Below are 57,671 nucleotides of genomic sequence, written 5' to 3' on the forward strand. Positions count from 1 at the left end.
CCCCGGCCGCCGACGGGTCGGTCGCGCCGAACCACGCGACGTCCTCCGCCCGCGGGAACACGCCGGGCGTGGTCAGCGCGACCACTTCACGACCCGCACGGTGGTGCCCACTCCCGGACTGCTGTCGATCGCGAACTCGTCGACGAGGCGTCGGCTGCCCGTCAGCCCGAGTCCGAGACCGGAGCCGCTGGTCCACCCCTCGGTCAGGGCCAGGTCGAGATCGGGGATGCCCGGCCCCGTGTCGATGAACACCGCGCGCACCCCGCGGCGCCGGCCGCTGTCGACAAGGTCGATCATCATCTCACCGCCGCCGCCGTAGACCAGCGTGTTGCGCGCCAGCTCGCTCGCCGCCGTCACCATCTTCGTCTGGTCCACCAGGGACAGCTTGGCAGCGACGGCGAGCGTCCGCACCACCTGGCGGACGCGCACGACGTCGGACTCGGAGACGATCGGATGGCGCTGCGAGTCCGTGCCCGTCAGCTCGCGACCGGGCAGGCTCCCACCGGGGTTACCGGTCACCCGTCCGGCCCCCGTCGCCGCTGCGCGCGGCGCCGGTCGCGGCCGGCTCCCCCCCGCCGAGCCCGGCCCGCGCCGCGGCCTGGCCGGCGAGCGCGCCGGGCTCACCCTCTCCGTCTGCGTCGTCGACCTCGTCCTCGTCGGAGCGGCTCACCCGAACCTCGGCGCCGAGCAGGGCAAGCCCGTGCTCCAGGGTCAACGCGGTGCGCACCCCGGGCATGTACAACCCGAGCTCGACGAGGGTGATCGCGACGGCGGGACNCATGCCGACCACGACGGTCTCGGCGTCGAGCAGCCGCGACAGCGACGCGATCGTCGACAGCATGCGGCCGATGAAGCTGTCGACGATCTCCAGAGCGGAGATGTCGATCAGCACGCCGCGGGCGCCGGTCGCCACGATCCGCTCGGACAGGTCGTCCTGCAGGTCGAGGGCGAGCTGATCGTGCAGATCGACCTGAATCGACACGAGCAGCAGGTTTCCCATCTTCAGGATGGGGATGNGGTCCATCAGCGGATCTCGGCCCCGGCCGCCCGGCGGACGAACCGGAAACCGTCCCGGCGCAGCGCGAGCGCGAGCGCCTCGGCCAGCGTGGCCTTGGTGACGATCTCCCCGAACTCGATGCCGAGGCTCACGACCGTCTGGGCGATCTGCGGACGGATGCCGGAGATGATGCAGTCCGCCCCCATGAGCTGGGCGGCCATCACCGTCTTCAACAGGTGCTGGGCGACCTGGGTGTCGACCGCGCCGACCCCGGTGATGTCGATGATGGCGTGCCGGGAGCCGGTGCTGACGAGCGCCTCCAGNAGGCTCTCCATCACGAGCTGGGTGCGGGCGGAGTCCAGGGTGCCCACCAGCGGCACGGCCAGCACCCCCTCCCACAGCTTGATCACCGGGGTGGACAGCTCCAGCAGCTGGTTGGACTGCTCGACGATGACCTGGTCCCGGGTCCGGACATAGGTCTCGAAGGTGAACAGCCCGAGCTCGTCGACGAACTCGGAAAACCGCACGTAGTCGCGGTAGCCGACGCTGCGCTTCTCCAGGACGGCGGCCGCCGCCTCCTTGAGCGCGAACACGGTGCCGGCCGTCTCCCGCGGGGTGAACCCCTGCCGGGCCCGGCCGCCGGACAGGTCCGCGAGCAGTGCGCGCAGCTCGCCGAACTGCTCGGCGCGCAGGTCGGTGCCGCCGGAGGCCAGGGCGGTGGTCAGCGCGGTGTAGATCTCGCCCAGCTCACGCTGCAGCTCCGGCAACGACAACCGCCCCCGCAGGTCGCCGGCGACCCGCTCCACCCAGCGAGCCAGCACCTCGTCCCGTTCGCGGCTCAGCGACTCGATCCAGCCGTCCCCGACCCCGACCTCCACGTACACATCCTCTCGGCCCGTCAGCCATGCCGGCCAGGCACGACCATACAGAGTCCCCCGACCGACCCGCTCCGCCCGATTCTGACCTCCGCGCCCGCGTCCGCAACCGCCGTTGCGGGCATCTCGAGGGGCGTGNCGGTCACCGATCCGAGCGTCGGGCCCGTGACATTGTGCCGGACTTCGGTCTGCGCAGGACGGACCAATGGGTACGAAACGGTCATTCTCCGCCGAGCGGGCGGGACTACCGCCCCAGATCGCGAACGGTGGGTACCTGGGTCGGGTCGATCCCGAGCGCCAGCGCCGCGTACACGGCGGTGAAGTCGAACAGGCCGATCAGGGAGGCGAGCCGCTCCAGGGGGCCGGCTCCCTCGGCCCGCAGCTCGGTGACGCCGACCCCGCGCTCGGCGGCGACGGCGACGGCGGACTCCGCCTGGCGGCCGACCTCGGGCCGTTCCACGTCGGGATCACGCAGCAGGATCAGTCGCAGCCGGATCGACTCCTCCTCGTCGGAGATCCGATCACGGAAGAAGTCCTCCAGGTCGTCGCGCGCACCTGTTCCACCCGCGGTCGAACCGGCGGTCAGGCCTGCGCCGAACGGGCCGTCGAACAGAGCCACCTGATGATGGCCTGGATGCGGCAGCGCCCCGACGATGGCCGGGTACTTCGCGATCGCCGCCAGCTGGGCCGCGACATGCTCGGCCGCGACCGAGGTCACCGCCGAGGTGCCCCAGACGAGCGGCAGGGAGCCGGCCAGCTCCAGAGCCAGGGTCTTCGCCGGGTTGACGAAGGACTCGCTCGACGACCGGCAGCGGGTCGCCACCTCCTCCAGCCGGGCGGCGGCCGCCTCGACGGCGTCGGCACCGAGCCGGATGACGCCCAGCTCCCGAACGGCGACGAGCAGCGGCACCGCCAGCNACCAGAGCATGGCCCGGCCCGGCCGCTGCCCGACGAGCGGAACGAACGGCGCTCCGGCGCGGGCGGCGAGGTGAGCCAGCGGGGTGTCCGGCGGCGCGACGACGCCGATGCGCGCGCCGCGCCGGTCGGCCTCCTCCACCACGGAACAGGTCTCCGCCGAGGTGCCGGAGGCGGACACGGCGAGGACGACGTCGGACACGCCGACCCACCCCGGCAGGCCGTGGGCGTGATGGCCGATGATCGGGACGGGACTCGCCGGCCCGGCGACGGCGGCCAGGACGCCGGCGGCCAGCGACGAGCCGCCGACCCCGGCGACGAGGACCGCACGCGGCCGCCCGTCGGCGCCGAGGCGCGCCACCCCCGCCTCCTCGGCGAGGACGACGCTCTGGCGCACCTGCAGAGCCGCCGAGGCGACGTGCGGCAGGAGGGCCGCGGCGCTGCCGGAGTCGATCCTGGCCGTGTCGTCGAGGATTGCCTCGTCGAGGTACACGCCGACGCCGCGGGGGTCAGCTCGATGCCGACGCGGCCTGGCCGGAGAACGGCACGGCCTCGTCGAGCAGCATCACGGGAATGTCGTCACGGACCGGGAAGGCCAGGTCGCAGGCGAGGCAGACCAGCACGGGCGCGCCGTCCAGCTCGTCCTGGCGCAGCTCACCGTGCTTGCTGCACGGGCAGGCAAGGATCTCCAGCAGCAGCGGGTCGAGACTCATCAGGATTCCCTTCCGCCCCGGACGCGCGCGAGGACCTCGTCGCGCAGCCGGCGCATCGCGGCCTCGTCGGGGCCCTCGACGTTGAGCCGCAGCAGCGGCTCGGTGTTGGACGGGCGCAGGTTGAACCAGGACCCGTCCGCGAACGAGATGGTCAGGCCGTCGAGATGGTCGACATCGGCAGCGTGCGGGGCGTAGGCCTTCTCCACCGCCTGCATCGCGGCGACGACATCCGCCACCTCGGAGTTGATCTCACCGGAGGCGCTGTAGCGGCCGTAGCCGGCGAGCAGGTCGGACAGCGGCCGCGGCTGGCCGCCGAGCGCGGCGAGCACGTGCAGCGCGGCGAGCATGCCGGAGTCCGCCCGCCAGAAGTCCCGGAAGTAGAAGTGGCCGGAGTGCTCGCCGCCGAAGATCGCGCCCGTCCGGGCCATCTCGGCCTTGATGAACGAGTGGCNGACGCGGGTGCGGACCGGGATGCCGCCACGCTCGGTGACGAGCTCCGGCACCCCCTTGCTGACGATGACGTTGTGGATGATCGTCCCGCCCGGCTCGCGGGCGAGCTCACGGTCCGCCACCAGCGCCGTGATGACGGACGGAGAGACGATCTCCCCGCGCTCGTCGACGACGAAGCAGCGGTCGGCGTCGCCGTCGAAGGCGAGCCCGATGTCGGCCCCGGCGGCGCGGACCGCGGCCTGCAGGTCGCGCAGGTTCGCCGGCTCGATCGGGTTGGCCTCGTGGTTCGGGAAGGAGCCGTCCAGCTCGAAGTAGAGCGGGACCACCGTCAGCGGCAGGCCGGCGAGGGTCGCCGGGACGGTCAGCCCGCCCATGCCGTTGCCGGCGTCGACCGCGACGGTGAGCGGCCGGATGCCGGACAGGTCGACCAGCGTGTGCAGGTGGCGCACGTAGTCCGCGAGGAGATCACTCGAGGTGACCGTGCCGACGCGACCGGGGCCGGCGGGCACGCCCTGCTCGACCATCGCCCGGATCTCCGCGAGCCCGGTCTCCTGGCCGATCGGCGCCGCGCCCGCCCGGCACAGCTTGATGCCGTTGTACTTCGCCGGGTTGTGCGAGGCGGTGAACATCGCGCCGGGGATGTCAAGCGAGCCGGCGGCGAAGTAGAGCAGGTCCGTCGAGCCGAGGCCGGCGAGGACCACATCGGCGCCCTGACTCGCCGCACCCTCGGCGAAGGCCGCGGCGAGCGGGATGGACGACTCGCGCATGTCGTGCGCGGTGACAATCCGCTCCGCGTCGAGCAGCCGGACGAACGCGGCGCCGGTCAGCCGGGCAATCTCGGCGTCGAACTCTGCCGGCACGACGCCCCGGACGTCGTACGCCTTGAAGATCCGCGACAGGTCGCGCATCCGGTCCCCACCCTTCTCCCTGGTGTCCCCCGCACCGGGTGAACGGTCCCCCGGGCCTGCACGGCGCCAGTGCGACCGTGCATGGTCGACCCTATCCGCAGGGTCCGACAGACCCGGGACCGCGTCCGGGGAAGCCCACGCGGGACACACCGCGCCGGCCTCGCACCTGCGGGACCGGCTCCCGCGGCCGCGCGGCCCCGGTGGACCGTGGGAGCGGCGGGCGGCCAGACCCGCCACCGGCCCCGAGTCTCGGGTCGTGCGGAGGCTACCGGCGCCGGTCGCCTCAGGACGGGCTGGGTACCGCCCGCAGGTGACCGCGCCGACCGCCCGGAGGCGCCTGCGGCCCACCCTGGGGACCCTGGGGGCCCTGGGGCGGCTCCGGACCACGCCGGGGGGCCTCGGGACCACGCCGGGAGGCCTCGCGCACGGCGTCAGCCAGCGCCTCCAGGTCATCCCCGGCCACCTCACGGCCACCCTCACGCGACGCTTCGGCCTCGAGCCGGACGACCGCCCAGCCGAGCGGCACGGTGAGCCGGTCGGCGTGCGGGCCGCACAGGTCGTACGAGTGCGGCTCGACGTACGGGGACAGCGGGCCCAGTACGGCTGTCGACTCGGCGTAGGCATACGTGAGCGTGGCGACCGCGGCTGCGGAACAGGCCGAGCGGGAGCAGCGCCGAGGCTTCACGTTCCGGACGGTAGCCCCCGGAACGGGCGACGGCCACCACCTATCGTCGTGTCGCGTGGCGCGAGGCTGAATCGTCACGCGTTGTCGACCATATCGTTGCGCCGCGCGTTCAAACTGGTGCGCGGCAACGGCATCCGGCACGGCATCGAGATCATCAAGATCGTGGAACCTCCTCGGGCTGGGAGGGGGATTCGGGGTCAGTCGCCGGATGGCGGGGTTGGTTGGCGCGGCGNCCGGATCGCGACGGCCGCCGGGACCGACACCCGGCAACGNCGGGCACGCCGCACCCCGGATGGTGCCGGAGTGGACACGCGCCCGTCGATCGCCGGCCGAGGCCCCTGCCACGAACGCTACGCTCACGGGGTGACCGAGCTCGAGCGGTTCCCGGCGGCGGCCCGGCCGATTCCCCCCCGTCGGCGCCGCGATCGGCGGGGCCGGGGCATCCGCGGGGCGCTGCTGCCACCCGACGTCCCGGCCTACGCCACCCGCGGGGATCGCTTCGACGACTTCGTGCTGGATGCCGTCGAGCATCTCGACCACCGGTGGTCGGCGGAGCTGTCCGACGTCGAGTTCGCCGTCGAGGACGTGCCGCCGGTGGCGGTGACCGACGAGGAGATCCCGCTCGCCCGATTCCAGCCGGCTACCGGAAAGGGCCGCTCGAGCACCCCCCGCCGCATCGTGGTATATCGCCGGCCCATAGAGGCCAGAGCGGTGGACAGCGAGGACCTGGCCGAACTCGTGCTGGACGCGATCATCCACGAGGTGGCCGAGATGATGGGCGTCGATCCGGCCGTGATCGACCCGGAAGGTCACGGCTGGGGCGAGGAGGAGTAGCCCGGCCGCCCACCGCCCACACCGTGGCGGCGGCCACCGCCCGCCCCCGGAGAGCACGCCCGTCCGAGGAGACCGTGACCAGCAATCCCGCACCCACGCCACCCGCCGGCACGCCGTCCCCGCCCGCCGGCGAACTGCCCGTCGCGGGCCCACAGGTGCCGGCGGGGTCCCCCCGTCTGCTCGCGCTGCACGGGGCCGAGCAGCCCTACGCGTGGGGCTCGGCGACCGCCATCCCCGAGCTGCTCGGCACCCCCGCCGCCGGCGGCCCGGTCGCGGAGCTGTGGCTCGGGACCCATCCCGTGGCGCCGGCGCTCGCCGAGACGGACGGCGCCCGCCGCCCGGCCGCCGACCTCGTCGGCCCGCTGCCGTTCCTGCTCAAGGTGCTGGCGGCGGACAAGGCCCTGTCTCTGCAGGTGCATCCAGACCTGGCGCAGGCCGCCGCCGGCTTCGACGTGGACGACGCCGCCGGCCTCGCCGTCGACGACTCCCGCCGGCGCTACCGCGACCGCAACCACAAGCCCGAGCTCATCGTCGCCCTCTCGCCGTTCCGGGCGCTCGCGGGCGTCCGGGACCCGGCGCGCACCCTGGCGGTCGCGCGGGCCCTGGAGGTGNCGGCCCTCCTGGGCGCCTTCCGCCCCCTGGTCGACGATCCCGCCGCCGGGGCGGCCACAGTGCTGCGGACTCTGCTGACCATGCCCCCCGGCCCCGCCGGGGAGCTGGTGGGCGCTCTCGTCGCGGCGGCGGACCAGCTGCGCCGCGCGCGCGGCCGGGGACCGACCGGCGCCGAGGCTGCCGACGCCGATGCGGGCGGGGGCGGCGGCGACAGCGGCGGTGGATCGACTCGCCAGGACCCGGTGGACGGCGGCGGTAGCGACGTCGCGCGGGCGGTGGACCTGATCGGGCGGCTCGCGGCGGCGCATCCGGGTGACGTGGGCATCGCGGCGGCGCTGCTGCTCAACGACGTGACGCTGCGGCCCGGAGAGGGCCTGTTCCAGCCAGCGCGGATGCTGCACGCCTACGTCGCCGGGCTCGGCATCGAAATCATGGCCACCTCGGACAACGTGCTGCGCGGCGGCCTGACGCCCAAGCACATCGACGTGGACGAGCTACTGCGGATCTTCGATCCCACGCCGAGCGACGCACCGGTCCGCAGCCNCCGCACCGTCACGGACTCCCCCGGCGGCCTGCTGCGCGNCTGGGACGTCCCCGTCGCCGACTTCGCCCTCACCGAGGCCGTCTGCACCGGTGGCAGCGTGCCGGTGGGACGCCCGACCGTGCTGCTCGCGGTCGAGGGACGGGTCGAGGTCACCGCTTTGGCCGACGACGGGACCGCCGTCGCCCCGCTGCAGCTGCGCCGCGGCGGATCGGCGCTGGTGGCGGGCCGGGCAGCAGTCACCCTGACGGGAACCGGCCGGGTCTTCCTCGCCGCACCGGGCGCCAGCCCCGCCTGACCGCCTGACCCGCCTGACCCGTATCCGGGGGATCGGGGCTGGTCGGCGGCTTACGCTCGCCCGGGGTCGGCGGCCCACCGGTTGGCGAATCCCGTTCAGCGGTACGGCACCGCGGGATCCGGCAGCACCGGCGGGGCATCGAGCCGGCGCGGCACTCCCCCCAGCGGGACGACCGCGGACAGGATCTTCGGCAGCACCAACGGGGACGCCGCCGGACCCCCGGCGGGACCCGTGGGGGTGGCACCGGCGGGCGGCGGGTTCCACGGCGGCGCGGCGGGCGGGACCGACGGCTGCTCGGCGTCGAACCCGGACGGGACCGGTGCCTGCGCGGCGCCCACGATCGCCGTCGCGACCAGCGGCCCGCCGATCGCGACGAGGCGCCCCCCGGCCCGGCCCGACGGTCCGCGGACCATCGCCACCGTGCCGGCCCGCAGCCGCACGGGATCACCGTCGAGCCAGACCGTCACGGGTCCCGCCGGCGCGGCGAGCACGACGGCCCCGGCGGCGCCCGCCGGTGGTGCCGGCACGCCGACCGCCGCGTCGGGCGCGGTGCCGGCCCCGGCGGTGGGGCCGACCGGGTCGGACAGCCCGATGCCCTGACCGAACGCGTCCAGGCCGCGGCGCCCCGACCTGACGTCGAGCCGGACGGCGCCTGCCCAGGTCGACACTCCCGGCCAGCCCGAGGCCACTCCCAGTTCGGCGACCACCGCGGCGGCGCCGGCGGTCGACTCGACGAGGACCGCCGACGCCCCACCCGGCGGCAGCGCCACCGGCAGGCTGATCGCGCCGGTGGCCGGCACGCGCACCGCCTCCAGACCGACCGGGATGTGCTGACCGGACCCGGTCAACACGGTGACGCGCACGGTGGCCGCCCGTCCCGGCGCGGCGAGCACCAGGCGCGCCGCCGGGCCTGGCGGTCCCGGCGGGACGAAAACCCCACCGAGCAGCAGCCGGCGGGCCGGCGGGGCGGTCACCGGCACCAGCCGGGGCGCGGTGAAGGGGCCGCCGAGGCTCGACCGGTCCACCATCCAGGCGAGCACCCGGCCGGCCCGCACCTCGACGTCGAGCGCCGTCACGGCGGCCTCCGGGGCAAGCGCGGCGAGCCGGCGGGTCACCACCCCCCCGGGCGGCACGGAGATGTCCTGCGGTGGTCCGGTCGTGCCATCGGTGAACACCCTGACGCCGACCTGGGCAGGTTGGTCGGCCAGATTCGACAGGATCACGATCGGGTCCCGGCCGGCGGTGGTCGACGGCCCGGCGAACCAGCTACGGGCCCGCGGCGGGAGGCAGCGCGCCCGCGCCGGGCCCGCGCCGTCGCCGGCTACCGTCACGATCGCGGACAACCCGGCCGCCGAGGCACCCTGCGCGGACACGAGCACCGAGCCGCGGTCGCCCCTCGCCGTGGGGGGCGGCAGGGTCAGCGCCGCGTCACCGAGGCGGGTGCGCAGCTCGGCGACCCGACTGGCGACCCGTACCCGGCCGTCGGCCGTCCCCGCGGTGCGCACGGCGAGGTCGAGGGGGCCGGCCAGCACGGGATCACGGGCGCCCGGCGGGGTCGTCGTCAGCTCCGGGCAGGCCAGCAGCGCCGCCGACACGGGCCAGCTCTTGGCCGGCGCGGGACTGGCGCCGTCGTCGGCGAGGAAGGCTCCGCCGATGCCGACGACGGCGACCGACGCGAGCACCCGCGCGGCGGCCCGGCGCCGCAGCGGCGAGCTGGTCAGCCCGGACCGTCTGGCTGCGGTCGTCACGGCACCTCCCCCACCGATCCCGATCCACCCGCTGGGCCGCCCGCCGACCCGGCCGCGGGCCGTCGCTGGGGGCCGATCTCACGCCCGGAGGGGCCATCGGCGGGTGGAGCCTGGGTGTCGAGCGGGGGGCGGCGTGGCCGGCGTGCGGCCGGCACGCCCAGCAGGGCCGGGATGCCCAGCAGCAGCAGTGCGCCCAGCGCCACCGCCTGCCCGAGCGCCAGCTCGGGTCCGGGGCCGTCGTCACGGTGAAGACGAATCGTGCCGCCCTCGGCCGGCAGCCGGAAGCCGGTCGCCCAGCCCCAGGCGGCGAACGGCCGCAGCGGCCGGCCGTTCAGCCACGCGCGCCACCCGGTCCCGGCCGGTACCGCGAGGACCAGGTCCCGTCGCGGGGCCCGGGTGGCGCCGGGCAGGGCCGCGACGTGCCCGTCGGGCGGCAGCCGGCGAGCGCTGGTCGGTGCTGCGGGCAGGGGTTCGATCGCCAGCGGTGTGAGCGCCAGCGGTATCGCCGTCCCCGGCGGCGTGAGGCCTCGGGCGGAGCCGGGACGGCGGGCAACCGCCGCGTCGGCAGGCGCGTCGGCAGACACGGAGTCGGGCGAGGCGTCATTGCGCCGAGAGGGACCCGAGGGACCGGGATCGCGAGGTGCCGTCCCCGCTTGCAGGTCCGAGTCCATGACGTAGGCCGGCGGGCCGGTGGCGGCGGCCGGACGGGACGGCGGTGCCGGCCCTGCCTGGTTGGGGACCACGGGGCGCCAGAGCAGCACACCCGGTCGGGCTCGGTCCCGCATCAGCGACGGGGTCGCGTCGAGGCGGGTGACGAGATCCGCCGGCGCGTCCGCGGCGGGGACGGCGACCGCGGTGACGCCGAGCAACGGCAACCACCCGGCCGCCTGGTCGCCGCCGACCGCGAGATCGGTGACGACGTCACCGAGGAAGGTGGCGGCCCGCCGGGCCGGGCGGGCCTGGCCGGCCGGGAAACGGGGCCCGCCGGCAGCGGCGAGGGTGTACCGGATCAGGCCGGACCGGTCGGACCGGTACAGCACGAGGAGGCGGGAACCGGCGGGCGCTGTGCGGGTCTCGGCCTTGACCGCCCGCGCCACCGCCGACGCGCCGGTGCCCGACCAGGGGGCTGCGGTGCCGCTGACACCCGCGATCGCTCCCCCGGCATCACCGGGGTCCCCGACCTGGTCCAGGGAGTCGGCCCGGCCCNCAGGGACGCCCCCGTCGGCGTGAATGGCCCCGTTCGCCGAGGTGGCCCGGTCCGCGGAGGTGGCCGGGTCCGCGGAGGTGGCGGAGTCCCGGTTCCATGNGGTCGGGTTGGCGTGCCATCCCTGGCCGGCAAGGAGATGACCGGCGGTGAGCGCGGCGGCACCGGCGAGGACCAGCGCCGTCGCCGGAAGTGCGACGATCCGGGCCAGCCGGCCAGGGCGAGGTGCCGCCGCGGATCCGGTGGCCCCCGGGTCGCTGCGCGTGCCGCGGACCGGGCGGCACGCGCCCGCCGCCGCGATCAGTGCCCCGGCGAGGACGAGGCCGTACTGCGGGCCGACCCACCAGCCCTCGCCGCCGGCGACGCGCTGGTCGGCATCGCCGGCCAGACGCGGAGTGAGCAGCACGGCGAGCAGGCCCAGCGCTGCCAGCGACCAGCCGACCCGGCCGACACGCCCCGTCCTGGCCCCGCCGGACCATCGGCCCAGCAGCCAGCAGGCCAGGCAACCGGCCAGGCATCCCACGACGGCGGCCTTCGGGCGCTCCCCCGCGCCCGCCACCAGCGCCACGGCGGCCTGCGGGAACCGGGCGAGCGACACCGCCGGCTCGGCCCGGATCCCCGCGCCCCCCGCGTGCAGCGCCGGGATCAACGCAATGATCGTCGCCGGGAGGGCGGCGGCGACGTCGAGCAGCCGCCGTCGGGCGGTGAGCAGCGCCGCGGTCGGCAGGGCGATCCACACCAGCGGCGCCATCGACGGCGCGCAGGCGACGAATCCGACCAGGCAGACGGCCAGTATCCAGATCGCCCGCGGGCGCCCGCCCGCCGGCCGCGCATGGCCACGCAGTGCCGAGTCGGTGGCGGCGAGCACGGCCGGAAGCAGGATCAGAGCGGCGACGGTGTCGCCGCGGCCGGCGGCGACCGCGCCGGTCATCGCCGGGCTCACTCCGTAGGCGGCGGCGAGTCCGAAGCGGGCGGCCGGGCGAGGACCGAGCCGGGCAAGCGCCCGGTGGGCCGTCAGGCCGGCAAGCGCCGGCCCGGCGGCGAGCAGGAGCCAGCCCGCCGCCCCCGGCCGGCCGCCGAGCAGGCTCGCGACGGCCGCGAGCAGCGCGGTCCAGGGCGGGGGCGGCCCCGCGGGGTCGAGTGGGGCGCCGGCGGTGGCGACCCGGCCGGACCAGACCGCCGTCCACAGGTCGTGGGCCCCGGCGGGCAGCGGCAGGCCCGCGCCGAGCACGTCGGCCGGCATCCCGCGCAGCGCGACCAGGCCGACGACGCCGAGCACGACCGCGAGCAGGACCGCCGCCCGGGTCGATCGCCGGCCGGACGGGGCAGCCGCCGAAACGTCGTCCACGGCGCAGCCGCGGCGGTGCGCCCCGACTCTGCCGGCCCCGCTGCCCGCAACCACCCGCGCCTCGGCCCGGCGGCGCAGCCGGGCGGGGAACAGGGAGCGGATGGCGTGGTGCGACACGGCGCGGGTACGCGCGGCGCGCCGACGCATCCGCGCCAGCAGGCGCGGCTGGCCCAGCACGGCGAGGGGCAGCGCGAGCTCGGTGGCCGCCGCCCGCAGGTGCCCGCGCGCAAGCAGGCCCAGCATCCGCGGGAGCGCCCCGACCAGGATGGCTGCGGCGGACCCCGGCAGCAGCGGCCGCGCCGTGTTCGCCAGGCGGACCCGAAGCGCGCCGGCGCGGTCCGCCGGCACCCAGCCCCTCCTGTCCCGCGGGCCCCGCGCCGAACGACTCCCCGGCCCGGCCGCCTCCGCCGCCGCCTCCGCCTGCGCAGGGACGGTGACCTCGGGGGGGAAGGGGGCACCGGCGGGGACGGGAGCGTCGGCGGGGACGGTCATCGTCGCCGTGGGCACGACGACGACCCGCAACCCGGCCCGGGCGGCCCGCCAGCCGAGGTCGATGTCGTGGGCGCCGTCGAGCTCGGGGTCGAAGCCGTCGAGCAGCCGCCAGGCGCCCGCCCGGACGAGCATGCCGGAGCAGGCCACGGTGAGCACGTCGCGCACCCCGTCGCGCTGGCCCCGGTCGATCTCACCCGGCCGCACACCGGTGTACCGGCGGCCCGCGCGGTCGACGCTCACCCCCGCCTCGAGCAGGAGCGGCGGCGACGGCGCGCCGGACGCCGGCGGCGACCCGGACGCCGGCGGCCTCGGGAGGACGGCACGGAGTTTGGGACCGAACACGGCGGCGCCGGGATCGAGCCGCGCGCAGGCCAGCAGGGTGCGCAGGGCGTCGGGGGCGGGCAGGGCGCCGTCGTCGAGCAGCCAGACGTAGCCGTCCCGCGGCGGCCCGCCGAGGTGTGCCAGGCCCGCGGCCACCGCCACGCCGAAGCGGGTGCCGGCGGCCAGGTGGACTACCGAGGACCCCCCTGGGCCGGGTTCCGCCGATCCGTCGACCACCCCGGCCGTCGACGGCGTGCCGGTCCCGTCACCCGAGAGGCGTGCGGGAACCGCAACCGTCTCGGCCGGGGGTGCGTCGCGCGGCCGGGGGAGGTGGACGGCGGGCCTCGGGGAGGCGTCGGCCGGACGGGCGGCGTCGACCGAAGGCGCAGTCGTGAGCGGGGGGATGGCCGGGGCCGAGGGGGCCGAGGGGGCCGAGGCGGCAGTGGCGGCCGATGGGGCAACCGCGGCACCGCCGCCGATGCGGACCTCGACGACCTGCAGGTCGAGGACCTGATCGGGCGGCGGCGCCTGCGCCGACACCGCCGCCCGCAGGGCCTGCACGGCACCCGGCCGCCGGCCCTGCACGCAGACCACCACGACCCGCGACGTCACCGCCGACGGGCGTGGCCCGGGCAGAACCGCGAGGGCGCGCGGCGCGGCCGGGCCGCCCGCACCCCGCCGGACGCCACCCACCGCCCGGGTTCAGACCGCTCGGCGCCGTTGTTTGCGTCGTTCCCGTTCGGACATGCCGNCCCAGATCCCGAACCGCTCGTCGTTCTCCAGGGCGTACTCGAGGCACTCGGCCCGGACCTCGCAGCCCGAACAGATGCGCTTGGCCTCCCGGGTCGAACCACCCTTCTCGGGGAAGAACGCCTCGGGATCGGTCTGCGCGCACAGGGCGCGCTCCTGCCACTCCATCGCCTCGCCGAGCAGGTCACCCAGCCCCAGATCGATCACTGGGGCGAGGGTGTCCGGCAGGTCGACGGCGGGGTCGTCGGCGGCCTCGAGGGCCGGGCCGTCGACGTCGAGATCGTCGACGGCCGGATCGTCGTCGACGTCGGTCTCGCCGCTCGCGCGCACGAGGACGTCGACGTCCGCCCCGGCCCGCGGGCCGGGGGCGAACGGGGTGGCACCGGTACCCAGATCGGGCGAGCCCGACCTGGCCGGTGGGACGCCGGCCGCGGCCAGCGCCGGCCGCGGGCGCGGCTCAGGTGTGGCCTGGGTGGGCCGTTCGGCAAGCACCCGCTCGGAGTGGTCACCGAACGGGTCATGCTCAGCGGGACGCTCGACGTCCGCGAGGACGGTGTGGACGCCCGCGTCGGTGTGCTCCATGGGGACTCCTCCAGACCCGTCGCGGTGCGGTCGGCCACCCCCTGGGCGCCGGCGCGCAGGTGACTGGTTCCACACCGGTCAGGCGACGCACTACCGCACGAACCCCGCCAGCGAGGGGAATGACACGCCGGTAATTACACGCTCCCGAGTCGGTCGCGTCAACCCCACCGGCGCAACATCTTCTACAACCAGCGATGAGACCATAGCTCACAGTCACTGCACACCATCGCCGAGGGTCCAGGCGGCCTTCCGATCAGTAACTGTGTGCAATCGGTCCGACGGCGATGACCGCATTATGCCGCCCGAAGCTAACGGACATAAAGGGCCTAAACGGGCAGTGACGCAATCAGACAAGCGTCTTAAACCTATACCGGCCCGGCATCGCCATCGGCCAAGCCGGCCCTCGCGACTACTTAGAGTAGTTTCTGATGGCGCCGACTTGGCGGGTGTCAGGACACCACCGGCAGCATGGTCCGGACGGGGCCGCCTCGGGCAGCGTGAAAGCGCTCGTCCGGCACCCGCCCATACGTCGTCGTCCGTTGCCGAGCGGGACGACCCGCCCCGGCGGCCACCTCCTCCAACTCGGCCACGGATCGCCGCGAACCGTGCTGGGAGCCGGCCATCCGGCTGATCGTCTCCTCCATCAACGTCCCGCCGATGTCGTTCACCCCGCCGGCGAGCACCGAGCGGCAGCCGTCGACGCCGAGCTTCACCCAGGAGCACTGGATGTTGTCGATCGCGCCGTGCAGCAGGATCCGCGCCATCGCGTGCACCGCCCGGTTCTCCTGCACCGTGGGGCCCGGCCGGGCCACGCCGGCCAGGTAGATCGGCGAGCTGTGGTGGACGAACGGCAGCGCGACGAACTCGGTGAAGCCGCCCGTGGAGTCCTGGATGCGGCGCAGCAGCCGCAGGTGCGCGACCCAGTGCGCCGGGGTGTCCACGTGGCCGTACATCATCGTGGCCGTCGAGCGCAGGCCCACCCGGTGCGCGGTGCTGACCACCTCGACCCAGCTCGCCGTGGGCAGCTTGCCCTTGGTCAGCACCCAGCGGACCTCGTCGTCGAGGATCTCCGCCNCCGTGCCCGGGATCGAGTCGACGCCGGCCTCTCGCGCCGCCACCAGCCAGTCCTCGACGGACATCCCCGTCCGGGTGACCCCGTTGAGCACCTCCATCGGGGAGTACGCGTGCAGGTGCAGCCCCGGGGCCGCCCGCTTGATCTCGCGGGCGAGCTCGAAGTAGGCGGTGNCGGGCAGGTCCGGGTGGATGCCGCCCTGCACGCAGACCTCGGTGGCGCCGACCGACCACGCCTCGGCGGCCCGGCTGCCCACCTCCGACAGCGACAGCGTGTACGCGTCCGCGTCCCCGCGGCGCTGCGCGAACGCGCAGAACCGGCAGCCGGTGTAGCAGACGTTCGTGAAGTTGATGTTGCGATTGACGATGTAGGTGACGTCGTCGCCCACCACGTCGCGGCGCAGCCCGTCCGCGAGCGAGCAGAGCTCCTCCAGCGCCACCCCCTCGGCCCCGAACAGGGTCAGGGCCTCGGCGTCGGTGATCCCGGCCGGATCGGTGCCGGCGCGGCGCAACGCGGCCCGCACGTCGGAGTCGATCCGCTCCGGCGCGCCGGCCTGGCCGCCGCCGGCGCCGGCGGCGGCCAGGCCGGCGGCCCGGGCCGCGACGGCGCGGCTGCCGGTGCCCACGACGCCGTCGACTCCCGTGCCGGCCGCGCTGACCTCCGCCCGCAGCGACTCCCAGTCGCCGTAGACGGTGTCGAAGTCGGCCCGGGTGGCGCTGTGGCGTCCGACGGTGTCGACCGCGGTGTGCAGGTCGACGCGGCCGGTGTCACCGAGACCGCCGTCGGGCTCCTGCCAGGGCCGTCCGACGGGCCGGGCGCCCTCGGCNAGCAGCCCGTCCGGGCCGGCCAGCGCGCGCACATGGCCGGCGAGGCGCGGATCGATCCACGGCTCGTCCAGGTGCGACGGGTACACCGTGAGCCGGGGGCNCAGCGCGAAGCCGGCCCGGGCCGTCGCCTCGCGCAGCACGTCCAGATCCGGCCAGGGACGCTCGGGGTTGACATGGTCCGGGGTGACGGGCGAGACGCCGCCCCAGTCGTCGATGCCGGCGGCCAGCAGCAGGGCGCACTCGGCCGGGTCGACGAGGTTCGGCGGGGCCTGCACCCGCATCGTCGGGCCGAGCACGAGCCGGGTCACGGCGACGGCCGCGGCCAGCTCCTCGGCGCCGACGTCGGGCGCGGAACGCATCGCGGTGTCGTCCTTGGCCCGGAAGTTCTGAACGATCACTTCCTGGATGGAGCCGTACCGGCGGGCCAGCCCCCGCAGCTCGAAGATCGTCTCGGCGCGCTCGGCCCGGGTCTCGCCGATGCCGAGCAGCAGGCCGGTGGTGAAGGGGATCGACAGCCGGCCGGCGTCGGTGAGCACCCGCAGCCGGACCGCCGGCTCCTTGTCGGGCGAGCCGAAGTGCGCGCCGCCCGGCTGCGACCACAGCCGGGTCGCCGTCGTCTCCAGCATCATCCCCATCGACGGGGCGACGGGCTTGAGACGGGCCAGCTCAGCCCAGCTCAGCACGCCCGGGTTCAGGTGCGGCAGCAGCCCGGTCTCCTCCAGCACGGCGATCGCGACGGCGCGCAGGTAGCCCAGCGTCGAGTCGTAGCCGTGGGCGTCGAGCCACTCCCGGGCCGCGGGCCAGCGGTCCTCGGGCCGATCGCCCAGGGTGAACAGCGCCTCGGCGCAGCCGGCCGCCGCGCCCGCCCGGGCGATGTCGAGCACCTCGTCGACGGTGAGGTACGGCGCAGGCAGCCGGTGGGGCACGGTGGCGAACGTGCAGTAATGGCAGCGGTCCCGGCACAGCCGGGTCAGCGGGATGAACACCTTCGGCGAATACGTGACGACACCCGGACGGCCGAGGGAGGCCAGGCCCGCGTCGCGCACCCGGCCCGCCGACGCGCTCAGATCGGCGAGATCCTCGCCGCGGGCGGCCAACAGGACCGCCGCCTCCACGGCATCGAGGGTGGCGCCGTCGCGGGCCCGCCGCAGCGCCCGGCGCATCGCCGACGCGGACGGCACGGCGTCGGCGCCCGGCGACGGCTGGGGCACGTCGGCGCCCGGCGACGGCTGGGGCAGGCCCGGGTCGTGGCCGGGCTCGGCCGCCTGGCCGCCCACGCCGTCGGGAGTCGCCGCCGTACTGGTCATTGCTTCCTCTGGCTCTCCGGTGGCGCCGGGTCGGCCGACGCCCGGTGGGTCGACGGGCCCGGCCCGTCACCACCGGTGTCGAAGGGACACGGGGTTGCGGACAATCAGCAGAAGCGACGACACCACAGCGGAGCCGGAACCTGGGGCACCTCGGGGATGGAGTCGCGGGGGGCGGGGGCGGATCCGGGGGCGGACCCCCGGTCGCCGGCAGCGGGGGGATGTCGGCGGCTCGGGGAGCCCGCGCGGATCATGGGTTCGTACGGATCACGGAGTTGCGCGGATCAGGGCTTGAGGATCAGGGCTTGAGGATCAGGGCGTGGCGCGGCCGGCGGCCCGCCAGCCGGTGCCCGGCCGGCGCAGCCGGTCGAGCGTGCCGATCAGCATGTTGGTCCGGCTGCGGGCGGCGAGGACGTCGGTCTCGGCCTGGGCTCGGCGGTGCGGTTGGTCGGCCCGACCGGCGGCGGGGGGCTCGGCGGCCATCGCCGCGGATCGCCGCATCTGCGCCCGGCGGGCGGCGACGACCTGGGGGGCACGCGCCCCCGCAAGCGCACGGTTGAGGGAGGCGGACAGGGCTTCGAGGCTCTTGGTGGTCCTGACGTCGGACATAACGGTCCTTCCAGCGACGTGGAGAGCTCACGTTCACTCTCACAGCTCTCTCTAACCGGAATCAAGAGAAACCGGGTGAGGGACGACACATCCCGGGTGGCGCCCTGGCGCGGCGGCGGGATGACGATCCGGTCATCCCCGGACGACCGCCCGGTTATCCGCGAAGCGCCCCCACGGCAGGACCCCTGACCTGCCCGGACACCCTCCGACTGAACGAGGGCGGACCGCCGGCGCACCCAAAATGTGAGGTACACCACTCGCCGTGTGCCGACGTTTACACCGGGAGCCGGCTGGGTATCGCACGCGGGCGACGTGTGCTTCCATACGAATCACTCCTCCCCCGGAGCCGAAGTCGTTACGCTGATCAGGTGCCCCGAAACCGCCAGGAGGTTCCCCGCGAGGAACGGATCGACGCGCTGCTCGCCGTCGCCGAGGAACAGTTCCTGGCCCGCGGTTTCGCCGGGACGTCCATCGCGGAGATCGCCCGGTCCGCCGGGATCGAGCCCGGGTCCGTCTACTGGTACTTCCGGTCGAAGGACCACGCGTTCGCGGCCGTGCTCAACCGCCTGCTCGACGTCGAGGTGGAACGGATCGCGGGCCTGCCCGGAAACCCGGCGGACAAGCTCTTCCTCGCCCTCGACTCGGTGGAACGCCGGCGCACGCTGCATCCGTGCGTCGCCGAGCGCGCTCCGCACGCCGAGCCGGTGATGGAGTACCACGAGCGGCTGCACGCCTGGCTGCACGGCCTCTCCCTGGCCGCGGTGCACGACTACGTCCCCGAGGCCGACCGGGCGTTGGCCGCGGACGCGGTCGTCGCCACGATCGAGGGCGGCCTGGCCAACCCCGCGCCCAGCCGGCCGACCAGCCATCTCGTGCACTTCCTGCTGGCCTCGTTCTGCCGGGACACCTCGCTGCCCGCCCGGCCGGAGTTCAACGGCTGGGTCGCGCCGCTGTTCNCCCGCCCCCGGCTCGGCTGACCCGTCCCGACCGGCCGGTGACCCACCCGGCGGGCGTCGGTGCCAGGATCGCTTGATGTGAGAGTGACAGCCCTGGCCGGCGGGATCGGCGGCGCCCGTTTCCTGCGTGGCGTGCTTGCGGCGCTGCCCGACGCCGAGGTGACGGTGATCGGCAACACCGGCGACGACATCACCCTGCACGGCCTGCGCATCTGCCCCGACCTCGACACGGTGATGTACACCCTCGGCGGCGGGATCTCCGCCGAACGGGGGTGGGGTCGGGAGGGCGAGTCGTTCNTCGTGGCCGAGGANCTCGCCGCCTACGGGGTCGGACCGGCCTGGTTCGGGCTCGGTGACCGCGACCTTGCCACCCACCTGGTGCGCACCGAGATGCTCGACGCCGGCTACCCCCTGTCGGACGTGGTGCGGGCGCTGTGNGAGCNCTGGAAGCCCGGGGTGCGGTTGCTGCCGATGACGGACGACCGCGTGGAGACCCACGTGGTCATCGCCGACGAGGACGGCCAGCGGGCCGTGCACTTCCAGGAATGGTGGCTGCGGCTGCGCGCCGCCGTGCCGGCCCAGGCGATCGTGCCGCTGCGGGCCGAGACGGCGAAGCCGGCGCCGGGGGTGCTCGACGCCATCGGCGAGGCCGACGTCGTGCTGCTCCCACCCTCGAACCCGGTCGTCTCGATCGGCACGATCCTCGCCGTGCCGGGCATCCGGGACGCCGTGCGGGAGACCGCGGCGCCGGTGGTCGGGGTCTCGCCGATCATCGGCGGGGCGGCGGTGCGCGGGATGGCCGACGCCTGCCTGACCGCCATCGGCGTGGAGACGTCCGCGCAGGCCGTGGGGGTGCACTACGGGGGCCGCGGGCGCGCGGCGGCGACACCCGCGCAGGCCGGCGCCGGGTCGGTGGAGGGCCCGGCCGGGACGGCGGAAGGACTCGCCGGGACGGCGGAAGGACTCGCCGGGACGGCGGAGGGACTCGCCGCAGCGGCGGCGGGGCTGCTCGACGGCTGGCTGGTCAACACGGTCGACGCCGGTGCGGTCGTGCCCGGGGCGACCGTGCTCGCGCGGCCCCTGCTGATGACCGACCTGGCAGCGACGGTGGCGATCGTCCGCTCGGCGCTGGAGGTTGCCGGTGTCTGAGCCGTCGCCGGTGTCTGAGCCGTCGCCGGTGTCTGAGCCGTCGCAGGTGTCTGAGCGGCGGCCGCCCAGCGGGACGCTGACGGTGTTCGGGCTGACCGGAATCGGGGAGATCCGGCCGGGGGACGATCTCGCCGCCGCCGTGGCCGCGGCGGCGGCCGCAACCGGGCGGCCGCTCGCCGACGGCGACGTCCTCGTCGTCACCTCGAAGATCGTGTCCAAGGCCGAGGGACGGCTGATCGCCGCGGCCGGCGATCGGGAGGCCGCCCGGCAGGCCGCGATCGACGCCGAATCGGTCCGCGAGGTGGCCCGCCGCGGACCGACCCGGATCGTCGAGACGCATCACGGCTTCGTCCTGGCGAGTGCCGGGGTCGACGCGTCGAACATCGCCAAGGACTCCCTCGCCCTGCTCCCGGTGGATCCGGACGCCAGCGCCGCCCGGCTGCGGGCCGGCGTCGCCGCGCTGCTCGGCGTGGACGTGGCGGTCGTCGTCACCGACACCGCGGGACGGCCGTGGCGGCGCGGCCTGACCGACATGGCCATCGGCGTCGCCGGCATGGCCGCGCTGCGCAGCCACATCGGCGACGTCGACGGGTACGGCAACGAGCTGGGCATGACCGAGGTCGCCGAGGCCGACGAGCTGGCGGCCGCGGCCGACCTGGTCAAGGGCAAGCTCGGCGCCACCCCGGTGGCGGTCGTGCGCGGCTACGGCCGGCTGCCCGACGACGGGACGGGGGCGCGCTCGCTGCTGCGGCCCAGCGGCGAGGACATGTTCCGCCTCGGTTCGCTGGAGGCACGGCGGGCGGCGCTGAGCGAGCGGCGCACGGTGCGCGAGTTCAGCGCCGCCCCGGTCGACCCGGCCGCGGTCGAGCGGGCCGTCGCAGCAGCCCTGACCGCCCCGGCCCCGCACCACACCACCCCGTGGCGCTTCGTACTCGTCACCGAGCGCCGGGCCGAGCTGCTCGCCGCGATGGCCGCCGCCTGGGCCGAGGACCTGCGCCGCGACGGGTTCGACGAGGCCGCGGTGGACCGGCGGCTGCGGCGCGGGGACGTGCTGCGCCGGGCCCCCCTGCTCGTCGTTCCGGTCATGGTCCTCGACGGGGCGCATCCCTACCCCGACGCCCGCCGGGCCGCCGCCGAGGAGCGGATGTTCACCGTCGCCGTCGGCGCCGGGGTGCAGAACCTGCTGGTGGCGCTCGCCACCGAGGGGCTCGGCTCCTGCTGGGTCTCCTCGACGCTGTTCTGCGCCGAGGTGGTCGGGGCGGTGCTCGACCTGCCGGCCGGCTGGGTGCCGATGGGCGCGGTGGGCGTCGGGCACGCCGCCGCGCCGCCCACCCCGCGCGCCCCCCGCGACCCGGAGCCGTTCCTCCTGCGCCGGTGATCTCCCCGCACCGCGAGCATCCGCTACGCCCGGTTACCGGGCTGAACGTGGGGGTATGGAGGTGACGCAGCGCGCCGTAACCGGGCGGTCCGGGTGTCCGTCGGCGGGTCGAACGCATCCTGCCCGTCAGTTCTGACCTGACACTTCGTAGGATCAGATTTCGTGGGGAAGAAGAGCGCCGAGCGCAACGTCCGGCTCGAACAGTTGCGCCGCGAGCAGAAGCGCGCCGAACGTCGTCGCGCGCTGCTCATCTATGGCACGTCCGGGTTCGTCGTGGTGCTGCTCCTGGTCGGGATCATCATCTACAGCGTCGCCGACACCCACTCGAAGAACAAGACGCGTGAGGTCGGCTACGTGGCGGCGGCCTCCACGGCCGCGGCGGCGGCCGGCTGCACCGGCACCGTCAACGACGCCTCCCAGGGCTCGACGCACATCAGCACGGCGGTGAGCTACAAGGCGTCGCCGCCGTCCTCGGGCAGCCACAACCCGGACCCGCTGCCCGACGGCATCGCGTTCTACAACCCGGCGTCGGGCATCCCGGTCGAGCGCGCCGTGCACAATCTCGAACACGGCTTCATCGTCGGGTGGTACGACAAGAGCCTGCCGNCCGCTCAGGTCGAGAAGCTGCGGTCGCTGGNCGCCAACGCCGGCCCGCGGTTCATCGGCGTCCCCTGGACCCGGTCCACGTTCCCGGACGGCAAGCACTTCGTCCTGACCGCCTGGGACCGCACCCAGCGCTGCACCACCGTCTCCGAGGCCGTCATCAAGGACTTCGTCGCCAAGCACGCCAACCCGGATCCGGCCGGGGCCACCTGGGACTCGCCGACCGCCCCCGAGTCGGGCGCGCAGGGCGGCACCCTCGACGTGTCGGCCGACGGCCCGCTGACCGCCCCGGCCGGCGCGAGCGCCGCCACGCCCACCCCGGGCGGGGGCACCATGTCGCTGTCCCCCACCAGCCCGACGCCCGCCCCCTGACCGACGCCCGCCCCCTGACCGAGGCCCGCGCCCCGGGCCCGGCTCAGGCGGCGGAGCCGGTGCGGATCGGCATCAGCAGGTAGCGGAATGCTCCCTCGTCCACGGGCCCGCCGCCGGGACCGCGGACCCCGCCGCTGTCCTTGCCGGTGAGCACGGCCGGCCGGGCGGTGGCCTCGGCCGGGTCGGCAGCCACGAACCCGATGGTCGCCTCGTCGTCCTCCACCGCCCCGAGCCCGTCCAGCAGGTACGACGGGTTGAACAGCACGGACAGCTCGGGCCCGGAGTACTCGACGGGGATCGTCTCGCTGGCCTGGGCACCGCTGCCGTCGCCGGCCTCCGCGACGACCTGGTCCCGGGTGAAGGTGAAACGCAGCGGCGCGGTCCGGGTCGCGACCACGGCTACCCGGCGGACCGCGGCGGCGAGCGCGGCGGTCTGCGCGGTGACCGTGTACGCGGCCGTCTCGGGCAGGAGCTTGCGGTAGTTGGGGAACGTGCCGTCGATGAGCCGGACGATGGTCTGCCGCCCGGCCGCGGCCAGGCCCAGCCGGGCACCCGCCGGGTCGGCGAGGTCGAGCCCGATCACGATCCGGGAGGCCGAGGTCGGCGTGCGGGCCACCTCGGCGAGCACTTTCGCCGGCACGTGGGCCAGGGCCCAGGGATCATCGACGGTCGGCTGCCAGGGGATGGCGCGCACCGCCAGCCGGTAGCGGTCGGTGGCCGCGAGGATCAGGCCGTGCCCGGAGATCTCCAGCCGGACCGCGGTCAGCACCGGCACCGTCTCGTCCCGACCGGCCGCCGGGGCGACCTGGCCGACCGCCGCGGCGAACCCGAGGGTGTTCACCTCGCCGATGGGGGCGGGAAAACGCGGCAGCTCGGGATAGTCGGCGAGATCCATCAGCGGGACGGTGAAGCGCACGCTGCCGCAGCGCAGCACCAGCCGGTCGCCGTCGACGGCGACCTCGACCGTCGTCGCGGGCAGGCTGTGCACGATGTCCGCCAGCAGCCGCCCGGGCACCAGAACCCGGCCCGGCTCCTCGACCGCCGCCGCCACCGGCGCCCGCACGGCCACCTCGGAGTCGAAGGCGCAGACGAGCAGGCCGGCGCCCGGCTGCGGGCCAGCCGCCGGCGCCGCCGCCTCGAGCAGCAGGCCCGTCAGCGCGCTCGGGGTCAGCCCCGGCCGGCTCGGGAGATGCCGGGCGGCCCAGCCGGTCGCGTCGGCGAACACGTCGCGTTCCACGCTGAACCTCATGGGGCCGATTGTCCCCGCCAACGGCCGAAAATCGCCGCATTCACCGATCGGTGTTCGCCTTCGCCCGACTGGCGGCGCGCGGCACGCCCGCCGCCGGGTCGGTGTCGCCGCCGGCGGTCACCACCCAGCTCATCTGTAGGCACAGCCGGCCGTCGTCGCCGTCGGCGCTGACCGCCACGGCCACCGTCCCGCCCGGCCGGGGCGCGGCGGCGGGGGCTGGCGGGCCGGTGATCGCGCGTGCCCAGTCCGGCGGGATCGCCGTGCCCGCCGCGGTGAGCGTCAGGCTGCCTCCGGTGGCGTCGCAGATCAGGGTGAGCAGCGCCCGAGGGCCCGGGATCGCCTGGAGCACCCGCGGAAGCAGCGCCTCGATCCCGGCGCGCACGGACGCCGGGGCCACCCGCAGATCCCCGGCGACCTGGGCGTCGATGCGGACGCCCCGGGACTCCGCATCGAACAGCGCCGCCGCCAGGTCACCGAGGGCAGCGGCATGGCTGGCGACGAGGGTACGGCGGATCATGGCGGCGAACCGCCGGCACCGCTCGCGCACCGCCGGGTCACGCGGGTCGAGCAGGCCGTCGCGTACCGCCGCGAGCAGCGGCAGGACCTCACCTTCGATCATGGCGAGCGCCCGCGCCCGGTCCGTCCGGATCCGGACCTCGGCCTCCCGGCCGGCCGCGAGGCGGGCCTCCCGCCCGAGCGCCCGGGCCGCCGCGTCCGCCGAACGGCGCAGCACCGGACCGCCCATCGCCGCCATGATCTGCAACGCCGCCAGCGCGTTGAGCGCCGAGAGAAGCTGGGCGAACGGCAACGGCCCCGGCACGCCACCGAACACGGCGACGCCGGTGAGCGTGGCGGCCGCACACCCCAGGGCGGCGATCCACTCGACCGCCGGCCGGGACACCGTGACCTGCATGAGCAGCAGCGGCAACACCAGCACCGGCCAGGCCGCGACCCGACTCGCCCCCGGATCGGCGGTGCCGACCAGCGCGGCGGTGGCGACCGTCACCGCGAGCCCGCACGCCACCAGGCCGAGGGACTCGAGCCGGGTGGCCGCCCGGCGGCGCATCCGCCGCGTCACCACGACGACCGCGGCACCGAGTAGCAACCACAGCCCGATCGCGGCCGGCGACGTGCGCAGCCCGCCAGGCAGCACGAGCAGCACCGGCCCGGTGAACGGGTACCAGATCACGGCCGCGACGGCCACGGCGCGGCGCAGGCTGGCGGTGTAGACGCCGCGCAGCTCCTCGGCGGACGCCAGGCCCGGCCCCGCCTCGCCGGCATCCGTGAACGCCCGAGCCGGCACCTCCCCGGCCGCCCGAGCCGGCACCTCGTTGGACGACCGGGCGGAGCGGCCATCGGGCGACCGGGCTGCGAGTTCATCGGGCGGACGGGCGGACCGGGCCCCGGGCAGCCGGGCGGACGGGGCCCGGGGCAGCCAGGCGAGCGGGGCCCGGCGGACAGAGGCCGACCGGGGGCGTCCCGGTGGCCCTCCCGCGGCGCGCGGCTCGGCGGCTGACGCGGTCCGCGCCCAGGTCAGCAGGACCCGGGTGCCGCGGCCGGGGGCGGCGGACAGCCGGACGTGGCCGCCGACCTCGACGAGCCGGGCCTGCACCGAGCGGCTCAGCCCGAGCCGGTCCACGGGCACGGCGGCCGGGTCGAAACCCCGCCCCTCGTCGCGCACCATCACCCCGACCGCTGTCGGGGTGCGGTGCACCGTGACCCAGGCCTGGCCGGTGCCGGCGTGCCGGCGGACGTTGGACAGCAGCTCGGCGGTCGCGGCGGCCAGCGCGGCCGCCACCTCGGCCGGCAGGTCCGGCCCACTGGCGGTGCCCGGAAGCGGCGAGCCGGGCATGCCGACGGTGCCGGTCCGGCCGAGCCGCACCCGCAGCCCGCGCAGCCGGGCGGCGTCGGCGACGGCGTCGAGCCGCGCGTCGAGGCTGCGGGTGGCCGCGCCGGCCGGGCCGTCGAGCAGCCCCTGCACGGCGGCGATGGCGTCCTCGGCCTGGGTCCGAGCGAGCCGCGCGTCGTCGCCACCGCCCCAGGCGATGCCGGCAAGGGTGTTGAGCACGGTGTCGTGCAGGACGCGTTCCCGCTCCCGCTCCGCCCGGGCACGGGCCACGGCGACCGTCTCGGCCCGCTCATGGTCCGCCGCCGCGCGCAGCCGGCCGTCGGCTCTTCCCGCGGTCGCCCGCAGCCGCCCCACCCCGAACCGGACGAGCAGGGACAGGAAGGTGACGAGCAGGACGGAGACGGCGACCCGGCGGTAGGCGCCGCCGGGATCCGAGGCCGCGCCCGCCGCCGTGGACGCCGCCCAGCCCGCGCCGGTGGGCATGGCCGCGGCGAGCCGATCGGCCACGCCCACCCCGCCGACCAGGGCGGCGCACAGCACGATCAGGACGACGGCGAACCTCCGCCGGCCGGTCATCGCGCCCGCGACCAGGGCGGCGTGGGCGCAGCCGAGGTAGACCCAGGTTCCCGCGCCGCCGACGGACACCGCCGGAACGGCGGCGCCGGCGGCGAGCGCCCCGGCCGCACCCGCGCCGACGTTGCCGAGGACGAGCCCGGGGCCGAGCCCGCGGCGAAGGCTCAGCGCCACGTAGCCGAGCCCCCAGGCGAGCTCCAGCACCGCGGCGGCGAGCCCCAGCGGGTGCCCGCCGTACCAGGACCACCAGACCGCCAGGTACAGCGCCGTGGTGAGCAGGCTCAGCACCCGCAGCACGGCGAAGGTGCGCACGACGACGGCGGTGAGCGCGTCCGATGCGCTGAGTGAGGCGCCGAGTGAGGCGCTGACCGGCACGGACATCAGTCTGGCCCGTCGAGTCAGGACCCATCCGACGATCGGCCGCAATAATCGGCCGGGATCGCCCGGATCAGGTGCGGTCGGAGCTGAACCGGACCGCGCCGGCGGTGAGGACCGCGCCCGGGAACACCCGCGCCCCGGCCCGCAGCTCGTTGCCCCGCTCGATGACGGCGCCGTCGCCGACGACCACGCCGTCGAGCACGACGCCGGGGCCGATGACGGCTTCGCGGCCGATCACGCTGTCCCGCACGGTGGCTCCCGACTCGACGACCGCACCGTCGAAGAGCACGGCGCCGTCGACCGCGGCGCCCGCGCCCACCCGGGCGCGCGCCCCCACGGTGGCGCCGCCGCCGATCTTGGCGTCGGCGGCCACGACGGCTCCGGCCAGGACCAGGCAGTCCCCGACCGGTCCGGGCAGCGCCGAGGAGGCCATGCGGCCGGTCACCAGGTCGCGGCTGCCCTGGACGAACGCCGCCGGCGTGCCGAGGTCGAGCCAGTAGGTGCTGTCCGGGTAGCCCATGACCGGCGTGCCGGCGGCCAGCAGGGCGGGGAAGGTCTCCCGCTNGACCGACACCGGCCGGCCCACGGCGATGCTGTCGATCACCGAGCGACGGAACACGTAGCAGCCGGCGTTGATCAGGTTGGTGGGCGGGTCGGGCGTCTTCTCCAGGAACTCGGTGACGCGACCGTCGGCGTCCACCGGCACCACGCCGAAGGCCCGCGGATCGGACACCTCGGTCAGGTGCAGGGTGACCGCCGCGTCCGCCGCGGCGTGCCGGCGGATCAGGGCCTGGATGTCCAGGCCGGACAGGATGTCACCGTTGAAGATCACGACCGGGTCGTCCGGGCCGCCGCGCAGCCTCCCCGCGACGTTGCGGNTGGCGCCACCCGTGCCCAGCGGCTCCGTCTCGGTCACGTACTCCAGCTCGAGGCCGTGGGCGGACCCGTCTCCGAAGTACTCCTCGAAGACCTCCGCGCGGTAGGAGGTGGCGAGCACCACCCGATCAATCCCGGCGTCACGCGCCCGGGCCAGCATGTGCGCGGTGACCGGCACCCCTGCGACCGGCAACATCGGCTTGGGGGCCGACATCGTGAGTGGTCGTAGACGGGTCCCCTGACCGCCGACAAGCATCACTGCGTCCATGGACAGTCAGTGTCGCAGGGCATGGGGTAGCCCTTGGAGACGGATGGGCAGCGGGACCACTACCCGAACGTGCCGCCATGGGCCCGATACTTTCTGTTTAGCCCACCGNCACCGCGCGCGCCCGACCGCCGCCGCGGCTCACCCCCCGGCGGTGGTCCCGCGGTCGGTGAGCAGGTCCGCCGACCGGGTCGCCCTGGCCCCGGCGCTGTCCTTGGCGAAGGCGAGGGCGAGCAGCAACCGGGCCCCAAGCCCGACGCCGAGCAGCAGCCGCAGGGGCACGCGTGCCGGCCCCGGGTACTGCCGGGACAGGTAGCGGAACATGCTGCGGTGGTGGNCCACCACCATCCGCCGGGACGACCGCTTCGTCGAGTGCCCGCCGAGATGCTCGACGACTGCCGACGGCACGTACACCGACTGCCAGGACGCCGCCCCGATCCGCCGGCCCAGGTCGACATCCTCCATGAACATGAAGTACGACTCGTCGAAACCGCCGACCGCCTCGAACGCCTCCCGGCGCAGAAGCTGGCAGGAGCCGGACAGCCAGCCGGCGGTCATCTCCCGCGGGGCACCCCGCTCCCGGCGGTAGGAGGCCGTCCACGGGTTCGTCGGCCAGCACCAGCCGAACAGCGCGTGGCCGATCCCCCGCCCCAACGAGGGCAGGTCGCGGGCCGAGGGGTAGAGGGCGCCGTCCGGGTTGGTGATCCCGGGGCCGAAGGCACCGCCGCCGGGCCAGCGCCCCGCCGCGGCGATCAGCTCGTCCAGCGCGCCCGGCTGGAACGAGATGTCGGCGTTGGAGATCACCAGCCAGGGCGCTGCGGCGCCGGCGGCACCCCGGTTGACGGCGCTGCCGTAGCCGAGGTTGCGGCCCGGGCGCAGCAGCCGCGCCTCGGCGCGCTCCCCCGCCGCGCGGGTGCCCGCGTCGAGCTTCGGGGAGTTGTCGACGATGACGACCTCGTAGGCCCGGGTCGTCGCCTTGGCCACGGAGTCGAGGAACGCTCCGATGATCTCCCCGGACCGGAAGGTCACGACGACGACCCGAATCTCCGGCTCCACACCCATGTCCTCGCCCACCCGTCTCACCGACCCACCCGACTCCACCGACCACCCCTGCCCGCCGGCCTGCCCGCCGCGCCGGCCTGGCCGGCCGAGCCGGCCCGCCATCCGTCCGACCGACACGGCCCGCGCCGCCGTGGTGACGGCGAGCGGCATCGGTGCCGAGGAAACCGTAGCGCGCCCTTTGTGGCGGTCTTCGCCCCGGGCCGGCTTCCCGCGAGAAGCCCATCACGAGGCACGGCGCCGACGGGCAGGCTCGCGCCCAGGGGCCGCCGTCGGTCGGCGGTCGGTGGGCCGGGCGCGCCGCCCTCGGGCCGCTCAGCGCTCGGCGACGGCCCGCGCGTAGCTCGCCAGGTGGGCCTCGGCGCTCGCCGCCCAGGTGAACTCCCGGGCCCGCGCGAGGCCCGCCTGCCCGAGCTGGTCACGCCGCTCGGCGTCGTCGAGCAGGGCGCCCATCTCGCGGGCGATGGAGTCCGGGTCCGGCTGGGTGTAGGCGACGGCGTCCCCGCCGACCTCCGGCAGCGACAGCCGCGGCGTGGTCAGCACCGGCGCGCCGCAGGCCATCGCCTCCAGCACGGGCAGCCCGAAACCCTCGCCGTGCGAGGGGTAGNCCACCAGCGACGACCCGCCCAGGTACCCCGGCAGGTCGGAGAATCGCAGATAGCCGGGCCGGATCACCCGCAGGTGGCTGGGCACCGAGGCGACGGCCGCATCGACGTCGTCGTCCCAGCCCGAACCGCCGGCCAGCACGAGGGCGGGCGGCTCGTCCCGCCAGTGCACCGCCTCGGCCCAGCCACGGATCAGGTTCGGGACGTTCTTGCGCGGCTCCAGCATCCCGAGGAAGGCCACGTAGCGCGCGTCGCCCAGGCCGAGGCGGCGGCGCACCCGCAGCTTGTCCTCCTCGGTCGGCGGGTGGAAGGTCGACGTGTCGACGCCGTGGTAGGCGACGTCGGTGGTGGTCGACTCCCCGTCGAGCACGCGGATGAGCTCGTCCCGGGTCGCCTTCGACGGGACGATGATCCGGGCGGCGCGGCGCACCGCGGTGCGCATCGCCGAGCGGAAGAACGTCCCCTTCACGGCCGTGTGCATGTCCGGCTCGGTGAAGAAGGTGACGTCGTGGATGGTCACGCAGACGGGCTGCTGGGCCCGTAGCGGCATCGTGTAGTGCGGTGAATGGATGACATCGGCATTCACCTGCTCCGCGACCAGTGGCAGTCCGGTCTGCTCCCACGCCAGCCGCGCCGGCCGGTGGGCGATGGCCGCCGGCCCGGACAGAACGGTGGCATGTGGAGCCATCCGGCTGTAGCGTTCCTCGTCCGACCGCTGGCAGACCAGCGCCATGTCCGCACCGGCCGCGCCCAGCGCCGCGACCAGCCCGTCGACATAACGCCCTACGCCACCACGGTCGGCCGGGACCGAAGTCGCGTCGACGAGCACCCGGGGTCCCACGGCGCTCCTTCCCTGACGCGCCACCCTGGCAGGGGTGGCCGCTTGCTTCACGGTGACCGCTTGCTTCCCAACGGGGGCAACACTACGCCCGCCCGTCAGCGGCGACGGACACGGCAGGGGAGCCGCCGACTCGACGGTAGAGCGCCCACGTCGCCTCCGCCGCCGCATTCCAGGTAAATGCCTGTGCACGCGTGCGTCCGGCAGCCGACAGCCGCCCCCGCAGGTCCGCGTCGCCGACGATCCGGGCCACCGCGGACGCCAGCGCGGCGNCGTCGCCGACGCCGACCACCAGCGCCGCGTCCCCCGCGACCTCGACCAGCGCCGGAGCGTCGGAGATCACCACCGGCACCCCGTGCGCCATCGCCTCCACCACGGGCAGGCCGAAGCCCTCCGACCGACTCGGCGCCAGCAGCACCCCGGCGCGCGAGAGCACGACCGCGAGATCCTCGTCACTGATCCGCCCAAGAGTGCGGACCCGGGAGCCGTCCAGACCGTGCCGTGCCGCCTCGGTGCGCACATCGAGTCCGCCCCACCCGGTCGCCCCGACGTGCACCAGCGGCAGGCCTGGATCGTCCGGTCGCCGCAGCGCGGCGAGCGCGGTGTCCAGCCCCTTGCGCGGCTCCAGCGTGGCCAGGGTGAGCAGGTAGCCACCCGGCGGGGGCAGGCCCAGCCGGGCCGCGCGGGCATCGGCGTCGGCCGGCACGCGGACGACCGCCTCGGCCACCCCTTCGCCGATGGCGTGCAGCCGTTCAGGGGGGATCGGCAGGTGCCGGGCCACCTCGGCGGCGACGGCCAGGGTGGGGACGATCACCGCGTCGGCGTGCCGGGCGGCGCGCTCACCCATCAGCCGGTGCCAGCGCGCTCCGTGTGGGGTCAACGTCTCGGGATGGGTCCAGGGGACCGCGTCGTGGATGGTCACGACCAGCTTCGGCCGAGGGCGGCGTCGGTCGAGGGCGTCGCCGAGCGCCGGCGCGACGCTGTGCGCGGCCCACGCGCCCAGGGGCGGCCGCGCCGGACCTCCCGCCGGCCGGCCGGTGGAGTCGTTCGACGAGGGCCACGACCGAGGCTGGTCGGCCGGGGACGAGCCGGACCAGCCCACGAGGGAGCCGTCGGCCAGGGAGCCGTCGCCACGGGAGCCGGGCGGGTCGGTCTCGCGGCGCAGGGACCGCGACCGGTCGGAGGGGCCAGCTCGACCCGAGCCGCGCAGGGTCTCGACCACCGAGCCGGTCACCCGGCCGGCGGTCCCGCCCGCGGGCGGAAGCAGGAGGGTCGGCGCGTGGATGACGTCCACACCGGTCGGCGCCGGGCCGACGCCACGCGACCAGGCCGCGGCCAACGCCCGGCGGGGCAGGCCGAGGCGCAGCGGGCCGAGCACGCCCGGCAGCCCCGCGCCCTCGACGCCGCGCCGCGCGGCGCACCAGCCGACCACCCCGTCCCCCGGCGCGGCGCGACGGGCGAGGGCGGTCGCGAGCTCGGCGGAATAGCGGCCGGTCCCACCCGGAACCGGCGCGAGCAACTGCTCGACCAGGAAGCCCACACGCACGGGTCACAGTCTGCCCCTGCCCTTCGGCGATGCCCGGTTCGGGGGGCGGTCGACCGAACACCGAGACGAGGCGAGCCCCGGCCACCCGGCAGGCGGCGCCCGGCAGGCGGCAGCGACCCCGAGCAGATCGGAGGCGCTCGGCTAGGCCGCGTATTGGGTAGTGATCAAGGTGTGGTTCGGGTGAGTTCTTTGATCCAGATCATGGAGGCGCNGAGGTGGAGGCCGGCGAGGTAGCTGGCGGGGGTCTTGTCGTAGCGGGTGGCGATACCTCGCCAGGCCTTCACCCTGTTGATCGTCCGTTCGACGGTGTTCCGTTCCTTGTACATCTCGGCGTTGTGGCGGACGGGCCGTCCGCCCTGGCTGCCTTTGCGTTTCCGGTTGGCGGCCTGGTCGGTCTTCTCCGGGATCACCGCGGTGATCCCACGTGCGCGCAGGTAGGCACGGTTCGCACGCGAGGAGTAGGCCTTGTCCGCGGCGACCGCGCCGGGACGGGTCCGGGGACGACCGACCGGCCCGCGGACCCGGACCCGGCCCAGCACGGCGGTGAACTGGGGGCTGTCCGCGGCCTGCCCGGCGGTCAGCACGAACGCCAGCGGACGGCAGCGTCGGTCCGCGGCGAGGTGGACCTTGCTGGTCTGCCCACCCCGGGAACGTCCCAGCAACGCCGCGGCTAACCGGGCCTGATGTCGGCGGCGCACCCGTCGCCGTTCGGCCCGCCGGGGATCCTCACCGTCACCGGCGGTGCCGTCGCCGGCGGCGGCATGCCCGTGTTGTCCCTGCGCGCCGCCCCCTTTTCCCGGGTCCGCTCCTGCTCGGCGGCGGCCTTCTCCACCGCGGCCAGCATCTCGGGGTCCACGCGCATCCCGGCAGCGTCATGGTGAGCCCGCACGGTCGTGGAGTCCACGCTGACCAGCGACAGATCGACCTCACCCCGCCGGGCAGCCTCGGCGATCATGCCCTCCAGCAGGGCTGCGAACACCCCGGCATCACGCCACTGCCGGAACCGGTTGTGCACCGTCGACCAGGCACCGAACTGCGCGGGCATCTCCCGCCACTGCCCACCCGTGCGGAACCGCCACAGCACCCCGGCGAACTGCTCCCGCAGCCGCTCGGGATACGGGCCGTACTCGCCGATCGGCAGGTACGGCCGGACGAACTCCCACTCCGCGTCGGTCAACTGCGCCCGTGTCATACCAACGATCTACCGGGCCGGGCCCCACAACCAGGACGAAACCAACCAAGAGATCACAACCAGATACAGGACCTAGCGCTGCCGGCCGCGCAGGGCGGCGACGACCATGATCAGGCAGAACAACCCGCCGAGGAGATACCCCCACCAGCGTTCCCCGTCGGCGGCGTCGGCCGCGGCGCCACCGCCGAAAATGATCAGACCGAACAGCAGCACCGTGAGCAGCGCGGCGACCGCCCGCTGGGCGAGGCGGGAGCTCGGCGGCGGGGGCGGGCCCGTGCGGGGCGGGGGTGGGGTGCGGCGCGAGGGAGGGGTACGGGACGGGGGCGTGGTGCCCGGCGGGGGTGTGGTTCTGGACGGGGGTGTGGTTCCGGACTGGGGTGTGGTGCCGGTCNGGGGTGGGGTGCGCGGCGGGGTGCGGCGCGGCCCCTCACCGGGCCGGGAGCGCCGGGCCATCGACTCAGCTCCCCCGCTTGCGGGCGTGGGTGAGCACCACGCTGCCGGCCGTGTCGGGGGCGCGGCGGTCGGCCAGCGCGACGGCCGGAGAGAGCACCGCCGCCGCGTTCCACCCGGCCCGGCCGCCCTTCGCGGACAACGTGAGGTACAGCCGCTCGGCGCGTTCGCTGCGGAACATGTACGTCTGGCGGACGACGTCCAGCCCGGCGTCGTCGAGCAGCTTCGCGAGGTGCTCACCCGGATAGGTGTGCTTGACGTGGTAGCGCGCGCGATGGCGGTCGAACAGGTCCGGCCAGGCGGTCGCCCGGGTCAGCGCGTCCGCGGACATCACCAGGTCGCCGCCGGGACGCAGCACCCGGGCCATCTCGGCGAGCGCGGCCGGACCGTCGTCGAAGTGCTCGATCGCGCACACCGACATGACGACGTCGAAGGTGGTCGCCGCGAAGGGCAGCGCCAGCGCGTCACCCTCGACGAGTCCCGGATGACCGCGCAGCCGGCGGCCGAACTCCAGCTTGTGCCGTGCCAGGTCGAGGCAGACGGCCCGGGCCCCGCGGCGGGCGGCCTGCCCGGCCCAGTAGCCGTCACCACCCGCCACGTCGAGCAGCGTGCGCCCGGTCAGCTCGCCTGCCCACTCCAGCAGGGTGCCGACCTCGCGGCGGCGCATCACGTGGACCTGGTGACCCACGAAGGCGAGGGCATCGTCACGTACGGGGCTCACCAGTCCGCCTTCCGTTCCGGCCGTTGTTGACGGACAGTCTGNCCGCCATGTGGGCAGCGTTCGCGCCTGGACCCGTCAGATATACCTCGCGTGGTCGTTGCCGGACGCGACGCGACGAGCCGGGCTGCCGGCCGGACCACGGCCGGACCGGGTCGGCTCCGGCCGGCGATCGGGCCCGATCGCCGGCCGGAGCCGCCTGGACGCCTCATCCGCCGCCGGATCCGGCGACGAGCGCGCCGAATACCGCGTCGAGGTAGTTCCCCCAGGCCGCCTGCGGGTCGGGCGGGCTGACCTTCGCTCGGAGGTCGGCGAGCACGCCCGGCTCGTACAGGCGGCGCAGGGCCGCGGCGAGCGCGTCGACGTCGTCCGGCGGGACCAGCAGGCCGTCGACTCCGTCGCGGACCGCTGCGGCCAGGGTACCCACGGTCGTCGCGATCACGGGCAGGCCGTGCAGGTGCGCGAGATCGACGTTCTGCGACGCCGTGCCCGCCCGGTAGGGCAGCACGAGGGCGTCGGCACCCGCGAACAGTCCGGGCACCTCGGCGGCGTCGACGTAACCGGCCCGCACGTCGACCCGGCCGGTCAGGCCGAGTTCGGCGATGAGGCGGGTGGTCTGCGCGGCGTCGCCCCAGAACTCCCCCGCGACGGTGAGCCGGACGTCCGCCGGGCCGCGGGCCAGCGCCCGCAGCAGCACGTCCAGCCCCTTGTAGGGCCGGACCAGCCCGAAGAACAGCAGACTGCGTCGCGGCCGGTCATCCGCCGCGGCCTGCGTGCCGGCCGCGGCCTGGGCGGCGGACTCGGCCTGGGCGGCGAGCTCGGGTGTCTCCGGGCGCCGCCGGGTCGGCGAGGACCACAGGTGCGGGGCCATCTCGGCCACCACCACCGGCACCGGGGTGAGCGTGGCGGCGAGCTCGGCCTGCGCCGGGGTGTGCACGAGCACCGCGGACACCCGCCGCAGCACCGCCCGGATCAGCGGCTCGTCCACCGCGCGCCGCTCGTGTGGCAGGACGTTGTGGCACAGCGCCAGCACCTGCGGGCCGCCGCCACGGCCCCCGGCCCGGCCGCGCAGGGCGGCGAGGATGGCCAGGTAGGCGGGCGCCTGGATCGGGCTGACGACGACCAGCACCACCGCGTCGGCCTCGCGCCCCAGCCGCCGGCCCAGCCGGACCCAGCCGTCGGGCCGACGCCAGGACAGCGGATAGCGGGTCGCGCCGAACGGTTCCATCTCCGGCTCGGCGACACGCTGCACGCCCGGGTAGAGCCGCGCCGGGTACTGGTCCGACCAGGACTCGATCACGACCTGGTGCCCCCGGGCGGCCAGCCGGTGCGCGAGCTCGGTCGTGTGCTGGGCGATCCCGCCCTTGTAGGGGTGGGTCGGGCCGATGACCGCGACACGCATCGTCAGGTGTTGCTGCGGGAACGGGCGACCAGGTCACCGATCAGGGCGAGCACGGCGATCTGGAAGCCGACGAGGATCGCGAGCAGGGTCGAGGTCGCCACGTGGAAGTCGTAGCGGACGAGGTCCACGATCAGCTTGACGAAGCCCAGCCCCATGATCCACAGGGCTATCGGCATCAGCACCTTGAGCGGGTCGAAGTACATGACCATCCGCAGCACCTGGAGGATGTAGCGGCGCGCGTCGCGGAAGGGGTGGAACTTCGACGTCCCGGCGCGCTTCGCGTAGTCGATCGGGATGTAGTCGACCGGGTGCTGGTTGGACAGGAACGACATCGTGATCGTGGTGACGCAGCTGAAGCCGGGCGGAAGCAACCGCAGGTAGGGCAGGGAGACCTCGCGGCGGAAGGCACGCAGACCGGAGTTCAGGTCCGGGATCTTCATCCCGGACAGCCGTTGGGCGATCATCCGGATGAGCCACTTCGCCGGCACCCGGGCCCACTTGTGGGTCCCCTCCTCGGTGAGCCGGGCCCCGACGACCTGGTCGACGTCGAGGTTGTCGTCCAGGTAGCGGACGAACTCCGGGATGCGCTCGTTCGGATACGTCATGTCGGCGTCGGTCCAGACGACGATCTTTCCCCGGGCCTCCTGGGTGCCGATGCGCCGGGCCGTGCCCGAGCCGCCGTTGCGGCGGAACGGCATGATCCGCATCCGGGGGAAGCGGGGGGCCGCGTCGCGCAGGACGGCGAGGGTGTTGTCGGTCGACTTGTCGTCGATCGCGAGGATCTCGTAGGCGTACCCGCTGGCGTCCATCGCCGCCGTGATGCGCTCCAGTTCGCNCACCACGTGATCCTGCTCGTTGTAACAGGGCAGGACGATGGTGACATAGGGGACGTCGGGTGCGAGCGCGACGAAGTCGTCGCCGGCCGCGGGCTGCGTCGGGGTGCTGCCCTCCGGATGGTCGGGCTTGTGGATGGCGCTGACACTCACGTCGGTGTGGCTCCCGGTCGTCGTTCCCGGCGGTGATCGCCGCTGCGGGGCGGCGGGCCGGTGCATGGCGCGGCCCGACGTCGTCCCCACTCCGATCGCCGGTCCGTGGCGGTGATGCGCGGTCCGTCCATACAGGCGCGCNGTTCTAGAGTGGCACGTCCCGCCCCGGGGTCCGACGACCGGGCCGACGACCGGCCCACCTCGGCGCCTACTGTTTGCACCGTGGCTGCGTTCAGAAGTGATCTACGTGAATACGTGCGGCACGTGCGGACGCTGCGGGCCGCACGAGAGACCTCGGCCCGTTCGTTCGTCGCGGGCCTGCGTTACCCGCTCGCCCACAAGCAGCCGATCTGGCTCGGCTCGCCGACCGTCATCGAGGGCCGGGAGCGCATCGAGTTCGCCGAGGGCGCGGCGCTGCGGGTCGGCCTCGGCGGGTTCGGCCTGTCCACGAAGCGCGACACCTCGATCATCCGGGTGCATCCGGAGGGCCGGCTGCGCTGCGAGGGAGTCGTCTCGCTGCAGCGGGGCGTGCGGATCGTCGTCGACTCCGGCGTGCTGGAGCTGGGCCCCGGCGCGAACGTCAACGGGTTCGCCAAGATCCTGGTCCGGGAACGGGTCTCCATCGGGGCCTACTGCAACGTCTCGTGGAACACCCAGCTCCTCGACAACGACTTCCATCCCATGGTCGTCGANGGCGTCGAGCAGCCGGTGAGCGGGCCGATCATCCTGGAGGACCGGGCCTGGATCGGCACCGGCGCGATCGTGCTCAAGGGTGTCACCGTCGGCGAGAGCGCGGTGGTGGCGGCGGGCTCGGTGGTCACCCGCGACGTCCCGCCGAAGGCCGTCGTCGCCGGGTCGCCGGCGAAGGTCGTCGGCCACATCGACTCCTGGCGCTGAGGCACTCCCGGCGCTGAGGCAACTCCGGCGCTGAGGCACTCCCGGCGCTGGGGCAACTCCCGGCGCTGAGGGGCGGGCTCCGGGCTGAGGCGTGCGGCCAGGGGCGGACCTACCGCTGAGGCCACCGGTCTGCGACGCCAGTCTNGGGGGAATGCTACGGACGGTGAGCTGCGCCATGCCGGGAAGCGCCTCGCCACCGTCCGCGACCAGGGCCGATACGCCGATACCCGGACAGTCAACCGAGTGGGGGTGTCCGTAACATGACAGCACCTCCGTCCGATGGGACCGTNCAGAGCTTGGGTGACTCCGTGGATTCGACCGCAGCGGCCCGCGCCGCCACCACGCCCGCCCCGGCAGTGATCCCCGATGGGACCCGCTTTCGACCGTGGCGCATCCTGCGCACCGCGCCTGCGACCATCTGGGCGATCACCCTGCTGTTCACGGCGGTGCTGGCGGGCTGGTCGGTGATGATGCCGCAGTACCACGCGCCCGACGAGCCCAACCACGTCGACGCCGTGATGCGCCTGGTCGAAGGCAAGGGCTGGCCCCACCCGGGGCACGTGATCGTGACCCGCGGCGGGGTGGGCGCGATCATGGCCGCGCCCTACGGCACCGACAAGCGGCCGCGGGACCTGTCCGCCGGGCCCTTCACCGCCGCGCAGGCGATGCCCCGGGACGAGCGGCCGAGCTGGGAGGAACTGGAGCGGACGCCCGCGCCCAGGGGCGGCATCCAGCAGATCGTCCAGCACCCGCCGCTGTACTACTGGGTCAACGCGGTGATCCTCAAGGCGATCCCGGGCGGGGGCGACGACCTGCGCTGGGACGAGATCATCGGCATCCTTCGACTGGTCAGCGTGGCGATGGTCGCCCCGCTGCCGCTGCTGGCCTGGGCGGGGGCGCACCGGCTGTCCGACGGCAGCCGGGTGGCGGGGACCTGCGCGGCGCTGGTCCCGCTGGCCATCCCGGAGCTGGCCCACATCGGCTCCAGCGTCAACAACGACAACCTGCTGGTCCTGACCGGCGGGCTGGCGACCGTGAGCATCGTCTACGTGCTGCGCGGGGACACCTCGCTGCGCACGGCGGNGTGGACGGGTGGCTTCGTCGGTCTCGCCCTGATGACGAAATCGCTGGCGATCGTGCTGGTCCCGATGGCCGCGCTGGCCTACGTGCTGGCCTGGTCCCGGGCCCGGCGGGATGCCCGTGCGCTGCGGGTGCGCGCGCCCGCGGCGGACCCGGCCGGCACACCTCCACCTGGGGCGAGCACCGGCCGCGGCGGCACGGCGAGTACCGATGACGCGGCGAGTACCGATGACGCGGCTGGTGCAGGCGGTGCGGCTGGTGCGGGCGGTGCGGGCGGTGCGCTGCCATCGGGCGGCGGCCGGGCCGACATCCGGCCGTTTCGGCTCGCCGACGCTGGACCGGCCGGGCCCTCGGCCGCCGCCCAGCGACCCCCCTGGCGCCAGATCCTGCTCGGCGGGGCGCTCATGGTTGCCCTGGGTGGCTGGTGGTGGATCGTCAACGTGGTGCGCTGGGGCGCCTTCCAGTCGGAGACACCCGGCTTCCCGCTGGGCCAGTACCTCGGTGACGACTGGGACGCCTACTGGGAAATCCTGATCAACGGGACGATCCTGCGCTGGTGGGGATCGTTCGGCTGGTTCGAGGTCAACCTCACGACCATCCCGGTCCGCACCGGCACCGCCCTGGTCGTCTTCTTCTTCGCTCTCGCGCTCATCCGGGCCCGCAACTGGCGCATCCGGGTCGACCTGCTGCTCCTGCTGTGGGTCACCTGGGGCCTGTTCGGGCTGATGACGGTGCAGTCCGCCAAGAACTTCGACAAGCAGTTCCACGTCAGCGGCATCTCTGGCCGCTACCTGTACGCCGGGCTGGTGGCGCTGGCGATCGGCATCGGGCTGGGGGCGGCGGCCACCGGTCGTTACCTGGCACGAGTCATGCCGCTGCTGTTCCTCGCGGGCGCCGTCACCCTGCAGGTCTGGTCGATCAGCATGGTGTTCCCGCACTTCTGGNGGCCCAGGGACGGTGACCTCGGCGACGCGTGGGACGACATGACGGCCTGGTCGCCGTGGTCGGAGGGAACGCTCGTCTTCATCGCCGTCGCGGTGTGCGCGCTCGCGGTGACGACCCTGGCCGGCTGCCTGTGGGTGCTGGTCATCGGCGAGCGCGACGCCCGCCCGTCCCGGTCCGGCCGCGCGGTCGTCCTGTCGGACCCCCGGAGCCAGGGGCTACGGCAGGCCGCCCACAACCGCGCCGCCCGGCTGCACCGCGACACCCTGGCCAGCGGGCAGCCCCGGCCCGAGGGCGCCGACGCCCCTGACGCCCCCACCGGCCCCACCGGCCCCACCGGCCCCGAGGGCGCCGAGGGCGCGCAGCCGCCATCCCCGCCGGCGCACGGCGACCCGCCGCCGCCGGATCGGTCCTCGGCCAGGCCCCAGCCACAGACCCCGGCCACGACGAACCAAACACCCGCAGTGGCCCAACCAGGATCGGCACCGACCTCAACGTCCACGTCGCCGACCGCAGCCGCAGCCGCAGCAATGTCGCCGTCGGTGACGGAACCGCCGCTGAACACCGCGACCGCCGAGGTCGATGGCGCCCGCCATCCCCAGCCCCGCTGACCCGCGACCGGCGGACCGGCGACCGCCGGCATAGGACCCGATATCCACTGCACAGCGTGCGCGCTCACGCGCGCAGCGGCACACTGGCAAGGAGCCCGGACCGACCGAGACGGCACCAGCCGGGCCCAACGGACCATGAGATGATGATCGTGCACACGAGGTCCGCGGTGTCGACCATCTCAGCTCGGGGGGAATCTTGCGCCGCAAGCGGGAGACGGGCAGGGCGCGGGGGGAGACACCCCAGCCCGCGCCGCCGCCCGGTCAGGGCCCGGCCGCCACGCCGCAGCCCACCGCGGTGCCGTTCCCGCCCCCACCGCTCGAGGGAACGCCCGCGCCCGTCGGGGGAACACCGCCTCAGGCTGTAGCGCCCGCCACCCCGGCGGCCCCCAGGCCGGTGCCCCGTTTCTCGCCGTCCCAGAGCCCACCGCTACCCCCGAACCTGCTGCCGCACGCCGCCCTGGCCGCCGCGACCGGGTTGGCGAGCGCCGCCGGTGCGGGATCCGCCGGGGCGTCCGGCGTAGCGTCCCCGCCACCGCCCGGGGCGTCGTCCCCGCCACCCGGGGCGCCTTCTTCGCCGCCGAGTGGCGCGCAGGCCGCGCCACGCGGCCCGGTGAGCCTCCCGTCGGCGGCCGACGGGGCTGCCGCGGGCGGGTCGGGACCGGGCGGCCCGGTCGCGCCCCTCGACCGCGACGACCCGCGGGAACTCGTCCACGTCGAGCTGCTGGGCCGGCTCGGTGAGGGCGGGATGGGCACCGTCTACCTCGGGCGGGGCCGCCCCGGTGTGACCGGGTACGCGGGCCGGCTCGTCGCGGTCAAGGTGATCCGGCCGGACCTGGCCCGGGTGCCCGAGTTCCGGGCCCGGTTCCGCCGCGAGGCCGACATCGCCCGCCGGGTGGCCCGGTTCTGCACCGCGGAGGTGCTCGATGTCGTCGACCCCCCGGACGGGCTGCCGTACCTCGTCACCGAGTACATCGACGGACTGACCCTCGCCCAGAGCGTGGCGGCGGAGGGCCCGCTGCGCTCGGCCGACCTGGAACGCCTCGCGGTGAGCGTCGCGGCGGCGCTGACGTCGATCCACGGCGCGGGTCTCGTGCACCGCGATCTCAAGCCGTCCAACGTCCTGCTGTCCTCCCTGGGCCCACGGGTGATCGACTTCGGGATCGCNCGGGCGCTGGACGCCCAGACGATGCTGAGCCAGGAGATCCAACGGGTCGGCACCCCGGCGTTCATGGCGCCCGAGCAGGCCAACGGCGAACCCGTGTCGGCCGCGGCGGACGTGTTCGCCTGGGGCGGTCTGGTCACCTACGCGGGGACCGGGTCGTTCCCCTTCGGCGACGGCCCGACACCGGTTCAGCTCTACCGGGTCGTGCATCGCGAGCCGCTGCTCGACGGCCTCGACCCGGCGCTTCGCCCGATCGTCGAGGAGGCGATGCGCAAGGACCCGGCCGCCCGGCCGACCGCGCAGGAGCTGTTCCTGCGCCTGGTCGGGATGGGACCCTCGACCCATCCCGATCCCGACGTGACCCGCGTCATCCGGTCCGCGGCGCCGATGCTGGCCCCGCCCCAGCGCGCCGGGACCGACGGCGGCGGATCGTCGCTCGGCGCCGAGCCGACCGGCCGGGTGCGGCCTCGGCCTGCCGATCCGGCCCGCCCCGCCACGTCGCCCGACCACGCCCTCGACACGCCCGACCGCTCCCCCGGCGCGGCGGCGCAGGGCTGGCCTGGCGACCCCGCCGCCGCACGTGCGGACCTCGGCGCCGCGGGAGGATGGCCGCCGCCAACCGATGATCGGGGCGGCCCGCCATCCGCCGCCGGCCCTGGCCACCGTGGCCCGGCCGTCGGCGATCCGGCGCGGGGCGGCCTCGACGCCGGCCCGGCGGGTGCGGGCGCCGCGGACGACCCCGGCGCGCCGAGCCGGCGCCGCGGCCGGTGGGACCGGCGGCGCATCGCGCTGCTCGCCGCGCCCATCCTTGCGGTGCTGCTGATCGCGGCGTTGATGCCGCTGGCGCTGACCACGGGCGGCGGCCAGCGGCCGAGCCGGGAGGAGACCGCGGCCCGCGTGGCGCTGGCCGCCGAGGCCGTGCGCAACTCCGACGCGGACCTCGCCGCCCGGCTGTCGCTGGCCGCCTACCGCATCAGCCCGGTGCGCGAGGCCCGCGCCGCGCTGCGCACCTCCTTCGCCGCGGCGACCGCCAGCGTCCTCACGGGGCACACGGCCTCCGCGCTCGGCGTCGACATCAGCCCGAACGGGCGGCTGCTCGCCTCGACCGGCGCGGACGACCTCGTCCAGCTGTGGGACATCTCCGACCGAGCGCATCCGGTGAAGCTGTCGACCCTGACCCGGCACACATCCTGGGTCCTCGACGCGGCGTTCAGNCCGGACGGCCGGACGCTGGCCACGGTCAGCTACGACCGGTCGGCGATCCTGTGGGACATCAGCGACCCCCGCCATCCCGCCGAGCTCGCCGTGATCCACGGGCACAACGGCTGGGTCCTCGACGCCGCGTTCAGTCCGGACGGCCGGACGCTGGCGACCTCCGGCTACGACAACACCGCCCGGCTGTGGGACGTGACGGATCCGCGCCATCCCACCGCGCTGTCCGTGCTCGACCGGCACACGAGCTGGGTCAACGAGGTCGCCTTCAGCCCCGACGGTCACCTGCTGGCCACCGCGAGCGCCGACCGGACCGCCCGGCTGTGGGACATCACCGATCCGCGCCGGCCGCGGCCGTTGGCGGCGATCACCGCGCACACCGACTACGTCTGGACGGTGGCGTTCAGTCCGGACGGGCGGCGGTTGGCCACCGGCGCCTACGACGGCACGGCCCGCCTCTGGGACATCACCAACCCGTCGCGCCCGGCGGCCACCGCGTCCTTCCCCGCCGACGAGAAGTGGGTGTTCGACCTGGCCTTCAGCCCGGACGGCAGGACGCTGGCCACCGCCGGCTGGGACACGACCGTGCACCTGTGGGACGTCTCCGGCACCGGCCGACCGGCGTCGGTCGGCACGATCAACGGGCACGGCGACTGGATCCAGGCCCTGGCCTGGACACCGGACGGCAGCGGGATCGCCACCGCCAGCGACGACTACACCGTGCGGATCAGCCGCATCGACGACGCCAGCCTCATCGCCGCCGCCTGCGCCGACCCGTCGAAACAGATCGACGACGCCGAATGGCAGCGGCACATCGCCGATGTCCCCTACCAGCCGGTCTGCTGACCGCGGGGCCGGTCGTCACGCCCGGGCGTGGCCGAGGACGTTCACGACGTTGCCGTCCGGATCCCGGACGAAGAATCGGCGCACGCCCCACGGCTCGTCGGTGAGCGGGTGGACGATGCCGGCACCGGCGGCGAGAGCCGCGGCATGGGCGGCGTCGACGTCGTCGACCTCGACCGAGACGGCCGGGACGGCCGGTGCGGTGAGGTCGTGCGTCAGCAGGGTGAGCTGCGGGCCGGGTCGATCGGGATCGCTCAGCGTCACGACCCAGCCGTGGTCCATGATCGGCTCAAGCCCGAGAACGGCCGCGTAGAAGCGCCGGGCGGCCGGCAGGGAGCGGGACGGCAGGTCGGCGACGATCCGGAGAACAGCCATGATCCACCTCAGGGGACGGCGGCGATACGGACGGTCTCATGATGGCGGCGAGCCGCCCGGACCGGTCGAGCAGGACCGGCACGGCCAGCACCCCGGCGAGCGCGGCTCCACCAGCGGCGAACCGGCCGCTGCCGGAGCCGGCCATGAGGCCGGGGCCGTTCCGGATCGGGAAGCCGTTGTCGGTCGAGGAGCCATGGTCCTACCCGGGCGGGGGTGCGCCCGGATCGCTCGGGCCACCCCGCGCCGGGGCACTCGGCCGGCGGCGCAGGGCGGGCAGGGCGGTGCGGGCGGTGCCGGTGTCAGCGATCCGGGTCTGCACCCGTGCCAGCCGTTCCTGCCCGGTCGGGCCCAGTCGGGACCGCAGCGCCGAGCCTGCGATCCGGGCGACCTGTCGGAGCCTCGGCTCGTCGGCGTCGGNGGCCGGTCGGTGGCCGTGGACAGCGCGCTCGGCGTCCTCGGCCTCGCGCCGACGCAGGGCGGCCAGCTCGTGCTCCAACTGGCCGATGCGGTGCAGGTGCTCCAGTTCGAGGGCGGCGAGCCGGCTGCGCTCGTCGTCGAGCCGGGACCACTCCCGCTGGCGCGCGCGGGCCATCGCCGCCGCCGCGTCCTGCAACCGCAGCACGTGCAGGTACAGGTCGACGCGGTTGCGCTCCATCCGGGACAGCAGTCGGTTGGAGACCCACGGCGTGAGCAGGTCCGCGATCCGGCGGGCCCACGGCGCCCGACGGTCGACCACCACACCCANCCCGAAGATCGGCGCCACCGTGAAGAACCGCAGGTCGGAATGCTCTGCGACGAAGTCCTCGATCGCCGTGCGCACCCCGTTGCGCGGTCCGCCCTCGGTCAGCGCCCAGGCGAACGCCCCCATGCCGCGAAAGCCCCCGCGAACCACCCCGGGATCGTCGATTTCGACGCCGACGTCCCACGAGTGCGGCTGGCGAGCGTCCGCGGGGACCCGGTCCGGGTTGTAGTACTGGTCGCGCCGCCCCGCCGGCCAGCCGACGTCGTGCAGGACCACCAGCGGGAAGTACGAGCGGCTGAACCGGGCGACCGCGTCGGCGATCGCGGTGAGCTCGCCGTGCACGGTGGCGTAGTTGTGATCCCCGTCGATGAGGTAGGCGTCGGTCGGCGCGTGGCCGTCGAGGGCCTGCGGGCTGTAGCCGCGGATGACCTGCACGTCGAGCCCGCCGCCGGAGGTCGGCGCCACCCCCGGGTCCGGGTCGACGACGACGAGCCGACCACCGCCGCCGCGGCGGAGCAGGTCGACGAGCAGGGAGGTGGTCACCCCGCTCTCCGAGCCGATCTCCGCCACGCTGCGCGCGCCGGCGGCCTCGATCAGCGGAACCCAGATCTCCCGCAGGTCGGACAGGGAGTGCAGCAGCAACGGCGCGAGCGTCGGCTCNGCGGCGTCGCCCACGTCGAGGGCATGATCGTCCTTGCGGGCGAGGCCCGACCCCGGCCCCGTCCGGCCACGATCGCTTCCGGCGAGATCGGTCCCGGCAGGATCGGCCCCGGCAGGATCATCGCCGGCGCGGTTGGGGCCGGCGGCGATGGCCGCGAGCTCGGCAAAGNTGTCCCGAACGGCGCCGTGCTCCTCCGGATCCACCGATCCGGTCCCGGCCGCGGGACCGGTACCAGCCGCAGGATCGGGGCCAGCCGCAGGATCGGGGCCGCCCGCAGGATCGGGGCCAGCCGCGGGACCGGGGCCGGCCTCGGCCGCGGCGGGTGTCGCCACGTCGGTCGCCGTCGCGGACGCCACCGGGGAGATCCCCGCCGGGGGCGCCGCGGACGGAGCTGTGCTGGACTGGCGGGACGGACCACCGCGCACCTCGAACGGGCCCCGCACCGCGGGCTCGTCCGGCTCGGCACCCTCGCCCCGTACGCCCCGGGCTCTCGGGGCATCAGCGCCGTTCAGCGGTCCAATGGCAGCGGGTTCGGGGTCCCGCTGGTCGGTCACCGCAGTCCTCCGAGCTCGCGCCGGATCTTGCGGGCCGCCCGGACGGGAAGCCCGTCCCGGGCCGGGCCGGCGGCCGGCAGGATCAGCGCGTCACCCCGGATACCCATCCAGCCGAACGCCATCTCGACCTCGAGCGCGTAGACCCCGGCGAGGTGCGGCTGGGTGGCCAGGTCGATCGTGTAGACGAACTGGGGGTCGTCGCCGAGGATCTCCACCAGGTTCGGCTGCAGCAGCCGCAGGCCGACGAGCGCGAGCTGCTGGGCGGGGTCGTCCAGCGAGGTGATGGTCACCTTGTAGGGCTCGGCGATGTTGTTGATGTGGAACGACAGCGTCAGCCAGTCCAGCCGCAGCAGCCCGCGCCGGCCGGCCGGGTCGATGCGGATGCGGCGGGCGCCGACGGCCTCCACGCTGAGCCGGACGAGCGACAGCCCGTCGCGGGCCGACCGGGTCAGCGCCGTCTCCTTCACCCCGTTGACGAAGTCGGCCCCGGTGTCGACGTAGACCTCGACGGGCCCGGCCGCGGCCTCCGGCGAGACCTCCTCGGGCGGGACGCCGGCGGCCGCGGCCAGCCCGCTGATGACCGCGAGCGGCCGGTTGGCGACGCCGGCGACGCCCGCCGGCCAGTACAGCTCCCGCATGGAGATGCGGTCGATGTCGGCCGGGGTGAGGTAGGGCATCCGGCGCACGAGCTCCGGCGGCAGCAGACCCTCGGTGGCGTCGGAGCCGAAGTTGTCGTCGTGGGCCCAGGAGCCGAACGCGGCGGCCTCGGCGGCGGTGGGGCGGGCGACGAAGCGGGTCAGCATGCGCAGCCCGGCGCGGCGCGCCCCGGCGGAGGCCAGCGACGGCATCGGGGTCTCCGAGCGCCGGTAGCGCAGCCATTCCCGCTGGAAGGCGAGGATGCCGTCCTGCACCGCGGCGCGCTGGGCGACCTGGGTGCGCGAGGTCCGGTCGATGCTGAGGACCGGGTTACTCATCTCGTCGAACGAGACCAGCGACCCGACGTCGGGCATGCAGAGCTGTTCGAGCACCTCGGGGCTGCGCATGAGCTGGTTGGCCATCGTCTCCGGCTGCCCGCCGGAGGNCACGTAGCCCTCCAGCTCCATGCCGGCGAGCCGGTGGCTCATCGCCGCCTGGTTCGTCGCCAGGTACAGGCCGAGGATGTCCAGCTTGCGCCCGGTGGAGGCCAGCAGCCGGGTGAGCAGCGCCTGGATGGTGCCGCCCCAGCCCAGGTCGAGGAAGACGACCCGACCGGTCTCCGGCAGCTGGCTGTCGAGGTAGCGCACGTAGCGCTCGCGCAGCCGGGTGGCGGTCAGCACGATCTCGCTGCGGATCCGCTCGTCCGAGCAGAGCTCCTCGAGGGTGTCGTCGAGCAGGCCCGGCACGTCGAGGCGCCGGTCGGCCAGCGCGGAGATGCCGGCGACGTGCTCCAGCCGGACGCCGAGCTGGCGCAGGAGCTGGCCGACGCTCGGCGCGTGCCGGCGGACCAGGAAGCTCTTCAGCTCCTGCGGGCTGCCCTCGAACACGTTGGACAGCGCACACACCTGCCGGGACGCCCACATCGTCGACACGGACACGCCGACGTCCTCGCCCGGGTCGACGAGCAGGCGGGACAGGAAGTCCCCCTCCCGCATCAGGCAGTAAATGTGGTCGGCGCCGAAGTCCCGCGCCCGCTCCACCGCCCATTCGGCGAAGCCGGCGAAGACCGGGCCGAACACCGTGGCCCCGGTCTCCCAGTAGCGGCGCAGCCCGGCGGGCACGGCGAGGGCGTCCGCGCGGTGCAGTGTCCGGGCGCGCAGGGCCGTCATCCCGAAGTCGCCGTCGACCGGGTCNATGGGGACGTCGTCGCCGGGCTGGTTGCGCAGTCCCTCCAGGTCGAGGGTCTGCCGCAGCGATCCGGCGTACTTGGGGTAATGGATGGCGACGAGCCCGTGCTCGCGGGCGCCCTCGACGTCGGCGACGGGATGGTCGCCGAGGTGGACCACCCGGGACGGCTGGAGGTTGGACGCGGCCAGCATGTGCTGGAACAGCCCGTCGCTCTTCGAGGTCCCGGCATCGGAGGAGGTGAAGATCCGGGTGAAAGGCACCCCCGAGAGCTCCGGCCGGTTCAGCAGCCGTTCGAGCTGGCTGGCGGAGAAGTAGGTGTCCGACAGCAGGTACACCGGCAGACCGAGCTTGGTCATGGCGAGTTCGGCGAGTTCGACCACGGCGAGGTCGGCCCGGCACAGTTCGCGTTCGACCGCGACCTCGGCGTCGATCAGGTCCTGCACCCCGGCGGTGCCCGGCAACGCGGGCGCCAGCACCTGCCAGATTTCGTCCAGGCGCACCTCGTGGGTGCCGCGGGTGTCGTGGGCGTGCAGCCGCGCCACATGCTCGGCGTGCACGCGCAGCCGGGCGAACTCCCCGGGCGAGACGCTGGGCGGCAGGTGGCCGGCGTCGGCAAGCCGGTGGCCCAGCAACACGAACGCGTGGGTGGGTTCGGGCACCATGCGCCACAACAAGGTGTCGAAGACATCGAGAGTCAGGGCCTGTGCCCCGCCCGACTCCAGATGCGACCACACTTCGCGTAGTCGGACGTCGGTGAACACGGCCGTCCTCTCCATGCGACCGGTATGGCCGCCTCCGCCGGGTCGGCCCNGACGGCCGCCAAACGTCGGGAATCCCCCACGCGGCATCGGCCGGCCGAAGCCAGATGGACGGGTCGATACTATGNACCCCGTTCCGGACACCGGCCACCGGACCGGGTGGCGGCGCCGGCTCGGTCCGGGCACGGTACCGTCACGATTCTGCCGAGAAGCGGTCCGGTTCGCCGTTGCGCTCCGTCGGCCATTCACCCGCGACCGGGACGACACCCCCGGTGGNGCGCATCACCCCTCGGTGGGCGCATCACCGTCGGTGGGCGCATCGTCCGGCGGGCGTGTCCCGGCGCTGCCCCGGCCCGGGGGCGTGCCGGGCCGGCGACGGTTCTCGGTACTGTCAGATCTCTGTCGTGTCGAGTGAGGAGCGGACAGGTGCAGCTCCAGCCACGCCGTGCCGAGGACCGGCGGCCTGATCTCCGGGGGACGGGGAGGGCCGGCCGTGTCACATCTGGCTGACGCTCCGCTGCCGGCGGGTGCTCCGACGGCCCCGTCCCCGCCGCCGACGGGCCCCGGCCCTGGGCAGCACGCGATGGACCCGAGCCGGCTGGCCCGCCGCAGCCGGGCGCAGACGCGGGTGCGTTGGGAACTGCTGCGCAATCTCATCCGCAAGGACCTGAAGGTCAAGTACAAGGGTTCCACGCTGGGCTTCGCCTGGTCGCTGGCGAACCCGATGCTCCTGCTCGTGGTCTACACGTTCGTCTTCCAGATCGTCCTCAAGTCCGGAATTCCGCGGTTCGGCATTTACCTGATGTCCGGGCTGCTGATCTGGAACGCCTTCTCGGGCAGCGTGTCGTCGGCGTGCGGCAGCGTCGTCGCGAACGCGAACCTGGTCAAGAAGGTGCGGTTCCCGCTCGCCGTGCTCCCGCTGTCGGCGGTCGGGTTCGCCGCCGTGCACTTCCTGCTCCAGCTGCTCGTGCTTTTCGTGGTGATCCTGATCCTCGGCTACAACCTGCTCGGCGCCGACCTGCTGCTGCTCGTGCCCGCCGGGGCCGTCGCCATCACGTTCACGGTCGCGCTGTCGCTGCTGGTCAGCGCCCTCAACGTGCGCTACCGCGACACCTCCCACCTGCTCGACGTCGCCCTGCTCGCCTGGTTCTGGCTGAACCCCATGGTCTACGCCTTCGGCCTCATCCAGAACCGGCTGCACGAGTGGACCTGGGTGTACCTGCTCAACCCGATGGCGGTGGTGGTCATCACGTTCCAGCGCGCGATCTACGATCCCGGGGGTGGCTCCACCGGCTCGACCCCCGTCCAGGCGGATCCGGGATACACGTTCTACCTGGAACATCTCGCCGTCGCAGGGGCGATCTCGCTCGTCCTGCTCTGGCTGGGTTTCCACGTGTTCCGCACCATGCAGGCGGACTTCGCCGAGGATCTGTAGGTGGGCTCCCGGCGGCCCGGCGACGTCGTCGTCCGCCGCCGCGAGCCCTGGAGCCAGCACGCCGACCGCGGTGCGATCATGGTGAGACGTCCGCCGGCGGCCAGCAAGGAGTTGTAGTGGCCCGACACTCGTCCGCGTACCAGCGCGGTGCGGCCTCCCCGCCGTGGGGGCGGCGTCCCGCGGCCCCGCGCGGCCCGGTCGACGGCGCCGCGCCAGCCGGCCCCGCCGCACTCGACCCGACCGCGCCGGACCCGAGCGCGCTCGATCCGACAGCGCTCGACCCCGCCACGCTCGACCCCGTCACGCCGTCCTACCCGGAGGTCGCCGCCACGGCGCCGGGTCGGTCGGACTCCTGGGGCTATTCCGGCGCGGACGGTGCGGCGCCNGCCGGCAGGCTCGGGGCAGTCGATCCCTTCGGCGCTCCCGATCCCTTCGGCGCGCCCGATTCCCTCGGCGCCCCCGAGCAGGTTGGTCCCGGGGAGGTCGCCCCCGGCTCGGCGGTGGTGATCCAGGGGACCGGGGNGAGCAAGCGGTTCGTCTCGTACAGCAACCGGGCGACGAGCCTGAAGGAACGGTTCGTCCGCCGTGGCGGCCCCGCCGGGGACGACTTCTGGGCGCTGCGCGACGTCGANGTGACGATCGGGCGCGGCCAGACGGTCGGGCTCGCCGGGGCGAACGGCTCGGGGAAGTNGACCCTGCTCAAGGTGCTCGCCGGCATCCTGCGTCCGACCAGCGGCGAGGTCTCGGTGCAGGGCCGGATCGCGTCGCTGCTGGAGCTCGGCGCCGGGTTCAACGGCGAGCTGTCCGGGCGGGACAACGTCTACCTCAACGCCTCGCTGCTCGGCTTGTCCAAGCGGGAGATCGACCGCCTGTTCGACTCGATCGTCGACTTCTCCGAGCTGCGACACAAGATCGACGATGACGTGAAGCACTACTCGTCCGGCCAGTACGTGCGCCTCGGCTTCGCCGTGGCCGTGCACGTCGATCCGGACGTACTGCTCGTCGACGAGGTGCTCGCCGTCGGTGACGAGGCGTTCCAGCGCAAGTGCCTCGCCAAGATCGCNGAGTTCCGGGCACAGGGGCGCACGATCCTGTTCGTCACCCANTCCCTCGACCTCATCGAGAGCATGTGTGACCGGATCCTGGTGCTGGAGTCGGGCTCGCTGATCTACGACGGCAACCCCGCCGTGGGCACGAAGCTGCTGCGGCAGAAGCTGGGCAGCCTGCCGGCCGAGGGCCCGGTGTCGTGGGAGTACGCCACCGTCCGCCCTCAGTCGGTGGCCTTCAGCCCGGATCCCGGCGGGCTGCCGCTGGTGCAGTACGACCCGGGCGAGCGGCTCACGGTCAGCGTCGAGCTCGATGTCACCGAGGGCGCGCCGGAGCGGATCTACCTGCACACCTACATCGTCGGGCAGAGCGAGGTGCCCATCTGGATGATGGAGACGCCCCCCGGCGGGCTCGCCGTCGGCCCCGGCCGGCACATCGTGGACTTCTCCGTTCCGCACCTGCCCGAACTGCTCGGGGCGTTCGCCGTCAAGGTGCACGTCTCGGACGCCACCACCGGCGCCCCGGTGACGACCCGCCGGTTCGAGGAGCTGTTCGGCGTCAGCGGACCGCAGGCGGACGGGCTTCTCAAGGTCGACTACGAGGCGAGGCTGCGCGGATGACGGAGCGAAAGCAGACGGGCACCGCCGCCGGGCCGGGCGGCGGCGCGGCCGGGCCGGGCGGCGGCGCGGCCGCCGAGCCGCTGGCGACCATCGTGATCGTCAACTGGAACGGGGCACACCTGCTGCCGGCCTGCCTCGACGGCATCGCCAAGCAGGACGCCGGCTTCGCCTTCCAGACCTGGGTCGTCGACAACGCCTCCGCGGACGGCTCCCGGGAGCTGCTCGCCGAGCGATACCCCTGGGTGCGGGTCGTGCCCTCGGATCGCAACCTCGGCTTCGCCGGGGGCAACAACCTCGCCCTGCGCCAGGTCACCACGCCGTACGCGGTGCTGGNGAACAACGACGCCGTCCCCGAACCAAGCTGGCTGGCGGCCCTGCTGGNGCCGTTCGGCGAGCCCGGTGGCCAGCACCTCGGCGCCGCCACCGGCAAGGTCGTGTTCCTGCCCCGCTTCCTGCGGATGCGGTTGAGCACGCCCACCTTCGTGCCGGGCCCGCACGACTCCCGGGAGCTGGGCGTGCGGGTGTCGTCGGTGACCGTGGACGGGCGCGAGGCGCTGCGCGAGGTGCTGTGGGAGAAGCTGACCTACGGCGCCGAGGGGCCGGCGAAGGCCCCGTACTTCTGGACCCGCGGCGACGGCGAGCTGTGCGTCCCGATCCCGGACGGCGGGCCGGTCACCCTCGGGTTCACCTGGGCGGCGGAGTCGCGCAAGCAGGTCGTGCTGAGNTGGGACGGCCCGACCGGCTCCACCGACGGCGGCCGGGCCGAGCTGGCCGTCGGCCCGGAGTCGACGACGGTGACACTCACCGTCGGCGGGGAGGCGCCGCGCGTCGACGTGGTCAACAACGTCGGCGGGATCGTGCTGACCGACGGCTACGGCGCGGACCGGGGCTACCAGCAGGTCGACACCGGCCAGTTCGACCAGCCGGAGGACGTGTTCACCGCCTGCGGCAACGGGATGGCCATCCGGTCGTCGCTGGGCCACGAGCTCGGCTGGTTCGACGACGCGTTCTTCCTCTACTACGAGGACACCGACCTGTCGTGGCGGATCCGGGCCCGCGGGTACACGATCCGCTACGTGCCGGGNGCGGTGCTGCGGCACATCCATTCGGCGTCGAGCGTCGAGTGGTCGCCGCTGTTCGTCTTCCACACCGACCGCAACCGGCTGCTGATGCTCACCAAGGACGCGACGGCGGCGCTGGCGCTGTCCGCGGTGCTGCGCTACCCGGCAACGACCGCCTCCATCGCGCTGCGCACCCTGCGCCAGGCGTGGCGGGGCCGCAGCCGGCCGGCGATCCGCCCGACGCTGCTGCGGCTGCGGGTGTGCGGCTCGTACCTGCGGCTGCTGCCCACGATGCTGCGGGCCCGGCGCGAGATCGGCCGCACCGCCGCCGAGCGGCGCTCGAGCCTGCAGAGCTGGCTGGTCTCGCGATGAGCGAACGCGCGAGCGGCGCCACGGATCCCGCCGCGGCCGTCGGCCCCGACGAGCGGCCGGCGCGGGGGGTGCGGGCCGCCGTCTACAACCGGTTCTGGCACTCGATGGGCGGCGGGGAACGCCACAACGGCATGATCGCCCAGGTGCTGGCGGCCGAGGGCGCGAGTGTCGACATCCTCGGGCACTCCGAGGTCGACCTCGACCAGCTCGGCAGCCATCTCGGCCTGGATCTCGCCGGCTGCCGCTACGTCCGGCTGCCCGACCGCGGGGAGGAGGCCATCGCGGCACTGTCCGCGAGCTACGACCTGTTCGTCAACGGCTCGTACATGAGCCGCATCGCGCCGCAGTCCCGCCGCTCGGCGTACCTGTGCTTCTTCCCGACTCCGTTCGACCACGACATGGCGGCCTGGCGCAAGGCCGCGGTGCGCACCGCCGGCCCCCTGCTGCGCGGGGTCCGCCCGGCGGTCAGCTTCGGCCAGGGCTGGTACCCGCCGGAGGGCGGCCGTCGCCGGCAGTGGACCTGGACGAACGGGTCGGGCATCCTCGCCGTCAGCCCGGGTCAGCGGCGCACCCTGCGCGCCGACATCGGCCGTCCGGGCGCGCCCGCCGGCACGTCGCTGCGGGTCCTCGACGCCGGCGGCGGGGTGCTGGCCAAGCTGGAGATCGGCGCCGACTTCGCCCCGTTCGAGGTGCCGCTGCCGCCGACCACCGACGGCACCGAGCTCACCCTGGTCAGCGACGCGTTCTCGCCGGGTGCCGCGGACGTGCGCGAACTCGGCGTCGCGGTGAGCCGGCCACGGGTCACCGACGGCGACGAGGGACCGATCGCCCGCCTGCCGCTGCGCTTCCCCTGGCTGCTGNGCGACCCGGCGGACCTGGCCTACCTCGACGGCTACGACGTGGTCATGGCCAACTCGCAGTTCACCCGGGGCTGGATCCGGCGGTTGTGGAAGCGCGACGCCGACGTGCTTTTCCCCCCGATCCAGGTGCAGCGGCTGCACCCGGCGCCGGCCCGGGAGAAGGCCGTCGTCACCGTCGGGCGGTTCTTCATGCCGGGCCTCGGGCACGCCAAGCGGCAGCTCGAGATGGTGCAGTGGTTCGGTGAGCTCTACCGGGCCGGCGACCTGCCGGGCTGGACGATGCACGTCGTCGGCGGCTGCGAGGAGTCCCAGCGGCCCTACCTGGAGCAGGTCCGCGCCGCCGGGGCCGGCCTGNCGGTGCAGGTCCACCCGAACGCCCCGCGAGCTCAGGTCGAGCAGCTGCTGTCGACCAGCTCCGTGTTCTGGTCGGCGACCGGGTANGGCGAGGACGACCGACGCCGGCCCTGGANGGCGGAGCACTTCGGGATGACCACCGTCGAGGCGATGGCCGGCGGCTGCGTGCCCGTCGTCATCGACCGCGCCGGGCAGCGGGAGATCGTCCGCCACGGCGTCGACGGCTACCGGTGGACCGGACCGGAGCAGGTCGCCTCGTTCACCCGCCGGCTCGCCGCCGAGGACGGCCTGCGCGGCCGGCTCGCGGCCGCGGCGGTCGAGCGGGCCCAGACCTTCTCGGACGACGCGTTCGCCGACCAGTGGCGCGACATCGCCGAGCGCCGCCGGCTCTACCAGGGCTGACCGGGACGCGAAGGTGCGGGCATCGACATGACGGCGGCGGGAGCGGGCGGATGAGGATCGTGCTCGACGGCACGCCGCTGCTCGGGCGGCGCACCGGCGTCGGCCGCTACACCGAGCACCTGCTGGCCGGCCTCGCCCGGCTCGACGCGTCCTGGGAGCTGGCGGCGACGGCGTTCACCTGGCGCGGGCTCGACGAGCTCGCCGCCAGCCTGCCTGCGGGGGTGCGCCCCGCGGCCCGCCGGGCGCCGGCGCGGCTGCTCCAGGACGCCTGGATCCGCGGCGAGCAGCCACCAGTGGAATGGCTGACCGGCGCCGCGGACGTCGTGCACGGGACCAACTTCGTGCTGCCGCCGCTGCGCCGTGCCCGCGGCGTGCTCACCATCCACGATCTGTCCTACCTGCGGACCCCGGACACGGTCACGGCTGCCTCCGCCCGCTACAGCGATCTCGTTCCCCGCGGGCTGCGCCGTGCCCACGCCGTGCTCACGCCGAGCCGGGCCGTCGCCGACGAGGTGATCACCGCCTACCGGCTGGACCCGGCGCTGGTCACCCCCACCCCGCTCGGCGTCGACGACGCCTGGTTCACCACCCCGGCGCCGACGGCCGCCTGGAAGCGGGCCCACGGCCTGCCCGAGCGGTACCTGCTCTTCGTCGGCTCGGTCGAGCCCCGCAAGAACCTCCCGGTCCTGCTGGAGGCCGTCCGCCGGCTGCACGCGGCGAAGCTCGGCGCTCCCCCGCTCGTCCTCGTGGGACCGCCGGGGTGGGGACCGACCCTCGACCTCGCCGGACTGCCTGCCGGCAGCGTCGTCACCGCCGGCTACCTCGACGCCGAGCAGCTTCGGGCGACGGTCGCGGGCGCCGGCGTGCTGTGCTTCCCCTCCCGCTACGAGGGTTTCGGCCTACCGCCCCTGGAGGCGCTCGCCGCCGGTACCCCCGTCGTCGCCGCCGACATCCCGACCGTCCGCGAGGTCACCGGAGCCCTCGTCGAGGCCGTCGGCAGCCCGGTGCGGCTGGTCCGTCAGGCCGGCCGGGACTCCTTCGCCGACGAGCTCGCCGAGGCGATCCTCGCCCTGCTCGCCTCCCCCGGCGACGTCGAGGCGGGCCGCGCCCACGCCCGCACCTTCACCTGGCGGCGCACCGCGGAGCTGACCGCGGCCGTCTACCGCCGGGTCGCCGAGCTTCCCTAGGGCGGCGGCGAGCAGCGCCCCGCCCGCGACCGCGCAGCTCGCCAGGACCACCAGGCCCACCCGCGCCGAGCCGGGTCCGCCCAGCGCCCAGCCGGCGCGCAGCCGGTCGGGCAGGGCGAGCGGCGCCAGCGCAGGCCGCTTCCAGGCCAGCTCCCGCCCGACGAGCACCACCGTGCAGGCCGTCATCGCCGCGACGACGGCCAGCGTCGGCAACCCGCGCCGACCCAGCGGCAGGGCTCGGCAGGACGCGGCGACACCGATCGCGAGCACCGGTGCCATCGGCAGCAGGTAACGGGTGAACGACGCCCCACCCGCGGCCACGTAACCCACCAGGGTGGCGACGACGAGCAAACAGTGCGCGGCCACCAGGAGCCACCCGAGGACCACGCCACCGCTGCTGCCGTTCCCGCTGCTGCCGTTCCCGCTGCTGCCGTTCCCGCTGCTGCCGTTCTCGCTGCTGCCGCCCGGGCCGGCTGCGGACGGTCCGGGGGCAGCCTCTCCGGACCGGCGCCGGGTGGCCGCGCGCAGGGCCGCTGCGGCCAGACCGGCGCCGGTGACCACCGCGACGCCGACGGCGACCTGCTCGGCGTGACCGGTGACGAGTGTGGGCCGGCCGAAGAACCCGCGGTAGACGTACCACCACAGATCACCGTCGCGCAGCACCTGCCAGACCGAGGGGTGCGCCCCGCCGAGCGGGAACATCTGCGCGATCCGCCCGGAGGCGGTGGGATCGCCGTAAAGGCGCTGGTTACGCAGGTAGAACCAGCCGACGGCGGCGACGGTGAGGGCGAGCAGCGCACCAGCGGTGGCCAGGCCCCGGCCGGCCCGGCGGGTGCGGCTTCCCGTGGTGTGCAGCGCCACGGCGGCGGCGACGGCGGGCACCACGGCGGCGAGCGCCACCGCGCCGCTCGCGCGGCTGGCCGCCGCGGCCGGCCCGAGCATCGCGAGACCCACGAGGATCCGCGGGCGCGGCCCACCGCGGGCGAGGGCGACGGTCACCGCGAGCAGCCCCGTCACGGTCGCCATCGCCAGGGTGTCGTTGTAGATCTGCCCGGAGGTGACGACGACGAGCCCGACGGCCCCGATGACCGCCGCCGCCCCCACCGCGACGCCCGGCCGGTCCGGCAGCAGCCCGCGGCACAACGCCGCCGTCGCGACGACGACGCCCACACCGAGCAGCACGTTGACGGCGCGGGCGGCACGAAAGCCGGCCAGCGGATGGCCCGCCGCCTCGCCGGCCCCCAGCGGCACCGCCTCCACCACGTAGAACAACGGCGGGTGGTTGGCGGTGTAGACCAGGTCGAAGTTGGACAGTCCCCGACCGAGGCGCACCCCGCACAGCCCGTCGGCATGCGCGTCGACCGCGGCTCTGGTCTGCGCGGGTGCGGCCCGGCAGCTCGCCGGCAGGCCCGGCATGCCGGGTACCCGGGAGCGCACCGGGGTGTCGAGCCGAGGCAGCGAGCCGTGGGCGAGCTCGAGCGCGTACGCCGTGTGCTGCGCCTCGTCGGCCCCGGTGAACGGCGGGACCACCGCGGCGACCAGCAGCCCCAGCGAACTGAAGATCAGCCCGGCCGCGGCGACCCCCAGCACAAGCCACCGGGCGGTTGCCAGGGTGGCCGGGCGATCGGCGTCGCCGTCCGGGTCATCCGAGCGGTGCCGTCCCATCTCGCACCCCCCACGCCGATCAACCGGCGGCGCACGGGTGCCCCCCGACCGTCTCCGCCGATACGACGGTAACGCCCGGTCCTCGTCGGCTATCCGGCGGTTCGTCCCCGCAGCTCGTCGGCGAACGCGCCCACACCGAGGACTGCGGCCAGGGCGATCGGCCCGATGACCGCGCCGAGGTAGCGGTAGTCGAAGCCGGAGGTGACCGAGGACAGCACGAGGGTCGACACCCCGGACCCGGCCGCCAGCCAGAACACCCGCCCGACCCCGGCGGGGGCGGCGTCGTCGGGTGGCGGCGCCCGTCGTGGCGACCGTCGGGCCCGGATCGTCCGGCCCGCTGTGAGCAGCGACGCCGCCAGGCCTGCCAGCAGGCCCAGGCCGACCAGCGGCATCGGCGCGTAGGACAGCCGGGACCAGGCGGCGAGCAGACCGGCCGGCGGCGCATGCACCGCCGTGGCGACGAAGTAGCCGTCGTCGG

At 74.9% G+C, this 57,671-nt stretch carries 27 protein-coding genes and 46 pseudogenes (2 of these 73 running past the window's edge); 32 read left to right on the plus strand and 41 right to left on the minus strand.

Annotation, left to right across the window (positions count from 1 at the left end):
* The 10 genes and pseudogenes from UK94_RS10500 to UK94_RS10535 form a co-directional block, all read right to left on the minus strand.
* A pseudogene (locus UK94_RS10500) lies at positions 1-85 on the minus strand (ATP-binding protein); its annotated part reaches 864 nt to the left of the window's first position; the annotation flags it as partial.
* On the minus strand, positions 73-519 hold the full coding sequence (locus UK94_RS10505; protein WP_011602477.1) for an ATP-binding protein: 447 nt from the start codon (positions 517-519) through the stop codon (positions 73-75). The gene UK94_RS10505 and the pseudogene UK94_RS10500, both read right to left, overlap by 13 nt.
* Positions 520-1,023: 504 nt before the next feature.
* On the minus strand, positions 1,024-1,320 hold a 297-nt coding region (locus UK94_RS47015; RefSeq protein ID WP_235487387.1), incomplete at its 5' end, for an STAS domain-containing protein.
* A gap of 1 nt (position 1,321) precedes the next feature.
* Positions 1,322-1,881: pseudogene (locus UK94_RS47020) on the minus strand (RsbRD N-terminal domain-containing protein); the annotation flags it as partial.
* A gap of 235 nt (positions 1,882-2,116) precedes the next feature.
* On the minus strand, positions 2,117-2,789 hold a 673-nt coding region (locus tag UK94_RS47025), incomplete at its 5' end, for an SIS domain-containing protein (RefSeq protein ID WP_313949475.1).
* Position 2,790: 1 nt separating this feature from the next.
* Positions 2,791-3,280 (minus strand): annotated as a pseudogene (locus UK94_RS47030) (mannose-6-phosphate isomerase); the annotation flags it as partial.
* 16 nt (positions 3,281-3,296) lie between these two features.
* Positions 3,297-3,500, minus strand: a complete 204-nt coding sequence (locus UK94_RS10525) for a Trm112 family protein (RefSeq protein WP_011602472.1) — start codon at positions 3,498-3,500, stop codon at positions 3,297-3,299.
* Positions 3,500-3,951 (minus strand): annotated as a pseudogene (gene manB / locus UK94_RS47035) (phosphomannomutase/phosphoglucomutase); the annotation flags it as partial. The gene UK94_RS10525 and the pseudogene manB (UK94_RS47035), both read right to left, overlap by 1 nt.
* 1 nt (position 3,952) lies before the next feature.
* Positions 3,953-4,858, minus strand: a pseudogene (gene manB, locus UK94_RS10530) (phosphomannomutase/phosphoglucomutase); the annotation flags it as partial.
* A gap of 283 nt (positions 4,859-5,141) precedes the next feature.
* Positions 5,142-5,543 carry a DUF3499 domain-containing protein gene (locus UK94_RS10535; protein ID WP_011602470.1) on the minus strand — a complete coding sequence of 134 codons (402 nt, stop codon included), beginning with the start codon at positions 5,541-5,543 and terminating at the stop codon, positions 5,142-5,144.
* A 510-nt stretch (positions 5,544-6,053) separates the two neighbouring features.
* Here UK94_RS10535 and UK94_RS47040 point away from each other — a divergent pair.
* From UK94_RS47040 to UK94_RS47060, 4 genes and pseudogenes are all read left to right on the plus strand, one after another.
* The gene (locus UK94_RS47040) at positions 6,054-6,377 is read left to right on the plus strand and encodes a metallopeptidase family protein (protein ID WP_268761300.1); all 324 of its coding nucleotides are present in this window, start codon (positions 6,054-6,056) and stop codon (positions 6,375-6,377) included.
* Between the two features lie 134 nt (positions 6,378-6,511).
* On the plus strand, positions 6,512-6,988 hold a 477-nt coding region (locus UK94_RS47045; protein ID WP_313949481.1), incomplete at its 3' end, for a type I phosphomannose isomerase catalytic subunit.
* Between the two features lies 1 nt (position 6,989).
* Positions 6,990-7,532: pseudogene (locus tag UK94_RS47050) on the plus strand (mannose-6-phosphate isomerase); the annotation flags it as partial.
* 40 nt (positions 7,533-7,572) lie between these two features.
* A pseudogene (locus tag UK94_RS47060) lies at positions 7,573-7,828 on the plus strand (mannose-6-phosphate isomerase); the annotation flags it as partial.
* Between the two features lie 95 nt (positions 7,829-7,923).
* On the opposite strand, the gene UK94_RS10550 reads toward UK94_RS47060, so the two are convergent.
* From UK94_RS10550 to UK94_RS10570, 9 genes and pseudogenes are all read right to left on the minus strand, one after another.
* A complete protein-coding gene (locus UK94_RS10550; RefSeq protein ID WP_011602467.1) occupies positions 7,924-9,576 on the minus strand; it encodes a DUF5719 family protein in 1,653 nt (550 codons plus the stop codon).
* Between the two features lie 1,307 nt (positions 9,577-10,883).
* Positions 10,884-13,634: pseudogene (locus tag UK94_RS47065) on the minus strand (glycosyltransferase); the annotation flags it as partial.
* A 59-nt stretch (positions 13,635-13,693) separates the two neighbouring features.
* Positions 13,694-13,859: pseudogene (locus tag UK94_RS34645) on the minus strand (WhiB family transcriptional regulator); the annotation flags it as partial.
* A gap of 863 nt (positions 13,860-14,722) precedes the next feature.
* A pseudogene (locus UK94_RS47070) lies at positions 14,723-15,347 on the minus strand (7,8-didemethyl-8-hydroxy-5-deazariboflavin synthase); the annotation flags it as partial.
* A 1-nt stretch (position 15,348) separates the two neighbouring features.
* Positions 15,349-15,518 (minus strand): annotated as a pseudogene (locus tag UK94_RS47075) (hypothetical protein); the annotation flags it as partial.
* Between the two features lies 1 nt (position 15,519).
* Positions 15,520-16,171 (minus strand): annotated as a pseudogene (locus UK94_RS47080) (7,8-didemethyl-8-hydroxy-5-deazariboflavin synthase); the annotation flags it as partial.
* Between the two features lies 1 nt (position 16,172).
* Positions 16,173-16,272 (minus strand): annotated as a pseudogene (locus UK94_RS47085) (hypothetical protein); the annotation flags it as partial.
* Position 16,273: 1 nt separating this feature from the next.
* Positions 16,274-17,479 (minus strand): annotated as a pseudogene (gene cofG / locus UK94_RS47090) (7,8-didemethyl-8-hydroxy-5-deazariboflavin synthase CofG); the annotation flags it as partial.
* 309 nt (positions 17,480-17,788) lie between these two features.
* The gene (locus UK94_RS10570; protein WP_011602463.1) at positions 17,789-18,085 is read right to left on the minus strand and encodes a hypothetical protein; all 297 of its coding nucleotides are present in this window, start codon (positions 18,083-18,085) and stop codon (positions 17,789-17,791) included.
* Between the two features lie 368 nt (positions 18,086-18,453).
* Here UK94_RS10570 and UK94_RS10575 point away from each other — a divergent pair.
* The 7 genes and pseudogenes from UK94_RS10575 to UK94_RS47120 form a co-directional block, all read left to right on the plus strand.
* A partial coding sequence (locus tag UK94_RS10575; protein WP_235487389.1) for a TetR/AcrR family transcriptional regulator occupies positions 18,454-19,041 on the plus strand: 588 nt, incomplete at its 3' end.
* A gap of 78 nt (positions 19,042-19,119) precedes the next feature.
* Positions 19,120-19,338, plus strand: a 219-nt coding sequence (locus UK94_RS47095) for a 2-phospho-L-lactate transferase CofD family protein (RefSeq protein WP_235487391.1), incomplete at its 3' end; no start/stop codon positions are given.
* Between the two features lie 15 nt (positions 19,339-19,353).
* Positions 19,354-19,478, plus strand: a pseudogene (locus UK94_RS47105) (2-phospho-L-lactate transferase); the annotation flags it as partial.
* Between the two features lie 6 nt (positions 19,479-19,484).
* A pseudogene (locus UK94_RS10580) lies at positions 19,485-20,190 on the plus strand (2-phospho-L-lactate transferase CofD family protein); the annotation flags it as partial.
* A gap of 46 nt (positions 20,191-20,236) precedes the next feature.
* Positions 20,237-21,568 carry a coenzyme F420-0:L-glutamate ligase gene (locus UK94_RS10585; protein ID WP_083866980.1) on the plus strand — a complete coding sequence of 444 codons (1,332 nt, stop codon included), beginning with the start codon at positions 20,237-20,239 and terminating at the stop codon, positions 21,566-21,568.
* Between the two features lie 162 nt (positions 21,569-21,730).
* On the plus strand, positions 21,731-22,174 hold a 444-nt coding region (locus UK94_RS47110), incomplete at its 3' end, for a DUF3105 domain-containing protein (protein WP_235487393.1).
* 32 nt (positions 22,175-22,206) lie between these two features.
* Positions 22,207-22,543 (plus strand): annotated as a pseudogene (locus UK94_RS47120) (DUF3105 domain-containing protein); the annotation flags it as partial.
* Between the two features lie 43 nt (positions 22,544-22,586).
* On the opposite strand, the gene dnaN reads toward UK94_RS47120, so the two are convergent.
* The 16 genes and pseudogenes from dnaN to UK94_RS47155 form a co-directional block, all read right to left on the minus strand.
* Positions 22,587-23,792, minus strand: coding sequence for a DNA polymerase III subunit beta (dnaN, locus tag UK94_RS10595; RefSeq protein ID WP_041938884.1), 1,206 nt, complete (start codon positions 23,790-23,792; stop codon positions 22,587-22,589).
* A 40-nt stretch (positions 23,793-23,832) separates the two neighbouring features.
* Positions 23,833-26,595 carry a sensor histidine kinase gene (locus UK94_RS10600; RefSeq protein ID WP_050997015.1) on the minus strand — a complete coding sequence of 921 codons (2,763 nt, stop codon included), beginning with the start codon at positions 26,593-26,595 and terminating at the stop codon, positions 23,833-23,835.
* Between the two features lie 67 nt (positions 26,596-26,662).
* On the minus strand, positions 26,663-27,156 hold a 494-nt coding region (locus UK94_RS47125), incomplete at its 5' end, for an NDP-sugar synthase (protein ID WP_235487395.1).
* A 1-nt stretch (position 27,157) separates the two neighbouring features.
* A pseudogene (locus UK94_RS47130) lies at positions 27,158-27,470 on the minus strand (sugar phosphate nucleotidyltransferase); the annotation flags it as partial.
* Position 27,471: 1 nt separating this feature from the next.
* A pseudogene (locus UK94_RS47135) lies at positions 27,472-27,736 on the minus strand (sugar phosphate nucleotidyltransferase); the annotation flags it as partial.
* Positions 27,737-27,874: 138 nt separating this feature from the next.
* Positions 27,875-28,070, minus strand: a pseudogene (locus UK94_RS47140) (glycosyltransferase family 2 protein); the annotation flags it as partial.
* 1 nt (position 28,071) lies between these two features.
* Positions 28,072-28,795, minus strand: a pseudogene (locus UK94_RS10610) (glycosyltransferase family 2 protein); the annotation flags it as partial.
* 312 nt (positions 28,796-29,107) lie between these two features.
* A partial coding sequence (locus UK94_RS47145; protein ID WP_235487399.1) for a glycosyltransferase occupies positions 29,108-29,399 on the minus strand: 292 nt, incomplete at its 5' end.
* 1 nt (position 29,400) lies between these two features.
* Positions 29,401-30,238: pseudogene (locus UK94_RS10615) on the minus strand (glycosyltransferase family 1 protein); the annotation flags it as partial.
* An 82-nt stretch (positions 30,239-30,320) separates the two neighbouring features.
* Positions 30,321-30,507 (minus strand): annotated as a pseudogene (locus tag UK94_RS47150) (glycosyltransferase family 1 protein); the annotation flags it as partial.
* 1 nt (position 30,508) lies between these two features.
* Positions 30,509-31,781 (minus strand): annotated as a pseudogene (locus UK94_RS10620) (glycosyltransferase family 1 protein); the annotation flags it as partial.
* 212 nt (positions 31,782-31,993) lie between these two features.
* Positions 31,994-32,973 (minus strand): annotated as a pseudogene (locus tag UK94_RS32375) (IS5 family transposase); the annotation flags it as partial.
* Positions 32,974-33,430: 457 nt separating this feature from the next.
* The gene (locus UK94_RS10640) at positions 33,431-34,144 is read right to left on the minus strand and encodes a class I SAM-dependent methyltransferase (protein WP_011602451.1); all 714 of its coding nucleotides are present in this window, start codon (positions 34,142-34,144) and stop codon (positions 33,431-33,433) included.
* A 205-nt stretch (positions 34,145-34,349) separates the two neighbouring features.
* Entirely contained in the window at positions 34,350-35,543 is a 1,194-nt protein-coding gene (locus UK94_RS10645) for a glycosyltransferase family 4 protein (RefSeq protein WP_011602450.1), read from the minus strand.
* A 2-nt stretch (positions 35,544-35,545) separates the two neighbouring features.
* Positions 35,546-36,378: glycosyltransferase family 2 protein (locus UK94_RS10650; protein WP_235487401.1), on the minus strand; the 833-nt coding region annotated here is incomplete at its 5' end.
* 1 nt (position 36,379) lies between these two features.
* Positions 36,380-36,595: pseudogene (locus UK94_RS47155) on the minus strand (glycosyltransferase family 2 protein); the annotation flags it as partial.
* Between the two features lie 198 nt (positions 36,596-36,793).
* Between UK94_RS47155 and UK94_RS10655 the strand changes: the two are divergent.
* The 7 genes and pseudogenes from UK94_RS10655 to UK94_RS47185 all read left to right on the plus strand — a co-directional run.
* A partial coding sequence (locus UK94_RS10655) for an acyltransferase (RefSeq protein WP_235487466.1) occupies positions 36,794-37,221 on the plus strand: 428 nt, incomplete at its 3' end.
* Between the two features lies 1 nt (position 37,222).
* Positions 37,223-37,426: pseudogene (locus UK94_RS47160) on the plus strand (DapH/DapD/GlmU-related protein); the annotation flags it as partial.
* Positions 37,427-37,896: 470 nt separating this feature from the next.
* Positions 37,897-38,509 (plus strand): annotated as a pseudogene (locus UK94_RS47165) (glycosyltransferase family 39 protein); the annotation flags it as partial.
* A gap of 1 nt (position 38,510) precedes the next feature.
* Positions 38,511-39,450: pseudogene (locus UK94_RS47170) on the plus strand (hypothetical protein); the annotation flags it as partial.
* Between the two features lie 1,354 nt (positions 39,451-40,804).
* Positions 40,805-41,223 (plus strand): protein kinase (locus UK94_RS47175; protein WP_235487469.1); only part of this gene is annotated, 419 nt, incomplete at its 3' end.
* A gap of 1 nt (position 41,224) precedes the next feature.
* A pseudogene (locus UK94_RS47180) lies at positions 41,225-42,435 on the plus strand (serine/threonine protein kinase); the annotation flags it as partial.
* A gap of 1 nt (position 42,436) precedes the next feature.
* A pseudogene (locus UK94_RS47185) lies at positions 42,437-43,279 on the plus strand (WD40 repeat domain-containing protein); the annotation flags it as partial.
* A gap of 15 nt (positions 43,280-43,294) precedes the next feature.
* On the opposite strand, the gene UK94_RS10670 reads toward UK94_RS47185, so the two are convergent.
* The 5 genes and pseudogenes from UK94_RS10670 to UK94_RS47205 all read right to left on the minus strand — a co-directional run.
* Positions 43,295-43,651 carry a VOC family protein gene (locus tag UK94_RS10670; RefSeq protein ID WP_011602444.1) on the minus strand — a complete coding sequence of 119 codons (357 nt, stop codon included), beginning with the start codon at positions 43,649-43,651 and terminating at the stop codon, positions 43,295-43,297.
* Between the two features lie 745 nt (positions 43,652-44,396).
* Positions 44,397-44,963: pseudogene (locus UK94_RS47190) on the minus strand (class I SAM-dependent methyltransferase); the annotation flags it as partial.
* Between the two features lie 641 nt (positions 44,964-45,604).
* Positions 45,605-46,689: pseudogene (locus tag UK94_RS47195) on the minus strand (haloacid dehalogenase); the annotation flags it as partial.
* Between the two features lies 1 nt (position 46,690).
* Positions 46,691-47,437: pseudogene (locus UK94_RS47200) on the minus strand (haloacid dehalogenase); the annotation flags it as partial.
* 1 nt (position 47,438) lies between these two features.
* Positions 47,439-48,193, minus strand: a pseudogene (locus UK94_RS47205) (HAD-IA family hydrolase); the annotation flags it as partial.
* Positions 48,194-48,773: 580 nt separating this feature from the next.
* Here UK94_RS47205 and UK94_RS10685 point away from each other — a divergent pair.
* The 14 genes and pseudogenes from UK94_RS10685 (at position 48,774) to UK94_RS32380 (ending at position 55,528) form a co-directional block, all read left to right on the plus strand.
* The gene (locus UK94_RS10685) at positions 48,774-49,625 is read left to right on the plus strand and encodes an ABC transporter permease (protein WP_011602440.1); all 852 of its coding nucleotides are present in this window, start codon (positions 48,774-48,776) and stop codon (positions 49,623-49,625) included.
* Between the two features lie 632 nt (positions 49,626-50,257).
* Positions 50,258-50,315, plus strand: a pseudogene (locus tag UK94_RS47210) (hypothetical protein); the annotation flags it as partial.
* Position 50,316: 1 nt separating this feature from the next.
* A pseudogene (locus UK94_RS47215) lies at positions 50,317-50,688 on the plus strand (ATP-binding cassette domain-containing protein); the annotation flags it as partial.
* Between the two features lie 43 nt (positions 50,689-50,731).
* Positions 50,732-51,292 (plus strand): annotated as a pseudogene (locus UK94_RS47220) (ABC transporter ATP-binding protein); the annotation flags it as partial.
* Positions 51,289-51,625, plus strand: a 337-nt coding sequence (locus UK94_RS47225; protein WP_235487403.1) for a glycosyltransferase, incomplete at its 3' end; no start/stop codon positions are given. The pseudogene UK94_RS47220 and the gene UK94_RS47225, both read left to right, overlap by 4 nt.
* Before the next feature lies 1 nt (position 51,626).
* Positions 51,627-51,673 (plus strand): annotated as a pseudogene (locus UK94_RS47230) (hypothetical protein); the annotation flags it as partial.
* A 1-nt stretch (position 51,674) separates the two neighbouring features.
* Positions 51,675-52,016: pseudogene (locus tag UK94_RS47235) on the plus strand (glycosyltransferase family 2 protein); the annotation flags it as partial.
* Position 52,017: 1 nt separating this feature from the next.
* Positions 52,018-52,376 (plus strand): annotated as a pseudogene (locus UK94_RS47240) (glycosyltransferase family 2 protein); the annotation flags it as partial.
* A 1-nt stretch (position 52,377) separates the two neighbouring features.
* A pseudogene (locus tag UK94_RS47245) lies at positions 52,378-52,725 on the plus strand (glycosyltransferase family 2 protein); the annotation flags it as partial.
* Positions 52,722-53,585: pseudogene (locus UK94_RS47250) on the plus strand (glycosyl transferase family 1); the annotation flags it as partial. The pseudogenes UK94_RS47245 and UK94_RS47250, both read left to right, overlap by 4 nt.
* Before the next feature lies 1 nt (position 53,586).
* Positions 53,587-53,939: pseudogene (locus UK94_RS47255) on the plus strand (glycosyl transferase family 1); the annotation flags it as partial.
* A 1-nt stretch (position 53,940) separates the two neighbouring features.
* Positions 53,941-54,025, plus strand: a pseudogene (locus tag UK94_RS47260) (hypothetical protein); the annotation flags it as partial.
* Between the two features lie 30 nt (positions 54,026-54,055).
* A pseudogene (locus UK94_RS47270) lies at positions 54,056-54,341 on the plus strand (glycosyltransferase); the annotation flags it as partial.
* A gap of 50 nt (positions 54,342-54,391) precedes the next feature.
* On the plus strand, positions 54,392-55,528 hold the full coding sequence (locus UK94_RS32380) for a glycosyltransferase family 1 protein (RefSeq protein ID WP_095212655.1): 1,137 nt from the start codon (positions 54,392-54,394) through the stop codon (positions 55,526-55,528).
* A gap of 1,754 nt (positions 55,529-57,282) precedes the next feature.
* Here UK94_RS32380 and UK94_RS10710 read toward each other — a convergent pair.
* Positions 57,283-57,671, minus strand: the end of a protein-coding gene (locus UK94_RS10710; RefSeq protein ID WP_235487406.1) for a hypothetical protein. It continues 1,069 nt past the right edge of the window; 389 of the gene's 1,458 nt are visible here — the last part of the coding sequence; its start codon lies off the right edge, out of view — the gene reads right to left on this strand; it ends in the stop codon at positions 57,283-57,285.

The organism is Frankia sp. AvcI1, from assembly GCF_001420875.1.
Taxonomy (GTDB): Bacteria; Actinomycetota; Actinomycetes; order Frankiales; family Frankiaceae; genus Frankia; species Frankia alni.

What these genes read in the sequence shown, in the direction of transcription:
- UK94_RS10525 (WP_011602472.1), bottom strand. Translation starts at nt 3,500, where the DNA reads ATGAGTCTCGACCCGCTGCTGCTGGAGATCCTTGCCTGCCCGTGCAGC.
- UK94_RS10570 (WP_011602463.1), bottom strand. Translation starts at nt 18,085, where the DNA reads ATGTCCGACGTCAGGACCACCAAGAGCCTCGAAGCCCTGTCCGCCTCC.
- dnaN (WP_041938884.1), bottom strand. Translation starts at nt 23,792, where the DNA reads ATGAGGTTCAGCGTGGAACGCGACGTGTTCGCCGACGCGACCGGCTGG.
- UK94_RS10600 (WP_050997015.1), bottom strand. Translation starts at nt 26,595, where the DNA reads ATGTCCGTGCCGGTCAGCGCCTCACTCGGCGCCTCACTCAGCGCATCG.
- UK94_RS10645 (WP_011602450.1), bottom strand. Translation starts at nt 35,543, where the DNA reads ATGCGTGTCGCGGTCATCGGCCCGACCCACCCCTACAAGGGCGGGATC.
- UK94_RS10670 (WP_011602444.1), bottom strand. Translation starts at nt 43,651, where the DNA reads ATGGCTGTTCTCCGGATCGTCGCCGACCTGCCGTCCCGCTCCCTGCCG.
- UK94_RS10685 (WP_011602440.1), top strand. Translation starts at nt 48,774, where the DNA reads ATGGACCCGAGCCGGCTGGCCCGCCGCAGCCGGGCGCAGACGCGGGTG.
- UK94_RS32380 (WP_095212655.1), top strand. Translation starts at nt 54,392, where the DNA reads ATGAGGATCGTGCTCGACGGCACGCCGCTGCTCGGGCGGCGCACCGGC.